37 protein-coding genes, 1 tRNA gene and 2 pseudogenes are annotated in these 50,050 nt (G+C 70.7%); 25 read left to right on the forward strand and 15 right to left on the reverse strand.

All coding sequences use genetic code 11. The features are described from left to right. The 6 genes from ACXAHD_RS09190 to ACXAHD_RS09215 form a co-directional block, all read left to right on the forward strand. Window positions 1-1,665 (forward strand): FtsX-like permease family protein (locus tag ACXAHD_RS09190; protein ID WP_475049769.1); only part of this gene is annotated, 1,665 nt, incomplete at its 5' end. Beyond that, window positions 1,662-4,754 (forward strand): FtsX-like permease family protein, encoded by a 3,093-nt coding sequence (locus tag ACXAHD_RS09195; RefSeq protein WP_475049771.1) that lies wholly within the window; start codon window positions 1,662-1,664, stop codon window positions 4,752-4,754. The genes ACXAHD_RS09190 and ACXAHD_RS09195, both read left to right, overlap by 4 nt. Window positions 4,755-4,760: 6 nt before the next feature. Next, entirely contained in the window at window positions 4,761-5,681 is a 921-nt protein-coding gene (locus ACXAHD_RS09200; RefSeq protein ID WP_278171101.1) for a tetratricopeptide repeat protein, read from the forward strand. Window positions 5,682-5,690: 9 nt separating this feature from the next. Further along, complete coding sequence (locus ACXAHD_RS09205) at window positions 5,691-6,926, forward strand: arginase family protein (RefSeq protein ID WP_475049774.1); 1,236 nt, start codon at window positions 5,691-5,693, stop codon at window positions 6,924-6,926. 246 nt (window positions 6,927-7,172) lie between these two features. After that, a complete protein-coding gene (locus tag ACXAHD_RS09210; protein WP_289213505.1) occupies window positions 7,173-7,763 on the forward strand; it encodes a hypothetical protein in 591 nt (196 codons plus the stop codon). Between the two features lie 33 nt (window positions 7,764-7,796). Further along, entirely contained in the window at window positions 7,797-8,267 is a 471-nt protein-coding gene (locus ACXAHD_RS09215) for a peptidoglycan-binding domain-containing protein (protein ID WP_475049776.1), read from the forward strand. Between the two features lie 101 nt (window positions 8,268-8,368). Here ACXAHD_RS09215 and ACXAHD_RS09220 read toward each other — a convergent pair whose 3' ends face one another. Together ACXAHD_RS09220 and ACXAHD_RS09225 are read right to left on the reverse strand one after the other, a co-directional pair. Next, window positions 8,369-11,458: an AfsR/SARP family transcriptional regulator gene (locus ACXAHD_RS09220; protein WP_475049778.1), complete on the reverse strand. Its 3,090-nt coding sequence runs from the start codon at window positions 11,456-11,458 to the stop codon at window positions 8,369-8,371. Window positions 11,459-11,554: 96 nt separating this feature from the next. Then, entirely contained in the window at window positions 11,555-13,480 is a 1,926-nt protein-coding gene (locus ACXAHD_RS09225) for a penicillin-binding transpeptidase domain-containing protein (protein WP_475049780.1), read from the reverse strand. Between the two features lie 249 nt (window positions 13,481-13,729). Here ACXAHD_RS09225 and ACXAHD_RS09230 point away from each other — a divergent pair, with 249 nt between their 5' ends. From ACXAHD_RS09230 to ACXAHD_RS09250, 5 genes are all read left to right on the forward strand, one after another. After that, complete coding sequence (locus tag ACXAHD_RS09230; RefSeq protein ID WP_281551304.1) at window positions 13,730-18,796, forward strand: NAD-glutamate dehydrogenase; 5,067 nt, start codon at window positions 13,730-13,732, stop codon at window positions 18,794-18,796. Between the two features lie 136 nt (window positions 18,797-18,932). Next, window positions 18,933-19,595: a GNAT family N-acetyltransferase gene (locus ACXAHD_RS09235; RefSeq protein WP_281551303.1), complete on the forward strand. Its 663-nt coding sequence runs from the start codon at window positions 18,933-18,935 to the stop codon at window positions 19,593-19,595. A 108-nt stretch (window positions 19,596-19,703) separates the two neighbouring features. Then, complete coding sequence (locus ACXAHD_RS09240; RefSeq protein WP_281551302.1) at window positions 19,704-20,135, forward strand: SCP2 sterol-binding domain-containing protein; 432 nt, start codon at window positions 19,704-19,706, stop codon at window positions 20,133-20,135. Then, entirely contained in the window at window positions 20,132-22,201 is a 2,070-nt protein-coding gene (locus ACXAHD_RS09245; RefSeq protein ID WP_281551301.1) for an amylo-alpha-1,6-glucosidase, read from the forward strand. Before ACXAHD_RS09240 ends, ACXAHD_RS09245 begins: the two co-directional genes overlap by 4 nt. A gap of 28 nt (window positions 22,202-22,229) precedes the next feature. Then, complete coding sequence (locus ACXAHD_RS09250; protein WP_475049783.1) at window positions 22,230-23,108, forward strand: LLM class flavin-dependent oxidoreductase; 879 nt, start codon at window positions 22,230-22,232, stop codon at window positions 23,106-23,108. A gap of 34 nt (window positions 23,109-23,142) precedes the next feature. Here the strand turns inward: ACXAHD_RS09250 and ACXAHD_RS09255 are convergent, their stop codons facing one another. Continuing rightward, window positions 23,143-23,958, reverse strand: a complete 816-nt coding sequence (locus ACXAHD_RS09255; protein WP_281551299.1) for a potassium channel family protein — start codon at window positions 23,956-23,958, stop codon at window positions 23,143-23,145. On the opposite strand from ACXAHD_RS09255, the gene ACXAHD_RS09260 reads away from it, so the two are divergent. After that, window positions 23,957-25,390, forward strand: coding sequence for a TrkH family potassium uptake protein (locus ACXAHD_RS09260; protein ID WP_475049786.1), 1,434 nt, complete (start codon window positions 23,957-23,959; stop codon window positions 25,388-25,390). The two genes, ACXAHD_RS09255 and ACXAHD_RS09260, sit on opposite strands and share 2 nt — an antisense overlap. Continuing rightward, entirely contained in the window at window positions 25,383-26,057 is a 675-nt protein-coding gene (locus ACXAHD_RS09265; RefSeq protein WP_281551297.1) for a potassium channel family protein, read from the forward strand. The genes ACXAHD_RS09260 and ACXAHD_RS09265 overlap by 8 nt, the downstream gene beginning before the upstream one ends. A gap of 49 nt (window positions 26,058-26,106) precedes the next feature. Here the strand turns inward: ACXAHD_RS09265 and ACXAHD_RS09270 are convergent, their stop codons facing one another. From ACXAHD_RS09270 to ACXAHD_RS09280, 3 genes are all read right to left on the reverse strand, one after another. After that, a complete protein-coding gene (locus ACXAHD_RS09270; protein ID WP_281551296.1) occupies window positions 26,107-26,760 on the reverse strand; it encodes a class I SAM-dependent methyltransferase in 654 nt (217 codons plus the stop codon). Between the two features lie 115 nt (window positions 26,761-26,875). After that, the gene (locus ACXAHD_RS09275) at window positions 26,876-27,388 is read right to left on the reverse strand and encodes a mycothiol transferase (protein WP_281551295.1); all 513 of its coding nucleotides are present in this window, start codon (window positions 27,386-27,388) and stop codon (window positions 26,876-26,878) included. Between the two features lie 318 nt (window positions 27,389-27,706). Further along, complete coding sequence (locus tag ACXAHD_RS09280; RefSeq protein WP_475049788.1) at window positions 27,707-28,312, reverse strand: GNAT family N-acetyltransferase; 606 nt, start codon at window positions 28,310-28,312, stop codon at window positions 27,707-27,709. Between the two features lie 78 nt (window positions 28,313-28,390). Between ACXAHD_RS09280 and ACXAHD_RS09285 the strand changes: the two are divergent. The 3 genes and pseudogenes from ACXAHD_RS09285 to ACXAHD_RS09295 all read left to right on the forward strand — a co-directional run bounded on the left by ACXAHD_RS09285 (window position 28,391) and on the right by ACXAHD_RS09295 (window position 30,650). Beyond that, window positions 28,391-28,898 (forward strand): annotated as a pseudogene (locus tag ACXAHD_RS09285) (nitroreductase family protein). Window positions 28,899-28,997: 99 nt separating this feature from the next. Continuing rightward, a pseudogene (locus ACXAHD_RS09290) lies at window positions 28,998-29,963 on the forward strand (NAD(P)/FAD-dependent oxidoreductase); the annotation flags it as partial. A gap of 108 nt (window positions 29,964-30,071) precedes the next feature. Continuing rightward, window positions 30,072-30,650 carry a class I SAM-dependent methyltransferase gene (locus tag ACXAHD_RS09295; protein WP_475049800.1) on the forward strand — a complete coding sequence of 193 codons (579 nt, stop codon included), beginning with the start codon at window positions 30,072-30,074 and terminating at the stop codon, window positions 30,648-30,650. Between the two features lie 62 nt (window positions 30,651-30,712). On the opposite strand, the gene ACXAHD_RS09300 is transcribed toward ACXAHD_RS09295, so the two are convergent. Together ACXAHD_RS09300 and ACXAHD_RS09305 are read right to left on the reverse strand one after the other, a co-directional pair. Next, window positions 30,713-34,150 (reverse strand): reprolysin-like metallopeptidase, encoded by a 3,438-nt coding sequence (locus ACXAHD_RS09300; RefSeq protein WP_475049790.1) that lies wholly within the window; start codon window positions 34,148-34,150, stop codon window positions 30,713-30,715. Between the two features lie 191 nt (window positions 34,151-34,341). Then, the gene (locus ACXAHD_RS09305; RefSeq protein ID WP_281551291.1) at window positions 34,342-36,153 is read right to left on the reverse strand and encodes a sulfatase-like hydrolase/transferase; all 1,812 of its coding nucleotides are present in this window, start codon (window positions 36,151-36,153) and stop codon (window positions 34,342-34,344) included. 137 nt (window positions 36,154-36,290) lie between these two features. On the opposite strand from ACXAHD_RS09305, the gene ACXAHD_RS09310 reads away from it, so the two are divergent. From ACXAHD_RS09310 to ACXAHD_RS09325, 4 genes are read left to right on the forward strand one after another with little or no spacing between them, the layout of a single operon-like run. Next, on the forward strand, window positions 36,291-36,959 hold the full coding sequence (locus tag ACXAHD_RS09310; protein ID WP_281551290.1) for a permease-like cell division protein FtsX: 669 nt from the start codon (window positions 36,291-36,293) through the stop codon (window positions 36,957-36,959). After that, window positions 36,956-37,579 (forward strand): SigE family RNA polymerase sigma factor, encoded by a 624-nt coding sequence (locus tag ACXAHD_RS09315; RefSeq protein ID WP_475049793.1) that lies wholly within the window; start codon window positions 36,956-36,958, stop codon window positions 37,577-37,579. Before ACXAHD_RS09310 ends, ACXAHD_RS09315 begins: the two co-directional genes overlap by 4 nt. A gap of 27 nt (window positions 37,580-37,606) precedes the next feature. Further along, complete coding sequence (locus ACXAHD_RS09320; protein ID WP_281551288.1) at window positions 37,607-37,765, forward strand: hypothetical protein; 159 nt, start codon at window positions 37,607-37,609, stop codon at window positions 37,763-37,765. A 40-nt stretch (window positions 37,766-37,805) separates the two neighbouring features. Further along, window positions 37,806-39,161: an FtsX-like permease family protein gene (locus ACXAHD_RS09325; RefSeq protein WP_281551287.1), complete on the forward strand. Its 1,356-nt coding sequence runs from the start codon at window positions 37,806-37,808 to the stop codon at window positions 39,159-39,161. Between the two features lie 69 nt (window positions 39,162-39,230). Here ACXAHD_RS09325 and ACXAHD_RS09330 read toward each other — a convergent pair whose 3' ends face one another. The 3 genes from ACXAHD_RS09330 to ACXAHD_RS09340 form a co-directional block, all read right to left on the reverse strand. Beyond that, the gene (locus ACXAHD_RS09330; protein WP_289213495.1) at window positions 39,231-39,554 is read right to left on the reverse strand and encodes a YegP family protein; all 324 of its coding nucleotides are present in this window, start codon (window positions 39,552-39,554) and stop codon (window positions 39,231-39,233) included. Between the two features lie 354 nt (window positions 39,555-39,908). Next, window positions 39,909-39,984: transfer RNA gene (locus ACXAHD_RS09335), tRNA-Arg, on the reverse strand. Window positions 39,985-40,039: 55 nt separating this feature from the next. After that, window positions 40,040-41,065 carry an alpha/beta hydrolase gene (locus ACXAHD_RS09340; RefSeq protein WP_281551286.1) on the reverse strand — a complete coding sequence of 342 codons (1,026 nt, stop codon included), beginning with the start codon at window positions 41,063-41,065 and terminating at the stop codon, window positions 40,040-40,042. A gap of 116 nt (window positions 41,066-41,181) precedes the next feature. Here ACXAHD_RS09340 and ACXAHD_RS09345 point away from each other — a divergent pair, with 116 nt between their 5' ends. Further along, on the forward strand, window positions 41,182-41,592 hold the full coding sequence (locus ACXAHD_RS09345) for a PPOX class F420-dependent oxidoreductase (protein ID WP_281551285.1): 411 nt from the start codon (window positions 41,182-41,184) through the stop codon (window positions 41,590-41,592). Between the two features lie 80 nt (window positions 41,593-41,672). Here the strand turns inward: ACXAHD_RS09345 and ACXAHD_RS09350 are convergent, their stop codons facing one another. Beyond that, entirely contained in the window at window positions 41,673-42,164 is a 492-nt protein-coding gene (locus ACXAHD_RS09350; RefSeq protein WP_281551284.1) for an SRPBCC family protein, read from the reverse strand. 353 nt (window positions 42,165-42,517) lie between these two features. Further along, window positions 42,518-43,537: an alpha/beta fold hydrolase gene (locus tag ACXAHD_RS09355; RefSeq protein WP_281551283.1), complete on the reverse strand. Its 1,020-nt coding sequence runs from the start codon at window positions 43,535-43,537 to the stop codon at window positions 42,518-42,520. A 580-nt stretch (window positions 43,538-44,117) separates the two neighbouring features. Between ACXAHD_RS09355 and ACXAHD_RS09360 the strand changes: the two genes are divergently transcribed. From ACXAHD_RS09360 to ACXAHD_RS09370, 3 genes are all read left to right on the forward strand, one after another. Beyond that, entirely contained in the window at window positions 44,118-45,746 is a 1,629-nt protein-coding gene (locus ACXAHD_RS09360) for an FAD-binding oxidoreductase (RefSeq protein ID WP_281567288.1), read from the forward strand. A 74-nt stretch (window positions 45,747-45,820) separates the two neighbouring features. Then, a complete protein-coding gene (locus tag ACXAHD_RS09365; protein WP_281551282.1) occupies window positions 45,821-46,528 on the forward strand; it encodes an SDR family NAD(P)-dependent oxidoreductase in 708 nt (235 codons plus the stop codon). Between the two features lie 280 nt (window positions 46,529-46,808). Next, window positions 46,809-47,993: an acyl-CoA dehydrogenase family protein gene (locus ACXAHD_RS09370; protein ID WP_281551281.1), complete on the forward strand. Its 1,185-nt coding sequence runs from the start codon at window positions 46,809-46,811 to the stop codon at window positions 47,991-47,993. Between the two features lie 171 nt (window positions 47,994-48,164). Here the strand turns inward: ACXAHD_RS09370 and ACXAHD_RS09375 are convergent, their stop codons facing one another. Both ACXAHD_RS09375 and ACXAHD_RS09380 read right to left on the reverse strand, forming a co-directional pair. After that, a complete protein-coding gene (locus tag ACXAHD_RS09375; protein ID WP_281551280.1) occupies window positions 48,165-48,644 on the reverse strand; it encodes a winged helix-turn-helix transcriptional regulator in 480 nt (159 codons plus the stop codon). A gap of 88 nt (window positions 48,645-48,732) precedes the next feature. Then, window positions 48,733-49,161, reverse strand: coding sequence for a nitroreductase/quinone reductase family protein (locus ACXAHD_RS09380; protein ID WP_281567289.1), 429 nt, complete (start codon window positions 49,159-49,161; stop codon window positions 48,733-48,735). Between the two features lie 319 nt (window positions 49,162-49,480). Here ACXAHD_RS09380 and ACXAHD_RS09385 point away from each other — a divergent pair, with 319 nt between their 5' ends. Continuing rightward, complete coding sequence (locus ACXAHD_RS09385) at window positions 49,481-49,918, forward strand: SRPBCC family protein (protein WP_281551278.1); 438 nt, start codon at window positions 49,481-49,483, stop codon at window positions 49,916-49,918. Window positions 49,919-50,050: the final 132 nt, after the last annotated feature.

Genomic DNA, 50,050 nt, shown 5'->3' on the forward strand with positions numbered 1-50,050 from the left:
GTCCTGCTGCGCGCCGGTCGGCTGCCCGCCGCGCTGGCCGCGCTGCACCTGGCCCGCCGGCCGGGGACCGCGCGGTTGGTCGCCCTGCTCACCGTCGGGGTGGCGTTGCTCGGCACCGCGATCGGCAGCTGGACCGAATCGGTCTCCGCGCGGGCCGTCCGCGCCACCCACGCCACCGGCGCCGACCAGGTGCTCACCGTGCAGGCCCGCAGCCGGGCCCACCTGCTGGCCGCGGTCCGCGCCGCCGACCCGTCCGGCCGGTACGCGATGGCGGTGGTCGGCAACAATCCCGGATCGGCCCAGTACGTGCTCGCCGTCGACGCCTCCCGGTTCGCCCAGGTCGCCACCTGGCACCCCGGCTACGGCCCGGTCGCCGCCGAGGTCGCCGCCGCGCTCACCCCGCCGGCCACCGAGGTTCGGGTCGGCGACGGTCCGCTGGTTCTGACCGCCACCGGACCGGACGAGGTGCCGGTCAGCGTCGTGGCGCACCTGGTCGACCCGGCTGGAGACCCGGTGCAGGTGGTGTTCGACCTGCTCGGCACCGATCGTGCCGAGCATCCCGCCACGGTGACCGGCTGCGGCCCGGACGGCTGCCGGCTGGCGTCACTCGAACTGGTCCAACCAGCCCGGAACGGCGTACCGGTGCCGGCCGGGCCCGATCTCACGATCACCCTGCACGATCTGGCTGGGGCCACCACACCCCGGCTGGACGCGGCGTATCTCGGCGATATCGGGAACTGGCGTGGCGCGGTCGCCGGTGGTGCCATCGGCCCCCGGCTGACCACCGGGCCGGACGGCGCGACCGTCACCACCCCGCCGCCACCCGGCCGGGCGGACCGGCAGCGGTCCACCCGGATCCATCCGATCGACGCGCCGGTGCCGGTGCCGGTGGTCCGCTCCGGACCGGAGCTCGCCCCGGACGTTGCCGGCGAGCCACGGCTCGCCGTGTTCGGTGGTGCGGATCTGCCGGTGCGGTACGTGACGGTGGCCGACGCGCTGCCGCAGGCCCGGCTGCGCGGCTACCTGGTCGACCTGGAGCGGGCCGACCGGTTGGCCGACGGGGCCGGCACCGGCGACGTGCCGCAGGTCTGGCTCGCTCCCGACGCGCCGGCGGAACTGGCCGACCGGCTCACCGCCGAAGGGCTGACCATCATCGACACCGGTTCCCGGACCGAGGTGATCGAGCAGCTCGGCCGCCAGGGTCCGCCGTCGGCGCTGCGGTTCCAGCTGGCCGCCGGACTGATCGGGCTGCTGCTGGCCGCCGGGGCGCTGGCGGTGGTCGCGGCGGTGGAACGCGACGACCGGGCCGCCGAGATGGCCGCCCTGCGGGCCCAGGGGCTCCCGGCCCGCGCCGTCACCCGGATCGCCTACGGCGGATACGCCGTCACCGTGGGAATCGCGGTGGTGGTGGGCCTGATGGCCACCGTGCTCGCCCAGCTGCCGATCCGGCAGACGATGCCGATCTTCGTCGACAACTGGGCCGTACTGCCGCTGCGGATCGGTCCACAGGCTGTCCCGTTGCTGGTGAGCACGCTCGTCGCGGCCGCGGTGCTCGGCGCGGCCGCGGCGTTCGCCGGTGCCCGGCTGGTCCGGGCCGTCGACTCCCGGGTCGCCCCGCCGGCCGGGCCGAACCCACCGGCGGCCGGGCCCGGAGGCGTCGGATGATCTCCCTGCTGCTGTCCATGGTCGCCGCCCGGCGCGGGCAGGCGCTGGTCGTCTTCCTGTTGAGCGCGTTCGCCACCGCCGCCGCGGTGACCGGCCCGGCGTACCTGGCCGCCGCCGACCGGGCCGTCGTAGCGGCGGAGATCGCCGCCGCCGACCGCGCCGACCGCACGGTCACCCTGTCCATCCCCGACGTGGCACCCGGCGAGGAGGACGGCTTCCGGGCCGTCACCGGTGCCGTGCTCGACCTGCCCGGCTTCCGCACCGTCTACACAGTGCAGATGCCGGTGCTCGGGCTGGAACCCGCCGGCACCGACATCTCCTACCTGGTCTTCCGCGAGGACGTCTGCGCCAACCTGCGGATGGTCGCCGGGCGGTGTCTGATGTCGCCGTACGAGGTCGTGGTCGGGGCGGACACGGCACGACGCCTCGACCTGGCCCCCGGCACACCGGTCACCGTCACGTGGGCCGACTACGACCCGGTGCAGCGCATCTACCGTCCGGGCGGGGTACCGGCCGGGATCACCGTCGTCGGGGTCTACCAGCCGGTGGACCCGGATGCGCTCTACTGGGGCCGGACACCGTACTTCGTGCCCGGCGCGCCGGACGCCTACCGCGAACCGGTCTTCACCGGTCGGCACGCCGTAGACGCCATCGACCGGCGTAGCGACTACCGGGGCGTCGACGCGCTGGCCGAGTCCGCCGCGTTGGGACCGGACCGGCTGACGGCGCTCGGTGAGCGGCTGGACAGCCTCGAGGAGCAGGTTCGCGCCGACGGCGGCGGGTACGTCAACCTGTCCGACGACGTCGGCCCGCTGCTGGAGCGGATCTCGGCGGCACAGGCGTTGACCCGGCAGGTGGTGCCGGTCGCGGCCGTCCCGCTGGTGGTCCTCTGCCTGTTCGTCGTCTTCGTCGCGGTCGCCGCCGGCACCGTGGCCCGCCGTACCGAGCTGGGCCTGATCGCGTTGCGCGGAACGCCCCGGCGGACCCGGTGGACGCTGGCCGCCGGTGAGCCGGCGGTCGCGATCACCCTCGGCGCGCCGGTCGGCTACCTGCTCGGCTCGGTTGCCGTCGGGCTGCTCGCCGGCCTGCGACTGGAGGAGGGCCGGTTCGCTCCGGTCTCCTCAGGGGCGGCTGTGCTGGCCGGGTGCGCCGCGTTCGTCGGTGCGCTGCTCGCCGTACTGGCCGCCCAGCGCCGGGAACTGGCCAGCCCGGTCGTCGACCTGCTGCGCCGGGTGCCGGCCCGGTCCCGGCGGTGGGCGTCGCTGCTGGCGGAGACGGTGATGGTGGCCCTGACCGTGGTCGCCGTGGTGCAGCTGCGGCTGTTCGACAGCGAGTTGGTCGGTCTGTCGCTGCTGGTGCCGGCGTTGATCGGGGTCACCGTGGCGCTGCTGGCGGCGCGGTTGGTGGCACCGCTGACTGGCCGGCTCGGTGCCGTCGCACTGCGCCGGGGCCGGCTCGGCCCGGCGCTGGGGCTGCTGCACCTGGCCCGGCAGCCGGCCAGCCAACGGCTGTTCACGTTGCTCACCGTCACCGTGGTGCTGACCGGGTACGCGGCCAGCGCGTTCGACGTGGCCCGACAGTCGCGGGCGGCGCTGGCCGAGGTGCAGGCCGGGGCGGACCGGGTGCTGACCCTGCTGCCGGTCGACGCCGGGACGCTGCTGACCGCCGTGCGCACCGTCGATCCGAGCGGCGAGTACGCGATGGCGGTCGGGTTCGCCAGCACCGACGCCGACGTTCCGGTGCTGCTCGCCGACACGTCGGCGCTGGCCGCCACCGCCCGCTGGCGACCCGAGTTCGGTCCGGCGGGCCCTGCGGATGTCGCCGCGACGCTACGACGGCAGGCCATCGAACCGATCGCCGTCGACGGGACGATGATCTCGGTGGACCTGGTCGTCGCCGTCGCCGATCTGCGGCAGACCGGTGAGCCGGCGGATCCGGAGCAGACCGGCCCACCATCGGATCCGCAGGAGACCGGACCGGCCGACGACGTGTGGTTCACCGTTCATCTGCGTGCGGCGTCGGGGCGTGCGGTGGCCGAAGCGACGCCGGCCCGGCCGGGGCGGCACACCTACCGGATCCCGGTCGACTGTGCCGCCGGATGCCAGCTCGCCGGGCTGTCCGCCCGGGTCGAACCGGGCATCGGCCGCGCGGCCGACCCCGACAGCGCGGCCGGTTCGCAGGCCCGCGAGGTGACCCTCACCGGCCTCTCCGTCGACGGGAAGCGGTTGCTCGGCCCGGCGGAACTCACCGACGGGCGGCGCTGGCGCGATCCGTCCGGTGACCCGGCCGGGGCCGGTTCGGGCGGGCTGCGACTGCTCGCCGGCGGGGCCGCCCCCGACCCGTGGGCGCTGCCGGCCGACACGCCGTACCCGTTGCCAGCGGTGACCGCCCTGGCCGACGACCGGCCGCCCGGGCTGAACCCGACCACGGCGCTGCTGCCCACCGGTGCGCAGCTGACGTCCGAGGTCGACCCGGTCCCGGCGCTGCCGGCGCTGGGCGACCGCGGCTTCCTGGTCGACATGGAGTACGCCGTACGGGCGGTGCCGGAGAAGACCGGACTTGAAACGGCCCAGGTCTGGCTCGGTCCCCGGGCACCGGCCGACATCGCCGAGCAGTTGGACGCGGCCGGGCTTACCGTCACCAGCGAGTTCACCCCGGAGCAGCTCCGGGCCGGGTTGGACCGGCAGGCACCGGCCCTGGCGATCTGGTTCCACCTGCTCGCCGCCGCCCTGGCGGTGATCCTCGCCGGCTCCGGGATGGTGCTACTCGCCATGGTCGAACGGCGGCGCCGCGCCGAGGACCTGACAGCGCTGCGGACCCAGGGACTGCCGTCCCGGTCGGCGGCCGGTTCGCTGCGCTGGAGCGGGCTGCCCGCAGTGCTGCTGGCCACGGTGACCGGGCTCGGCGGTGCGCTGCTCGCCTGGTGGCTGAGCGGAAGCTACCTGCCGGTCACCGTCGAGGAGGCGGTCCCGCTGGCCCCGGTCCGCTGGCCCTGGCCGGTCGCCGTGCTGCTCCCCGTGATCGGCGTCATGCTGCTGTTCGGGGCGGTGGCGCTGGCGTTGGGACGCGCCCTGCGCGTGCGAGACTAGGTAACCATGAGCGACCCACGTACCACCCCGTCGATTTTCACTCGCGGCGCGGTAGACCTCAGCTCGCTGCGCAGCGCAGCGCCGGCCGGCGGGAACCGGCCGGACGGGACCCCGACCCGGGCCGGTGGCGGCCCGGCGGCCGGCGCACCGGCGGCAGCCGGTGCCGTCATCGACGTCACCGAGGCGACCTTCCAGACCGAGGTTCTGGAACGTTCGATGACCACACCGGTGGTCATCGACTTCTGGGCCGAGTGGTGCGAGCCCTGCAAGCAACTGTCGCCGCTGCTGGAGCGGCTCGCGGCCGAGGGCGGTGGCGCCTGGACGCTGGCCAAGATCGACGTTGACAGCAACCAGCGCCTGGCGCAGATGTTCCGGGTGCAGAGCATCCCCATGGTGTACGCCGTCGTCGGCGGCCAGCCGGTCGACGCGTTCGCCGGTGTGGTGCCGGAGGCCCAGCTGCGGCAGTGGATCGGCGCCGTGCTCAAAGCTGGCGGCGTCACCGTCGAGGAGCCGGAGAATCCGCTGCTCAACGCCGCCGACGAGGCGCTGATGATGGGCGACCTGGACGCTGCGGAGCAGGCTTACCGGAAGATCCTCAACGAGGCGCCGGCGGACACCGCCGCCGAGGCCGGGCTGGCCCAGGTCGCCCTGGCCCGCCGGGTGCAGGGGGTGCAGCCGGCGGCCGCGCTCGACGCGGCGGCGTCGGCACCGGACGACGTTCCGGCTCAACTGCTCGCCGCCGACGTGGAGGTGCTCGGCGGTCAGGCGGAGCAGGCGTACCAGCGGTTGATCGACCTGGTCCGGCGCAGCGCCGGCGACGACCGGGAGACCGTCCGCAAACACCTGGTGTCGCTGTTCACCATGGCCGGTCCGGACGACCCGGCGGTGACCAGGGCCCGCCGGGCACTGGCCAGCGCACTGTTCTGAGCCCCGCCGATGCGCCGGATCGCCGTACTGGACGCACCGTCGAACCTCGGTCTGCGACCGCCGACCGGGACGTCGGTGCCTGGCTGCGCGAAAGCGCCCGGCGCACTTCGGGACCATCAGCTGGTGGGTCGCCTCGGCGCCCGCGACGCCGGGTGTCTGACCCCGCCCCGGTACGACCCGGCGGACTGGCGACCCGGCGACGGGGTCTGCCACGCCGGGTCGATCTCGGCGTACACGATCGCCCTCGCCGGGCGGATCGGTGCCGTCATCGACGCCGGGGAGTTCCCGGTGGTGCTGGGCGGCGACTGCTCGATCCTGCTCGGCGGGGCGCTCGCCATGCACCGGCTCGGCGAGGCGGTCGGCGGGCGGATCGGCCTGGTCTACGTTGACGGGCACTCCGACTTCCGGCATCCCGGCAACGCCTCCTACGTCGGTGCGGCGGCCGGCGAAGGGCTGGCCCTGGTCACCGGCCGGGGCCAGCCGGATCTGGCGGGGATCGAGGGCCGCCGGCCGTACTTCCGGGACATCGACGTCGTGGTGCTCGGCATCCGGGCCCAGGACGAGTACCGGCTGGATCTCCAGGCGGCCGGGATCGTCACCCGACCGGTGCCGGAGCTGCGTGCGGAGGGGGCGGCGCGTAGCGCCCAGTGGGCCCGCGACCAGCTGGCCGACTGTGCCGGCTACTGGGTGCATGTCGATGTGGACGTGCTCGACCCGGCGGTGATGCCGGCGGTCGACGCGCCGGATCCGGGCGGCATCGCCTTCGCCGAGCTGGAGCTGCTGCTCGCGGACCTGGTCGACACCCCGCACTGCCTCGGCGTCGAGTTGACCGTCTTCGACCCTGACTACGACCCGGACAGCAGCTACGCGGCCGACATCGTCTCGACCCTGGTGGCCGGCCTGCGGCCGGTGCACGCCGGTCGGGAGTCGGCCGGACCGGCGAGTTCGGTGGCGGATGCGCCCCCGGTGGCGCGGGACGCCCCAGTGGCGGAGGACGTCCCAGCGGCGGGAGGCGCCGCGCCGGTCCCCGCGCCGGCCAAGCCGGGGCGGCTGCGGCGCGCCGTACCGCCCGTCGGTGTCGCCGACGGACCGCGGCCGGGTGCGGTCGGTACCCCCCCAGCCCCTCCCTCCACCAACACACCCCTCCCTGAGGAGGGCGCGGCACCGTCCGGTTCGGAGGACGGACCGGTGCAGGCCGGCAACGTGCCGCTGGTGGGACCGCCACCGTCCGTCGAAGTCGACTAGCGTGCGCGCGTTCGAATCGATGAGCTAACGCGGCCCGTTGCGACGCCGTCCAGCCCGACCACGGCCCTGCGGTTGCCCGAAGCGTCTTCCCGATGAAACTTGCGGGACGGATCGAGGACAGTGGGTGTCAGACTCTCCGCGACCGGCAAGCCCGGTCCAGCGGGCCGTACGGACCTGATCCGATCCGATCCGACCTGATCCGATCCGGTCCGCCGGCCGTGCCACTGACGAGCATCGGGAGGATCCGTGAGAGTAGTACAGAGACTGGCGATGGGTGTGCTGGCTGCGGCCCTGTCCATGACCGGGGTGGCAGCGGCCGCCCCGGCCGCTGCCGCGGCGCCCGGGCCGGTGGCCGATTCCTCGCAACTGCGGGTCGGCCAGACCCGTACCTTCACCGAGACCGTGTACGTCGAGACAGGATCGGCCGCCGCCGGCCGCACCCCGATGCTGATCGTCGTCACCGAGTCAGTCGAGGAGGCGCCGACTTTCGGCGTGGCCGCGACGGAGTGCTGGATCCATCGGCGCAATTTGACGTCCAAGTCGTTGGGCGTCACTCAGCACACGTGGCAGCACCGCGTGCGGTGGTGCTTCAACGGGTCCGCGAAGGTGGACGTCACCGAGAACACCAGCGCCAATGTCGGAGTCGGTATGGGTTGGAACTGGCGGGGCGCCGGTAACAAGTGGATCTCGAATCCGAGTAGTTCCGCGTACCGGGTCTACGCCCAGGGGCACTACGAGTTGTGCTACACCATCTGCATCCAGAACAACTACCCGTCGCATCGGGCCGACTACAAGGCGAACGGGGTCATCGCCAATCAGGTCGACGTTTACCGCTGAACGGTGGAGCCAGTTGTCGGAAAGGAGATGTCAATGAGATCACCGGTATTCGTTGGGGTGCGGGGGAACGGTCTTGTCTCCTTCACTCTCGTATTGGTCCTGATGTCCACGGCGGTGTTCGTCTTCGGAGGCTCCACCGGCGCGGCGGCCGCGTATCCACAGTGCGACACGGAACACACGTTCCAGCACACGTCGACCGGCGGCAATCTGGCAGCCCCGGTATCGTCGGGGAACAACGCGAACTGTGTCCTTGGTCGGGGTAGCAGTGGCCACGGTGTGACTCGTTTGCAGTGGGTACTCAACAAGTGTTACAACGCGGGTCTGGCGACTGATGGAATCTACGGTGCCAAAACCGAGGCGGCCATCAGGTGGCTCCAGTCAGAGGCCGGAATCTCCAAGGACGGGGTCTACGGTCCGGTCACCAGGAACAATATGATGTTCCCCGTCTACGGGATAGAACAGTTCTTCGGGTGTTTCGGCTTCTCCGTCGTTCCTGGATCTTAGCCCCGGGGATCCTGACCGGCCGGTTCCAGCGGCACCCGTCGAACGCATCGACGGGTGCCTGCCCGGTCGTGCCCTGCTTCGTATCCGCTGGTCGAGGCCCGTCATTCTGGCAGAGCGGCGGGGACAAGCCGCGCGTACCAGGCTCCCGCCTCCTCGGCATGCTGTCGTGCCCGGTCGAGGTCGCCGCTGCCCCGGTACGCCCGCCCCAGGCCGGCATGGGCCCGGGCACACTCCCGGGGCACGCCGGTATCGGTGGCGACCGCCAGAGCCGTCGAGTGACGGGAGACGGCGTCGACCCATCTGCCGGCGCCGTGGGCGGCGATGCCGAGTTCGTTGAGCACCTCCGCCTCCCTGGCCCGGTCACCGGCAGCCAGCGCCAACGCTTCAGTGAGTAGTTCTGCGGCGTTGGTCCACTCGCCGAGCTGGTTCTGCAACATGCCGAGGCTGAGGCGGACCAGGACGGCCCCGAACCGGTCGTCGTGCCGGAGGAACTGTCGCCGGGCCTGCTCGTAGCGAGCGGAAGCGACCTGCGGCTGGCCGAGCATCGCCTCGGCCCTGCCCAGGCTGAGCAGGGCATGTGGTTCGCCGACCGGGTCGCCGATGTCGCGGTACAGGCCGAGCGCCCGCCGGCTGTACCCGGCGGCCTGCTCGGGGCGCCCGAGGTCCAGCTCCACCCAGCTGAGATTGTTCAGGCCGTTGGCCTCCCCGTTGCGGTCGCCGAGCTCCCGCAGGAGCGTCACCGAACGCCGCAGGCTGCCGATCGCCGACCCGTACCGGCCCTGTCGGGCTTCGACACAGCCGAGCGTGCCCAACATCCGTGCCTCTCCGGTGCGGTCGGCGGTGTGCCGGAACAGTGCGGCGGCCTGCTTCAACCGGGCGGCGGCCGGCCCGAAGCGGGCGGCGTGGAAATGTGCGCTGCCGAGACCGAGCAGCGCCCGGGCCTGCCCGCCCGGGTCACCGACCTGCCGCGCGGCCAGCAGCGCGTTGGTGTGGACGGTGCGGGCGTGAGCCGGCCACTGGCCGTTGACGAGATACCGGTGCAGGACCCCCGACAGCGCCACCGCGTGTCGTGACCAGCCGTGGCCGGCGGCGTAGGTGGAGATCGTGATCAGGTTGTCCAGTTCGGCGTCGAGCCAGCGGGCGGCGGCGGCAGGATCGGAGAGGTCCGGCGTCGGCGGGGTCGGCGGCGCGACATCGGGTCGGTACGGTCGGTTGGCCGGATGCAGCCGGTCCATGGCGGTGCTCGCGGTGCCCAGGTAATGGTCGAAGAGCCGCTGCCGGGCCGCCCGCCGGTCGGTCCCGGTGTCGGTGTCGCGGCTCAGTCCGGCCGCGAAGGCGCGTACCAGGTCATGGATCCCGAACCGACCGGGCCGGGTCGGGTGGACGAGGTGCGCTCGGACGAGCCTGGCCATCGCCAGCCGGGCGGGGTCGAGTCCGGTCCCGGCCAACGCCGCGACGGCGTACGCGTCGAGGTCCGGGCCGGGGTGCACGCTGAGCAGCCGTAGCACCCGGACAGCTGGCTCGGGCAGGTGTCGGACCGACCACGAGAAGACGGTGCCGACCGCTGCCCGCGGATCGTCACCGATATCCAGAATGTCGAGCCGGCCCTGCCACCTGGATAATTCGGACACCAGCCCTGCGAGGTCCGTGTCCGGACGCGAGACCACCAGCTCGGCCGCGATCCGCAGCGCGAGTGGGAGCCGCCCGCAGCGGATCGCCAGCCCGGCGGCGACCTCGGGCTCGGCGACCGCCGGCGCGCCGATCAGTTGGCGCAGCAGGTCGACGGCATCCGGCTCCGGCAGCAGATCGAGTGTCAGCCGCCGTGCGCCCTGCACGGCGGCCAGCCCTGCGACGGTGTCCCGGCTGGTGATCAGCACCATGCACGATCCGGTGCCTGGAAGCAGCGGCCGTACCTGTTCGGCGGTCGCGGCATTGTCCAGCACGACGAGCAGCCGGCGGCCGGCGACTGCGGTGCGGAACCGGGCTGCACGCGCGGCGAGGTCGTCCGGATGTTCGACACCGGGCACACCCAGCGCCGTCAGGAATCCGCTCAGCGCCTCCGCCGGGGACAGGGGGTCGTGTTCGTCGGCACCACGGAGGTCGACGAAGAGTTGACCGTCCGGGAACCGGTGGAGGACTCGGCGCGCCCAGCGCACCGCGAGCGCGGTTTTTCCGACACCTGCCAGGCCACAGATCATGGCGACCGTGACGGTGGACCCGGCCGTCCCGGCATCGGCAGCTGACCCGGCGTCCAGGAGCCCATCCAGCCAGTCAAGCTCGGTCTGGCGACCGGTGAACTCCGCGACGTCGGCCGGCAACTGCGCCGGTACGACAACCGGTCCGCTCCGGCGATCCCTGAACGGGTACCCGTCACCGGACGGCCAGGGCTCGTCGCGTGCCGCAGACCGCCGGTTCGCGGTGCGGGCGGCGGGCGGCGGATCGAGCGCTGGATCGTGACGCAGGACCCGCTGGAACATCTCGGCGAGCTCCGGGCCGGGATCGACCCCCAACTCGTCGCCGAGGGAGGTCGCCGCCTGCCGGTACGCCGCCAGCGCGTCGGCCTGCCGGCCCGCCCGGTAGAGGGCATGCATGTACGCGGCGGTCAGCCGCTCACGAAGCGGATGGCGTTTCGCGAGTCCGGCCAGGTCGTCAACCAGCCGGTCGGCCGGGCCGCTGGCCAGCGCCTGCCGCGCGTACGTCTCGACGACGGCCAGCCGCCGTTCGTCGAGGTGGGCGGCGAGGGCACGGATCCGGTCGCCGCCCAGGTCCGCCAGTGCCGGGCCACGCCACCGTGCGAGGGCCGCGCGCAGGCTGTCCGCAGCGCGGGCCAGATCACCGTCGGCTTCGAACTCGTGGCCCCTGGCGACAAGCAGCTCGAACTGGAGCAGGTCCAGGTTCTCGGGCGCGACGCAGAGGCTGTAGCCGAACTCGTTCCGTTGCGGCCCTGCGTGTCCGTAACGGGCCAGTGTGGCACGGATCTGTGAGACCGCGTTCTGGATCTGGCGCCGGCCGGCCTCGGGAGCGGCGTCTCCCCAGACGGCGACCGCCAGTTCCGAGACGGGAACCGAATGGTTGACGTTGACCAGAAGTACCGCCAGCACGTTGCGCTGTCTGGGCCCGGCGATGGCCAACGTCTGCGATCCGGTTTGCGCCGCCAGCGGGCCCAGTACACCGAACCAGACCTCAGCCACGGACATCCACATTCATCACCCGTACCGAGTGTGTCGGGGCGTCGTGGCAAAAGGTAGCGATGACCGTTGTGTTGGTCAAGCAGGTGGTTTCACCGTTCATCCGGCGGCGAGTTCGTGCAGGAACTCCTCCGCGATCGGCACCGCCCGCCCGGACCCTGACCCGCCCTGCTCGACGAAGACGGCGAAGGCCAGGTCGCCCTGCCAGCCGATGAACCAGGCGTGTGTGTTCGTCGGGTCGTCGTCGTACTCGGCCGTGCCGGTCTTGCCGTGCACCGGCTCGCCCGGCACGTCCCGCAACGCCTGCCCGGTGCCATCGGTGACCACCTCACGCATCATCGTCCGTAGTGCCTGCACCGCCGCCGGGTCCAGCTGCGGGCCGTCCGGCACCGCCGACGGCGGCGCGGGCTCGACGATGAGCGTCGGCTGGCGCCACTGCCCCCGGACGACCGCGGCGGTGGCGCCGGCCATCGCCACCGGGCTGACCAGCGTGGTGCCCTGGCCGAAGGCGGCGGCGGCCCGTTCCGCCGGTGGGCCACCGGCGGAGACCGCGCCGGTGAAGGCGGACACGCCGAGCCGCCATTCGCCTTCCAGCCCGAGCAGCCGACCCGCCTCGGCCAGCCCGTCCGCCTCCAGCTGCGGGGCCAGTTCGACGAAGGTGGTGTTGCACGACTTGGCGAAGGCGGTCCGGAACGGCACCCGGCCCAGCTCGAAGCCGTCCGAGTTGGTGAACGTGCGCCCGTCGACGGTGGTCGTCTTCGGGCAGTCGACCGGCGCGTCCGGGTCGACCGCGCCGGCTTCGAGCAGCCCGAGCGCGCTGACCATCTTGAACGTGGAGCCGGGCGGGACCTGCGCGGTCAACGCCAAATTCTCCGTACCACCGTCGGGGCCGTTGGCGACGGCGACCAGCGCGCCGTCGCTGACCCGCACCGCCACCAGCGCGGCGCGCCGCCCCTCGTCGGCCAGCGCGGTGTCGGCGGCGGTCTGCACGGCCGTGTCCAGTGTGGTCCTCACCGGCTCACCGGGCTGGGCCTCGGCGCGGAACACCACCTCGTCGCCGGAGACGCTGCCGTCCGGTGCGGTCCCGACGATCTGCACCGAGTACCCGGGTACGCCGCGTAGCCGCTCCTCGTACCCGCCCTGCAGGCCGCCGTGGCCGACCAGGTCGCCGACCTCGTACCGGCCGGGGTGCGCCTCCATGTCCTGCCGCTGCACCGGGTCGACGGTGCCGAGCAGCGCGCGGGCGAACTCCCGGGTGGGGGCCAGGTCCCACTCCTGCCGGCGGAACTTGGTGCCGGGCAGCTCGTAGATCCGGTCCCGAATCTGCTCGTACGCCTCCTCGCGCAGGGTGACCACCTCGACGAAGGCGTCCGGTTTCGCCGCGTCGAGCCGGTCCGCCAGCCCGGAGACGTCCACCGGCGGGCTGATCGCCGGTCGGATCGCCCGGAACGCGGCGTCGAGCTGGGCGGCCAGGGCGGCCGGGTCGTCGACCTCGCCGGGCTGTACGCCGACCACCACCACCGGGCGCGGCGCGACGATCGGTTGCCCGGCCCCGTCCAGGATGGCGCCGCGGGGCGGGGCGAGCCGGCTCAGTGCCAGCTGGTCGCCGCTGCCGAGCCGCTCGTGGACGATCGTCGGCTCCCAGATGATCTGCCAGGCGTCGTCGGCGCCCCGGCGTAGCCGGACCGACGTCGGGTAGCTCCACCGCACATCGCCGGGGAGCGTCCATTCGACGGCGATGGTGGCGGTCGCGATGTCCTCGGTCACCTCGGCGTCGCCGTCCGGGCGCAGCTGCGGCGGCGTGTCCTTCAGATCGCCGACGAGGGCGGTCAGCTCCTCGGTGACGTCGGTGGCGGGCAACCGTTCGCCGGCCGGGGTGATGAAGCCGATGTCGGTAAGGTCACCGGAGTGCCATCCGTCGATGAAGGCCGCGACTGTGGCGTCCGGTCCGTCATCGGAGGAACAGCTGGTCAGTGTGGTGACGGCGAGTAGCAGCGCGATCGCGACGGTCGCCTTGCGGCGCATGCGACGGCCCCCTTCCGGACGCATGGCGGACACCGGAACGGTAGTACGTGTGCGCATGGACCGCTGTCCCTCGGGGTACCGGATGAACCGCTGTCCCGTTTCGTCCAGGGCATATCACACGACGTGGTCAAACGGTGTCGCCAAGCCGACGACAGGGGGCCGGTGTGCCGTCGGAACGACGATCCGGGAGGAATAGGCTTGGCCGAGGTTGACCCCACAGCGTGGTGGGGCCGAGGGGAGTCTGCGCCAATGAACCGCCGTCCGGTCACGAAGTCGAAACGCCAGGCCTCGGGCGGTGACGGGCAGCGTCGCCGGCAGAGCGCCGGGCCGCACCGCCAGTCCGAGCTGGATCCGGACGAGGTGTTCGACCTCCAGACGTTCGCGCCGCCGGAGTCGGCGCTGGCCGCCGTGGTCGACGACACCGACGACAACGGGTACGACGAACCGATGCCCAGCGCCGAGCGGCTGATCGCCCAGGCGGTGTCGCTGGCCGACACCGACCACGACGCCGCCTGCCTGGTGGACCGGTTCTGGCGGTTCGCCGCCGACGAGGAGCTGGTCGGCTGCCGTCCGCAGGAGATGCTCGACGCCGCCCGAGCGCACCGGGAGCTGGCCGGGCACCGGCTGCCCGGCGAGCTGAAACTGCGGCTGACCCCGCCCGGCGACGGCCGGCCGTACACGATCGTCGAGATCGTCACCGACGACATGCCGTTCCTGGTCGACTCGGTGACCGCGCTGCTGGCCGAACGGCACTTCGACGTCCATCTGCTGGTGCACCCGCTGGTGGTGGTCCGCCGCGAACCACTCGGCCAGCTCACCGAGGTGGCGGCCGACGTCGAGCCGGACGACGCGATCGACGGCGACCTGGTGGAGAGCTGGATCCGGATCGAGATCGACCCGATCCGAATCGCCGGCGACCTGGACCGGCTGCGCCGTGACCTGCAGCGGGTCCTCACCGACGTACGGGAAGCGGTGGAGGACTGGCCCCGGATGCGCCAGCAGGCCCTGGCCCTGGCCGACGAACTCGACCGGGCCGAGCCCGGATCACCCGACGCGCCGCCGGTGCCGGAGAAGGACCTCACCGACTCGGTCGAACTGCTGCGCTGGCTGGCCGACGACCACTTCACCTTCCTCGGCTACCGGGAGTACCGGCTGGTCGACAGCGGAGACGGGGAAAAGGCGCTGGTCGCGGTGCTCGGTTCTGGGCTCGGCATCCTGCGCCAGGACCAGACCCGGCCGCGCCCGCTCACCTCGATGACCCCGCAGGCGGCGGCGAAGGCGTTGGAACAGCGGCTGCTGATCATCACCAAGGCCAACTCGCGGGCCACCGTGCACCGGGCCGCCTACCTCGACTACGTCGGCGTCAAGGTCTTCGACTCGGCCGGGGCGGTGGTCGGCGAGCGCCGGTTCCTCGGGCTGTTCTCCACCGCCGCGTACCGGACCAGTGTGCAGGAGCTGCCGGTGGTCCGGCGCAAGGTCGCCGAGGTGCTGGAACGCTCCGGGCTCAGCCCGCGTAGCCACTCCGGCAAGGACCTGCTGCAGATCCTGGAGACCTACCCGCGCGACGAGCTGTTCCAGATCCGCACCGACGACCTCTACCACGCCGTACTCGGGGTGCTGCGGATGGCCGGCCGCCGGCAGTTGCGGCTGTTCCTGCGCTCCGACGGGTACGGGCGGTTCCTGTCCTGCCTGATCTACCTGCCCCGGGACCGGTTCACCACGCACAACCGGCTGCGGATGCAGCAGATCCTGCTGCGCGAGCTCAACGGGGTCGGCGTCGACTACACCACCCGGGTCACCGAGTCGATGCTGGCCCGGGTGCACTTCATCGTGCGTACCGACCCGGCGTCGCCCCCCGTCGAGCTGGACCCGGACCGGCTCGCTGAACTGCTCGCCGAGGCCACCCGGCTGTGGGAGGACGACTTCCGGCTGGTGCTGGAACGCAAGCTGGGCGACGAGTCGGCCAAGTCACTGCACCGGCGGTACGCCGACGCCTACCCGGAGGGGTACAAGGAGGAGCACACCGCGTACGAGGCGGTTCAGGACCTGGCCAAGCTGGAACTGCTGGAGGAGCCCGGCCAGCTGGAGATGCACCTGTTCCGGCCACCCGGCGGTACCGGGGTCGACGAGCGGGACGTGCGGTTCAAGGTCTACCGGTACGGCGAACCGATGGTGCTGTCCGATGTGCTGCCGGTGCTGCACTCTCTCGGTGTGCAGGTGATCGACGAACGGCCGTACGAGATCGACCGGGTCGACCAGCGGATCTACCTGTACGACTTCGGGCTGCGGCTGCCGGTCGGCGCCCGAGCGATGGCCGAGGTTCGGCCGCACGTGGAGAACGCGTTCTCGGCGGCCTGGCGCGGTGAGGCGGAGATCGACGGCCTCAACGAGCTGGTGCTGCGCGCCGGGCTGACCTGGCGGCAGGTGGTAGTGCTGCGGGCGTACGCGAAGTACCTGCGCCAGGCCGGCGCGGTCTTCTCCCAGGAGTACATGGAGTCCACTTTCGTCGCCTACCCGGCGATCGCCGCGCTGCTGATCCAACTCTTCGAGACCCGGTTCGCGCCGGGGCCCGACGTCGACGATGAGCGCCGCCGCCGGCGCGGCCAGGAACTGGTCGCCGTGATCGGCCGCCATTTCGACGAGGTGGACAGCCTCGACCAGGACCGGATCCTGCGCAGCTACCTGACGCTGATCCTGGCCACCCTGCGGACCAACTTCTACCAGCGGGGCGCCGACGGCCGCCCGGTCCCGTACGTGGCGATCAAACTCGACCCGCAGGCCGTCCCGGACCTGCCGGCGCCCCGGCCGGCGTACGAGATCTTCGTCTACTCGCCCCGGTTCGAGGGCGTGCACCTGCGCTTCGGTGAGGTCGCCCGGGGCGGGCTGCGCTGGTCGGACCGGCGGGAGGACTTCCGTACCGAGGTGCTCGGCCTGGTCAAGGCGCAGATGGTGAAGAACGCGGTGATCGTGCCGGTCGGTGCCAAGGGCGGCTTCGTGGTGAAGCAGCCCGGTGGTACGGCACGCGGTCGGGCGGCGGCCGAGCCACCGGACCGGGAGGCGGCCCAGGCCGAGGGGGTGGCCTGCTACCAGCAGTTCATCTCCGGTCTGCTGGACGTCACCGACAACATCGTCGCCGGGCAGATCGTGCCGCCGCAACGGGTGGTGCGCCACGACGGCGACGACCCGTACCTGGTGGTCGCCGCAGACAAGGGCACCGCGACCTTTTCCGATGTGGCCAACGCGATCTCGATCTCCCGGGGCTTCTGGATGGGCGACGCGTTCGCCTCCGGCGGGTCGGCCGGCTACGACCACAAGAAGATAGGCATCACCGCGCGGGGCGCCTGGGAGTCGGTCAAGCGGCACTTCCGGGAACTGGGGGTGGACGTCCAACGGCAGGACTTCACGGTGGTCGGCATCGGTGACATGTCCGGTGACGTGTTCGGCAACGGCATGCTGCTGTCCGAACACGTCCGGCTGGTCGCCGCCTTCGACCACCGGCACATCTTCCTCGACCCGGACCCGGACCCGGCCACCTCGTACGCCGAGCGGCGGCGGCTGTTCGACCTGCCCCGGTCGTCGTGGGCCGACTACGACACCGGGCTGATCTCAGCCGGCGGTGGGGTGTACCCGCGTACCGCCAAGTCGGTGCCGGTCAGCTGGCAGGTCCGCGCGGCGCTCGGCCTCGACGACGGGGTCGACCTGCTCTCCCCGCCGGAGCTGATCCGGGCGATCCTGCGCGCCCCGGTGGACCTGCTGTTCAACGGCGGCATCGGCACCTACGTCAAGGCCTCCGGCGAGTCGCACGTCGACGCCGGCGACAAGGCCAACGACGCGATCCGGGTCGACGGCCGGTCGGTGCGGGCGAAGGTGGTCGGCGAGGGCGGCAACCTGGGGCTCACCCAGCGGGGCCGGATCGAGTACGCGATCGCCGGCGGGCGGATCTACACCGACTTCATCGACAACTCGGCCGGGGTGGACTGCTCCGATCACGAGGTCAACATCAAGATCCTGCTGGGTGGTGCGGTGGCCGACGGGGAGCTGACCGTGCCGCAGCGCGACGCCCTGCTCGCCGAGATGACCGACGAGGTCGCCGCGCTGGTGCTGCGGGACAACTACGACCAGGCGCGGGCCCTGGCCAACGCCTGCGCGCAGGCGCGTCCGCTGCTGCCGGTGCACCGGCGGATGATCACCGACCTGGAACAGTCGGGGCAGCTGGACCGGGAGCTGGAGGCGCTGCCGTCCGACGAGGATCTGGCCGAGCGGATCCGTGCCGGCGCCGACGGGCTGACCCTGCCCGAGTTCGCGGTGCTGCTCGCCTACGCCAAGATTTCCATCGAGGGACAGGTGCTGGCCGACGGGCTGCCCGACGAGGCGTGGACCGACCGGGTGCTGGCCAACTACTTCCCGACCCCGCTGCGCGAGCGGTACGCCGCCCGGATGACCGACCACCAGCTGCGCCGGGAGATCGTGGTGACCAGCCTGGTCAACGAGGCGGTCAACCGGGGTGGCATGTCCTTCGTCTACCGGACGATGGAGGAGACCGGAGCGTCGGCGGCCGACGTGCTGCGGGCCTACGTGGTGGTCCGCGACGTGTTCGGGCTCGACACGCTGTGGGCAGACATCGACGCGCTGGACAACGTGGTCGGCACCGCCGCGCAGGTATCGGTCTATCTGGAGAGCCGGCGACTACTGGACCGGGCTGTCCGCTGGCTGGTCACCAACCGCAAGTCCCCGCTGGACGTGCCAGGGGAGACCGCCCGGCTGCGCGACGGGGTGTCGCGGCTGCTGCCGGAGCTGGGCGACTACTTCCGGGGCGACGAGCGGGAGTCGCTGCGGGCCCACGTCGACACCATGACCGGTCGCGGCCTGCCGCCGGATCTCGCCGATCGGGCCACTCGGATCATGTACAGCTTCGGGCTGCTCGACGTGGTGGAGACCGCCGCCGACACCGGCTGTGACGTCACCGAGGTCGCCTCGGTGTACTTCATGCTGTCCGAACGGTTCCGGGTCGACTGGCTGCTGAGCAAGATCTCGCTGCTGCCCCGGGGGGACCGCTGGCAGACGCTGGCCCGCACCGCGCTGCGCTACGACCTGTACGCCGCGCTGGCGGCGCTCACCGTCGAGGTGCTCACCGCCACCCCGGGCGAGGTGGCGGTGCAGGACCGGGCCGAACAGTGGGAGCAGGACAACGCCAGCGCGGTGGCCCGGGTACGGCGGGCGATGGAGGATTTCGCCCACTCGCCGGCCGACCTCGCAGCATTGTCGGTGCTGCTGCGCCAGATCCGGACACTGGTTCGCACATCTTCGGCCAACTGACCACATCGGCCGGAAAAGCTGCATACTTTCGGCAGGGCAGACAGCGGCACTTCCGGATAGCGGCATGTCCGGGCGGGGAACGGCTTCTCCATCAGGGCGGCGCGCCGGCCGTCCCGTACGGCAGGAGGCAGGCAGGGTGCTGGACAAGCGTCTCTACCATCATCTGGTCAGCTGGCTGGGCCAGTGGCCGGCCGGCCGGGCGTTGCAGGTGGTCGGCTCGGAGCGGCGGATTCGACCGGGCTGGGACGGCCGACCCCATCCGGTGGTCGGCGTCGGGGCGCCCGGCGGCGCGGTGCTGTCCGTGCCACCCGACAAGGTCGAGGCGGTACGCGCGTTGACCGACCTGCCGCTCACCGATCTGCTGGCCAAGTTGCCCACCGCGGTCGGCCGTCCTGGCTGGCGGGCGCAGCGCACCGTGTTCCGGTACTGTCTGGCGCCGGCGCCGCTGCCCGACGCCGGGGACTGGATCGACTCCGCTGACGAGTCGTTGCCGCCCTGGCTGCGGCAGTTCACCAACCCGGTGCTGGTCGCCCGGGACGCCGAGGGGACGTTCCTGGCCGGGGTCGGGCTGAAGCGGCACGGCGCGCACGGCCAGGAGATCGCGGTCGGCACCGTACCGGCGGCCCGTGATCGTGGTCTGGCCCGCCGGCTGGTCGCCCAGGCCGCCCGTCGGGTGCTCGACGGCGGCGCCGTCCCCACCTACCTGCACGCGGTGGGCAACGCCGCGTCGGCGAAGGTGGCCTCGGCCGCCGGGTTCCGCGACCGGGGCTGGACTGCGTACGGCATCTCCGCCGACTGACCGGGTACCGGAGCTCTGCCCTGACACCCGGGCCGGCTTCACCCGGTACGGGTGATGCCGTACCACCCGATCGGCCGCGACCCTGCCACTGGGTGGAGGGAGCGGATCATGCCGCAGACGACGCAGCGGGCGCAGACCACACGGACGGCCTCGGCGCGTGAACCGATGCCGGCGACGCGGGAGTTCTTCGACCGCCTCGGCCAAAAGGAGAACGCGGCGCTGCTGCGGCAGATCTCCGGGACGGTGCGGTTCGACCTGGCACACGACGAACAGGTGGACTACTGGTTCGTCACCTTCGATGACGGCCGGGCCAGCCTGGTGCGCGAGCAGCGGGACGCCGAGAGCGTGCTGCGTACCGATCAGGAGGTCTTCGAAGGGATGGCCCGGGGCGAGATCAACCCGATGGCGGCGATGTTACGCGGCGACATCATGGTGCTCGGCGATCTTCGCCTGCTGATCCTGATCGAGCGGATGATGCCCGGCCCACCCGGTTCCCACGACCCACGCGCGTTCGCCCGGCGGGAGAGGACTGAGCAATGACCGAGGGAATGGTCAGTATCCTGGACGGTAACACCTTCGTGGTCAGTGACAGTCAGGGCGACATCGACGCCTCTCCGGCGGCACCCACCGGGCTGTTCTCGTTCGACACCCGGTTCCTGTCGAAGTGGCAGCTGACCATTGACGGTGAGCGGTTGTCCTCACTGTCGGTCGATGACCTGCAGTACTTCGAGGCACGGTTTTTCCTGGTGCCCGGCGAGCCGACCCACTACGTCGATGCCGAGATGTCGGTGATCCGGCAGCGCTGGGTGGGCGGCAGCTTCGACGAGGAAATTACCATTCTCAACCATGCCCAGGAGCCGGTGGAGCTGAAAGTCCGGCTGGAGGCGGGCAGTGACTTCGCCGACCTGTTCGAGATCAAGGACGTCCGGAACAAGGTCGGCAAGCACTACGCCCACGTCGACCGGGACTGCCTGCGGCTCGGCTACCAGCGGGAGAGCTTCCACCGGGAGACGGTCATCTCCAGCAGCGAGCCGGCGGCGATCGACGAGCACGGACTCAGCTTCACCATCGTCGTCGAGCCGCACGGCCGGTGGGTCACCCACATCAAGGTGAAGACCACCGCGATCGGTCCGGACGGTCGTGACCTGCGCGAAGGGATGCTCGGTCAGCACTTCGACCGGGCCAAGCCGGAGATGCGCCGGGAACTGGACGAGTGGATCGCCCGGGCACCCCGGCTGTCCTGCGAGTGTGAGCCGCTCGCGTCGACGTACCGGCGGAGCCTGGTGGATCTGGCCGCGCTGCGCTACACCCCGTTGTCGCTGGCCGGCCAGTCGGTGCCGGCCGCCGGTGTGCCGTGGTTCGCCACCATGTTCGGCCGGGACAGCATCTTCACCAGCCTGCAGGCATTGCCGTTCGCTCCGGAGCTGGCGGCGTCTACCCTGCGGCTGCTCGGCGGGTTGCAGGGCAGCAAGCTCGACGACTTCCGGGACGAGGAACCGGGAAAGATCCTGCACGAGATCCGGTACGGCGAGTCGTCGGCCTTCGAGGAGCAGCCGCACACTCCGTACTTCGGAGCAGCCGACTCGACCCCGCTGTTCGTCGTGCTGCTCGACGAGTACGAGCGGTGGAGCGGCGACGTCAAGCTGGTCCGGGCCTTGGAGGTCGAGGCCCGGCAGGCGCTGTGCTGGATCGACACCTACGGTGATCTGCTCAATAACGGCTACCTGTGGTACGAGCGGCGCAACGAGGAGACCGGGCTGGAGAACCAGTGCTGGAAGGACTCCTGGGATGCGATCTGCTACCGCGACGGCCGGCTGCCCGGCTACCCCCGGGCGACCTGTGAGCTGCAGGGGTACGCGTACGACGCCAAGATGCGCGGCGCCCGGCTGGCCCGCGAGATCTGGCACGACCCGGGGTACGCCGACCAGTTGGAGCGGGAGGCGGCCGACCTGAAACATCGGTTCAACCGGGACTTCTGGGTCGCCGACGGGGAGTACTTCGCGCTCGCGCTGGACCCGGAGGGCGGCCAGGTCGACGCGTTGTCGTCGAACATAGGCCACCTGCTGTGGAGCGGCATCGTCGATGCCGGCAAGGCCAAGAAGATCGCCAAGCACCTGGTCAGCCCGCGGATGTTCTCCGGCTGGGGGGTGCGGACCCTTGCCGAGGGGGAGGGCCGGTTCAATCCGATCGGCTACCACGTCGGCACGGTCTGGCCGTTCGACAACTCGTTCATCGCCTGGGGCCTGCGCAAGTACGGCTTCGTCGAGGAGTCGGCCCGGATCGCCGACGGGATCATCAACGCCGCGCAGTACTTCAACGGCCGGCTGCCGGAGGCGTTCGGCGGCTACGACCGGGCGCTGACCAAGTATCCGGTGGAGTATCCGACCTCCTGCAGCCCGCAGGCCTGGTCGACCGGGGCCACCCTGCTGCTGCTGCGGACCCTGCTCGGCCTGGAGCCGCAGGGTGAGCACCTGGTGGTCGACCCGGCGTTGCCGATCAGCATGGGCCGGATCGAACTATTGGACATTCCCGGCAGGTGGGGCCATATCGACGCGTTCGGTCGTGGCCGGATGGACATTCACCGCAGGGAACGCCAGCCGGCCTGACGGGACATCCGGGCGTAGGGTATCGACCGTGCGGGTTGGGATTGTGATTCTGCCGGACGAGCCGTGGTCGGTGACGTCGCGCCGCTGGTGCCAGGCCGAGGAGTGGGGCTTCGACCACGCCTGGACCTACGACCATCTGGGATGGCGGGATCTGGTCGACGGGCCGTGGTTCGACGCGGTACCGACGCTGGCCGCCGCCGCGTCCATCACCTCCCGGATCCCGCTGGGCACCCTGGTTGCCTCGCCGAACTTCCGGCACCCGGTGCACTTCGCCCGGGAGATCACTGCCTTGGACGACATCTCCGACGGCCGGGTGCTACTCGGGGTGGGTGCCGGCGGGCTCGGCTTCGACGCCACCGTCCTCGGCATGCCGCCGCTGACCCCGCGCGCCCGCGCCGACCGGTACGCCGAGTTCGTCGAGCTGCTCGACCTGCTGCTGCGGACCGACCGGGTCACCTGGCAGGGCCGGTACTTCCGGGCGGTCGACGCCCGCAGCGCCCCTGGTTGCCGGCAGCGCCCCCGGGTGCCGTTCGTCCTGGCCGCCAACGGGCCCCGGTCGTTGGACCTGGCCGCCCGGTTCGGTACCGGCTGGGTGACCACCGGCACCGTCTTCGACGACCAGGCCGCCTGGTGGGCCTCGGTGGGCCAGTTGGCGCAGCGGTGCGACACGGCGTTGGACCGGGCGGGGCGGGACTCCGGCAGCCTGCGCCGGTACCTGTCGCTGGATTCGGCACCGGTCTTTTCGTTGACCAGCGCCGACTTCTTCGCCGCCGCAGTCGACCGGGCCGCTGGGCTCGGGTTTACCGACGTGATCACCCACTGGCCGCGCCGGAGCAGCTGGTACGCCGGCGACGAGCGGGTGCTGGCTGAGGTGGCGACCGACGTACTGCCGCAGTTGCGGGCCTGACTCTGCCCGCCGAGCGCCGCCCGCCGACGAGGCGTCAACCGGACCGGTCGGCCGGCCGTGGTCCGGGCAGCTCGGCACTGGGCTGGCGGTCGGCCCGCAATCCGGCCACCTCGGCCCGCAACGCGGCGAGTTCCTCGGTGAGCGCGACGACGTCGGCGCGGGTCGCCGGCGACTCGGCGGTGTCGGCCTCGCCCGCTGCGGAGATGCGCTCCACGATCCAGCTGGCCAGCGAGCCGGTGACGAAACCGATCAGGCCGATACCGCCGATCATCAGTGCCAGCGCCACGAACCGGCCGGTGCTGGTGATCGGGTAGTAGTCGCCGTAGCCGACGGTCGTGATGGTGACCACCGACCACCACAGCGCGTCCGGATAGGTGTTGATCGCACCGTCGGGATGGCTGCGTTCGGCGTCCAGCACCGCCAGCGCGGAGACGATCACCAGCAGTACCGTGGTGGAGCCGACGTAGAGCGCCAGCCGGCCACGGGCCCAGACCTCGGTGCGTCGGGTCAGCAGGAGCACCGCGGTGACCAGCCGGAGCATCCGCAACGGCCGGAGGATGGGCAGCAGCAGCACGATCAGGTCGAACAGGTTGGCGCGGACGAACCGCCACCGGTCGCCGGCCAGCCACAGCCGGACGAGGTAGTCGACCCAGAAAAGCGCCCAGATCACGATGTTGGCAGCGACACACACGGCGTGCCAGCGCGCCGGCATCTGCGGGTAGAGAATGGGCGCGGCATAGACGACGAGGAACGCCACGGCGAGCACGGTCAACCCGGCCGCTGTCTGGCGCTCCCACCTGGCGGTTCGGTCCTCGCGGTGGGGGTCGGGCCCCGGATCCTGGAGAGACATGCCCGACAGGCTGCCTGATGGCGGCAACCGGCCCGCCACCGGCCCCACCGCGACCTCGGCTGGCCGGCGTCGTCGGTGGCGGGTCCCGATGTGGCGGCGCGGTGCCGACCGGTTCCAGCACCCGGCCCAGGTGATCGCCGGCGGGTTCGCTGCCGCCATCGCGCTCGGTACGGCGCTGCTGATGCTGCCGGCGGCGAGCCGGTCCGGCACCTCGCCGCCGCTGATCGACGCCCTGTTCACCGCGACCTCCGCGGTCTGCGTGACCGGGCTGGTGGTGGTCGACACGGGGGGTCACTGGTCGGCGTTCGGCCAACTGGTGATCATGGGCCTGATCCAGATCGGCGGACTGGGCATCATGACCCTGGCGACGCTGTTCACCGTACTGCTGTCCCGCCGCCTCGGCCTGCGGGCCCGGTTTCTCGCCCAGGCGGAGACCAAGACGCTGAGCCTGCGCGACGTCCGCCGGGTGGTGCGCAACATCGTGCTGTTCAGCCTGGCCAGTGAACTCGTGGTCGCGCTGGTGCTGACCGTACGGTTCGCGGTCGGCTACGACTACCAGTGGGGTCGGGCCGCGTACCACGGGGTGTTCCACGCGGTCTCGGCGTTCAACAACGCCGGCTTCGCCCTGTACGCCGACAGTCTGATGCGCTTTGCCGTCGATCCCTGGATCACCACCACCGTCGCCCTGGCGGTGATCGTCGGCGGACTCGGCTTCCCGGTGGTCTTCGAACTGCTCCGGTGCTGGCACCGTCCCCGCCTCTGGTCGGTGCTGACCCGGATCACCGTGGTGCTGACGGCCAGCCTGCTGGCCGTCGGCACCATCGTGTTCACCCTGGTCGAGCTGCGCAACCCGGCGACGTTCGGCCCACTCGACGGCGCGCACAAGGTGCTGGCCGGCTTCTTCGCCTCGGTGATGACCCGTACCGCTGGGTTCAACAGCGTCGACATCGCGGCCATGCGGCCGGAGAGTCTGCTGCTCAGCGACATCCTGATGTTCATCGGTGGCGGCAGCGCCGGCACCGCCGGCGGGGTCAAGGTGACCACGGTCGGCCTGCTGGCCTTTGTGCTGTGGGCCGAGATGCGCGGCGAGACCCGGGTGAACGTCGGCTCCCGTCGGGTGCCGGAGGGCAACCAGCGGCAGGCGCTCGCGGTGCTGCTGCTGTCCCTCGGCGCGGTGGCGGTGGCCACCTTCACCCTGCTCGCCATGACCCGGTACCCGCTCGACCAGGTGCTGTTCGAGGTCGTCTCGGCGTTCGGCACCGTCGGGCTGTCCACCGGCATCACCGCCGGCCTGCCACCAGCGGCCGACGTCCTGCTGGTCGTGCTGATGTTCATGGGCCGGATCGGGCCGTTGACCGTGGCGTCGGCACTGGCGCTGCGGGAACGGAGCCGGCGCTACGAACTTCCGGAGGAGAGGATCATCGTTGGCTGACGCACGCAACGAACCGGTGGTGGTGATCGGGCTCGGCCGATTTGGCGGGGCGCTCGCCGTCGAACTCAACAACCGGGGCACCGAGGTGCTCGGTATCGACGGCGATGCCCGGACCACCCAGAGCTACAGCGGGCAGCTGCCGCATCTGGCCACCGCCGACGCCACCGACGTCGAGGCGCTGCGCCAGCTCGGGGTGAACGAATTTCACCGGGCGGTGGTCGGCATCGGCACCGACATCCAGGCCAGCATCCTGGCCACCTCGTTGCTCGCCGAGCTCGGCGTGGCGGACATCTGGGCGAAGGCGATCAGCCGGCAGCATGGCCGGATCCTGGAACGGGTCGGCGCCCATCACGTGATCCTGCCGGAGCACGACATGGGCGAGCGGGTCGCCCATCTGCTGACCGGGCGGCTGCTGGACTACGTGGAGGTCGACCGGGACTTCGCGATGGTCAAGACGACTCCGCCGCAGGACGCGGTCAGCGTGCCGTTGCGCGAGTCGCGGGTCCGGTCCCGGTACGGCGTGACGGTGGTGGCGGTGAAGAGCGAGGCACGGGGCCCGGACGCCCGGTTCACCTACGCCACCCCGGACACCGTCCTGATGTACGGCGACATCGTCCTGGTGCTGGGCAGGATCGACGACGTGGAGCGGTTCGCCGAGTCCGGCTGACGCCCGGCGGGCAATCGGTCAGCGGCGCGGCCGCAGCCGGCAAGAGCGGTCAGCGGCGCGGCCGGCGGGCGTGGTAGACGAAGGCTGGCGGCAGGTTGCCGAGCACCGTACGCCCCATCACCACCTCCTCGAACCGGTCCCGCAGCAGTTGCCGGAACCGACGGGCCGGCGGGGTCTGCGCGGTCAGTACGTACGCGAATGTGGTGAATGCCCCGTCCGGCCCCAGCACGTCGCATACCGCGCCGAGGGCGGACAGCTGCAGATCACGCGGGAAGGAGACCCACGGCAGCCCGCTGACCACCACGTCGGCGGTGGCCAGGCCCCGCCCGGCTACCAGGGTCCGGCAGTCGGCGGCGTCGCCGACGATCACCTCGACCTGCGGGTGCCGTCCGGCCAGCAGGTCGGCAAGTGTCGGGTTGAGCTCGATCGCCAGGTGCCGACCCCGGCCGCCGAGCCGCTGCTGGATCACCCCGGTGAAGGCACCGGTGCCGGGCCCGAGCTCGACGACGACCGGGTCGCCGCGTTCCGGGACCGGCGCGGTGATCGCCTCGGCCAACCGCTGTGAGCTGGGGGCGACCGCACCGATCCGGGTGGGCGACCGGAGGAACTCGCGCAGGAACGCCCCGGCGTCGCCGCCGCGCCGGGCAGCCGGAAGCGGCGCGGACTGCGGCGTGGCTGCGCTCTCCGACACGGGTACGGACATGAGGGGACTCCTCTGCGCGGGTGCTCCGGCGAGCCGGGAGACAGGGCATGCCTCGGTCCGGGAGACACAGCATGCCTATTGCGGCACACCCTGTCAAAAGGGTGGCCGGTCGCGGTCAGCTGGTCGCGCTGAGCAGCCCTCGAAGCCAACCGGCCTGACCGACGTGCTGCAGGCTGTCGTTGGCCACGCTGACCAGCCGCGCGCCGAGGGTCACCGGCGGATCCCACCGTTGGTCGACGATCCGGTCCAGGTCAGCGTCGGTCAGGCCGACCAGGAACCGCCGGGTCCGGTCGGCGACCGCCGTGTAGTAGTCGACCAGCGCGGCAGCGCTCTCCGGCGCCACCGCCGCCACCTGCTCGGCGCTGTGCCCGTACCCGGTGTCCGCCGGATCGGCGGTCCGGCCGAACCGCCGCGCCCAGCTGTCGCCGGCCCAGACCTGCGGCTCGCCGATCACCTCGGCCAGATGGTCGTCCTGGACCCGGGTCAGGTGCCAGACCAGCCAGCCGATCGGGTTCGTGCCCGACGCTGGTGACCAGCGCAGCTGCTCCGGGCTCAGCCCGTCGACAGCCGCGTGGACCAACTCGGGCAGCCGGTCGAAGGTCTCCACCAGCAGCGCGCTCGAATTCACCGGGCCTGTCTCCTCCCTGGGGCGTCGATGTCCCCGGTCCTGGGCTGGGCCGTGGCGACCCTGCCCGGCCGGCCACGGCGGCCGCAGGCTATCAACGTGCCACGGCCCGCCGACTGCTCCTTCCCGGTCGGCACCACGCTTCTTACCCGGTTCCAGGCCGACTATCTGAGCCGGCTGGCCGCCGCGAGGCGGCGGCGTCCGATGGGCCGTGCACCCCCGTCTGGGCGGTGACGTCGGCCAACCACGGCAACACCCGGCGCAACCCGGTGCCGGTCCACCGGCTCGCCCCGGTCGCATCCCTGCCGAACAGCTGAGCGGTCAGAGCCGCTCGAACGGTTCGGCGTAGCGGAACCGGCCCGGTGCCGGCGTGGCCCCGCCCAGCGGACGGGCCTGGAAGTAGGGCCCCCACCGCGGATCGGGCGCGACGATGCCGAACTCGCTGGCCGGCCGCAGCCCGAACCGGCGGTAGTACGCCGGTTCGCCGAGCAGCGCGACGAGTGTCTCGTCGCGGGCTTCGGCGGCGGCGAGCACCGCGTGCATCAGCGCCGAGCCGACGCCGGCGCGTTGCCGGTTCGGGCGTACCGCCAGCGGGCCGAGGCCCAGCACCGGCCGGCTGTCGAGTTGTCCCCGGGTGCAGACCACGTGCCCGACGACCTCGCCGGTGGCGTCCAGGCCCGGCAGGTGCCCGTCCTGCCCGCGTCCAGCGCCGGCGTCGACGGCGACGGCGACCAGCGACAGCGCCGGGATCCACGCGGGGTCGGCACGCAGTTCGTCCAGCAGCCCGACCTCGGCCGGCGTTTCGGTCACGGTCCCCGGCCGGTCCGTCGGCTCCGGCCGGTGCGCAGCCGGCGGCCGGCTGAAGGCTGCTGCCACCACCTCCCGGACCGCCGCGACGTCGCCAGCTCGTTCCCGCCTGACCAGCACGGCCGCCATCCGATCAGGCCGGGCCCCGGCCGGCAACCGGATTCCCGGCGCGGCTTGGGACAATGGGGCGCGATGCTCATCGACCTGTACGACGTCATTCATCGGCGCCGCGACGTGCGGGCCGAGTTCACCGGCGCGCCGGTGCCGGACGAGGTGCTGCACCGGGTGCTAACCGCCGCGCACGCCGCGCCGAGTGTCGGGCTCACCCAGCCGTGGGACTTCGTGCTGGTGCGCGATCCGGCGGTGCGTGACGCCTTCCACGCCCATGTGCAGCAGGAACGGCAGACGTTCGCGCAGACCCTCGACCCGGTCGCGGCGGCCCGGTTCGCGCACATCAAGATCGACGGGGTACGGGAGGCCACCCTGTCGATCGTGGTGACCTGCGGAAGGTCTCGGGGTCGGTTGGGTCTCCTTCTACCGGGAGCCGTTCCTGCGGGACCTGCTCGCCATCCCGGCCGGCATCCGACCGGTGGCCTGGCTCTGCGTCGGGCCGGTCAGCCGGCTCGCCGACGAACCCGACCTGGAGCGGCACGGCTGGCGGCGGCGCCGGCCGGTGACCGACGCCCTGCACCACGACCGGTGGTGAGTTTCGCGGAGCCTGCCGACCACCGGCGTTTGCCAAAACGGCAAGGAAGTTTGCCGCTACCCTGGCGGCGGCGGATCGTGGGTGCCGGAGGTGGTCAGGATGGCTGACGACAAGGTGGGGGGACCCACGTACCGGGTCGCCGTGGCGGTGATCGGCGGCGGTGCCGCCGGGTTGAGCGCGGCGCTGACCCTGGCCCGGGCCCGGCGGGCCGTGATCGTGATCGACGCGGGCGAACCCCGCAACACGCCCTCGGCCGGCGTGCACGGCTACCTCAGCCGCGACGGCATCAGCCCGGCCGGGCTGGTCGCCGCTGGCCGGCAGGAGGTCGAACGGTACGGCGGCGTGGTGCTGCCCGGCCGGGCGGAGGCGGTCGAGCGGGTCGACAGCGGATTCGAGATCAGCCTGGCCGACGGCCGTACGGTGGCCGCCCGGCGGCTGCTGTTCGCCACCGGCGTGGTCGACGAACTGCCCGACATCCCCGGGCTGCGGGACCGCTGGGGCCGCGACGTGCTGCACTGCCCGTACTGCCACGGGTGGGAGGTCCGGGACCAGCCGGTCGGGGTGCTCGCCACCGGCGAGATGGCGCTGCACCAGGTGCAGCTGTTCCGGCAGTGGACCTCCGACCTGGTGCTGTTCACCCACACCGGCGTCGACCTCACCGACGAGCAGGCCGAACAGCTGGCGGCCCGCGGCGTCCGGGTGGTGCCGGGCGAGGTCGTCGGGCTGGAGGTGGCCGACGACCGGCTCACCGGGGTGCGGCTCGCAGACGGGACCATGGTGCCCCGGGCGGCGGTGACGGTCGCCTCCCGGCTGCGGGTCGACGACCGGCTGCTGACCAAGCTGGGGGTGCCGCTGACCAGGCATCCGAGCGGGATGGCCGAGCAGGTCGAGGCGGACCCGACCGGGCGTACCCCGGTGCCGGGAGTCTGGGCGGCCGGCAACCTGACCAACCCGTTCGGCCAGGTGATGGCGGCGGCTGCGGCCGGCGCGATGGCGGCGGCGGCGGTCAACGGCGACCTGGCCGAGGAGGACACCGCCGACGCGGTCCGCCGGCACCGGGCCGCTGTGGCAGGAGCGGACGACAGCGATCTGCCGGTGCACCACGGGCCGGCGGACGTGGCTGAGATCGTCAGCCCGACATTCTGGGACGAACGGTACGGCTCCGTCGACCGGGTGTGGAGCGGCAACCCGAACCCGCAACTGGTCGCCGTCGCGACCGAACTGCCCGCCGGCACCGCCTGCGACGTCGGCGCCGGCGAGGGCGCCGACGCGATCTGGCTGGCCGGCCGGGGCTGGAAGGTGACCGCCGTCGACGTGTCGGCGGTGGCGCTGCGCCGGGCCGCCGAGCAGACGGCGGCGTCCGACGACGACGTGGCGAAACGGCTCACCTGGCAGCCGGCCGACATCCGTACCTGGGACCCCGGGCCCGACCGGTTCGATCTGGTCACCGCCCAGTTCATGCACCTGCCGGACCCGGACCGGGCGATGCTGCACCGCCGGCTCGCGGCGGCGGTACGCCCCGGCGGCACCCTGCTGATCGTCGGCCACCACCCGTCCGACCTGGACGTGCCGGGGCTGCGCCGGCCCCGGATGCGGGACCTGCTGTTCACCGCCGAGCAGGTGGCGGCGGTGCTGGACCCGCGGCAGTGGGCCAGCATCCGGGCCGAGACGGTGCCCCGGCCGGGCACCGACCCGGACGGCAACCCGGTAACCGTTCACGACGCGGTGCTGCACGCCGTCCGCCGGCGCTGACAGACGCCCACGCGGCTCGCCGGGTGGGCGTCTGTCAGCAGTGGTCGGCAGTTCCCAGCCCCTTAGTACAGGACGAGGTCACCACCGGACGCGGTCAGGTTGATCTCCTCGGTGGCGGTGCCGGTCCAGCTCGACGAGAACATCAGCGTGTCACCGTCCCAGACGGTGATCCCGATCTTGTCCAGCTGGCCCGGCCCGCTGACCAGGGTCGCGCTCACCCGCATGGTCAGTCCGGTCGCCACCGCCACCGGCTGCTGCGGGGTGGACAGGTCGAACAGCGTCACCTGGTAGCGCAGCTGCGCCGTGGCGGGGCCACCGCCGAGAGCGTACGAGCCGTACGACTCCAGAACGTTGCCCTGGAACTTGTACCGCTGGTCGCCGGAGCGGTAGCCGACCAGCACCTTGCCGACCAGCCTCTCGCCGTAGGTGATCCGGCCATCGAGGTCGAACTCGATCCGGTGATCCGGGTCCAGCGGGTAGGCGCCAGCGGTCGACTCGCTGCGCAGATAGCCGTCGCCGAGGAACCGCAGCCTGGTCGGCGGGGAGACGGTCACCGTCGCGGTGACGGACCCGGTGTAGCGGCCGTCGACCGTGGTGGTCACCGGGTGGTTGCCGACCGGCAGGGTCGCCGTACAGCTGGCCATCCCGCCGGTGCGGTCGCTGCCCCACAACTTCACCTCGGTGGCACACAGGGTGGTGTCACCGCTGGTGAAGGCGAGCTGGGCACCTCGGACGTCGCCGGCCTCGGCGCTCACCGCCGCCCGCAGCAACACCTGCGCCTGCTCCGCGCCACCCTCCGGGTGCACCAGTGTGTCCCCGGTGTACGCCACCTCGGCCGCGCGGACCTGGTCGATGCGGATGTCGGCGTCGTTGAGGTCGAAGAAGACGTTGCCGACCGCTTCGATCTTGATCCGACCGGTGGTGGTGTCGATGTTCGGCAAGGTCACCGTGGCGCTGCCGTCGTTCGGCACCGCCTCGGCCAGCACGTACGGGAAGGTCTTCGCCCCATCCGTCGAAAGTGAGATCCGCACCTGTGCGGCGTTCACCGGCGCTGCGTCGGTGCCGGCCACGTCCCAGCTGACCTCCTGAACGGAGCCGCCGAGGTAGAACGACGGAACCGGCTGCGAGGTGACCAGGAACGGACCGGCGTCCGGGGCCAGCATGACCGCGGTCTCGGCGTTGCCGACCCCGCCGCCGCCGACCCGGCCGTCGCGTGCGGTCAGCTTGAAGTGCATGGTCCGGTCGTTGGCGTAGCCCACCCAGTCGGCGGTCGGCAGGAACTCCGAGTAGCAGTCGACCAGCGCCTGCGGCAGGTTCGACGCGCTGCCGCTGGCCGGTGGTGCCGGGGCGGCCGGGCAGGCACCGGTCACCGCGTTGGTGTTGCCGGCCAGGATCTGCGCCATGTCCGGGAAGACCCGGGTCGGGTCGTCGTCGACCGCGTTCAGACCGGGGGAGTAGTACTGCTCGGTGTCGTCCGGGCCGACCAGCGCCGCCGTGCCGAACACCCGGAACAGCGGGCCGTTGGTCTTGACGTTGTCAGTCAACGCGGTGCCGGCGGTGCTGACCCCGGCGATGCCACCGCGGTCGTTCTGCTCCCACAGATAGGTGAGGGCGTCACCGTCGGCGTCGGTGGCGCTGCCGGTCAACGCGAACGGGGTTCGCACCGGGACGGTGAACGAGTCCGGCACGGTCACCACCGGCGCGTGGTTGCTGGTCTCGGTGACCCGCCAGCCGCCGTTGTCGACCGGACCGCCCTTGGCGGTCTCGCCGACGAAACCGGCGGCACCGTGGAGGTCGGCCAACCCGAGCGGCAGTACGTTGGTCCGGGCCATCACGCCACCGTCGAACGTCACCTGGAAACCGGCGTCGGTGAGCGCACCGACGCCGCCGAACGCCGCGACGCTGACCGTCGCGCCGGCCGGCCACCCGGTGGTCGCCTCGATCGCCGCCTTGATGCCGGCGGTGGTGTAGTTGACCCCGCGGACGATCGGCGTCGACGACTGCCCGTCGTGCACGATCGTGAACGCGTCACCGTCGGTGTCGAAACCGCGCAGCGACACCGTCTGCACCTCGTTGATCGCCGGCCGGGCGGAGTTCACGAACGTGGTGATTTCGTGGTAGCTGCGCTGCGACCAGTACGGGTCGGTGTGCGGCTGCAGGTTGTCCTGCTGGCAGATGCCCGCGTACGCCATGATCGACGAACCGCTGCCCGGTTCGTACGAGTTGGTGGCGCTGCGGTTGCCGCCGGAGCAGTTCCACTGGGTGCCGTTGAAGGTGTGGTTGCCGGCGAACTGGTGGCCGATCTCGTGCGCCACGTAGTCGACGGCGTAGAAGTCGCCGATCGGGTTCGGCAGGCCGGTGCAGCCGCGCGCCTTGCCGTCGCCGCCGGCCACCCCCAGCCCGGCGACCCCGCCGCCGGGCAGACCGAAGCCGATGTGCCCGACGTCGTAGCTGCTCGCCCCGACCAGTTGGCCCAGCACGATCCGGTTGCGGTTGAGCGTCGCGCCGGAACACCCGGTCAGCTGTGCCGCGGAGAAGCACGGCGCGGAGCCGCACGGCCCGTCCGGGCCGGTGGCCAGCTCGGCGGTGTTCAGGTTGGTCTTGTCGGTGTCGTTGATCAGCACGAGCCGGATCGCGGTCTCGTCTTCGTAGATCTGAGTAACCCGGTTCACCAGCGTCACCTTGGCAGCTGTCACGTTCGCCGCACCGAAATAGTCGGCGTACGACGGGTCGGTGAGGAAAGCCAGCCGGTAGGTGCGCAGCTTGACCAGCGACCCGGCGGGGTGGTCGGCCTGGGCCTGCTCGACCTCCGGGTCGATCTGCGCGGCGGTGGTGTCGACGTCGCCCCGCTCGGTCAGCGGGCCGTGCCGGTTCAGCAGGTCACCGGCGTGGTAGCTGGCGTAGACGCTCTGGTCGCGGTGGTACGGGTCGACGTACCAGGACCCGGTCGACGAGCGGACCGAGGCGTGGAAGCCGAGCGGGGTCAGGTCGGCCCGGATCGTCGCCGTCGGGTCGTCGACGCCGGTGCCGGCGTACGTCCGGATGTCCGGGTGCCGGGCGGCGAGTCCGTCCTGCATCACCGGAGAGTCGACCACCGCGAACCGCTGCACCACTCCGTCCGGGTCGGGCACGGTCAGCACCAGCGGCGCCGTCGCGGCGGCCCGGTCCGACTCGTCCGGCGCCCGGTCCAGCTGGGCGGCGATCGCCTCCCGGTCCAGGGTGTACGCCGCGAACCGGTGCGCCTGGATGTCCGGCGCGCGACCGGACCGGCTGGCCGTCGGTACGTCGTCGAGCACGGCCCACGGGGTGCCGGCAATCGGCGTACCTTCCTGCGGCGCGGCACTGGCGGCCGTGGTCGGGCCGACCGCCGGCAGCAGCGCCGCCGCGACGACGGCGACGAGCAGGGCGATCAGACGGCGGTTGCCGGACCGGCTGGTCGCGGGCAGTGGCTGCGGACGGCCGTTCGGCGGCGAGTGGCGCCTCGACGAGGGCTTCCTCAAAATGTCTCCTCGGGAGTCCGTGACGATCCACAACCCGAACGGCCAGGGGTGTCCAGGCCGCCGGGCGATGGATCTCAAGGGTCGAAAGTCGACGCTAGGCCCCGAGTCGCGGGTACAGCCATCAGCCGTACGGCTGAGACAGTGCATAATGGCCGGCCTTACGAGACCGGCTCATGTGACGAGCGGAGCTCCTACTCGAAGGCGGTCAGGAACCGGTCCCGGAACGAGTCCATCTGCCACACCGGGGCCTGCGGACCGGGGCGCAGCCCTTCCTGCCAGTCCCAGCCGGCGACCCGGTCGAGGACCGCCTGGTCGCTGGTGACGATGGTGACCGGCACGTCGTGGCTGGCCCCCGGACCGGTCACCACCGGCGCCGGCTGGTGGTCGCCGAGGAAGACCACCACCAGATCGTCGTCGCCCTGCGACTCGATGTAGGAGATGATCGTGCTCAACGAGTACGCCACCGCCTTCGGGTAGTCGCTGCGCAATCCGTCCTCTGCGGACTTGTTGGCCTGGCCGGCGGCCATCGCCTCCCGGTCGAAGACCGAACCGTCGCGGACCGTGTTCCAGTTGACCAGCTGCGGCAGCGGGGTCCACGGCGCGTGGCTGGACAGCAACGCCACCTCGGCCATCACCGGCTGGTCGTTGTCGCGCCGCTCGAAGCGGTCGAATGCCGACAGCACATACTGATCGGGGATGGAGGCGAAGTTGAACCTGTCGCCCGCGTACCTCATGTTGCGCGAGTCGTAGACCTGGTCGTAGCCGAAGAACGCCCCCTCCGGCCAGGCCCGGCTGTTGCCGGGGAAGAAGCCGGCGACCCGCCAGCCGGCGTGGCCGAACGCCCGGGTCAACGTCAGCCGGTCACTGGTCACCAGGCTGCGGTAGCGCTGCTGGTTGTCCACCCACAGCCCGGACAGGGTGCTGGCGTGCGCCAGCCAGCTGCTGCCCCCGACCGTCGACGAGGTGAGGAACGCACTGCGCGACTGGAACCCCTGCGCCGCCAACCGCTGCGTACCGTCGTCGAGCAGATCGCCGATCAGCGGGCTGAAGTCGGGGTGGGTGACCGCGTCCCGGCCGTAGCTCTCCACGAACGCCAGCAGAACGTCCTTGCCACGTAGCGCGGTCAGCAGCTCGTCGCCGGGCACGTCCCGGAACGCGTCGACCGCTGCCAGCTCGGCGAACTCCTGCCGGTCCTGCAGGCTCGCGCCGATCTGCATGGTGTGGTCGTACGCCAACCGGGCGGTCGCCCGGTCGGCGATCGGCAGCCCGATCGTGCGCCACTCGTCCTGGTAGACCACCACCTGCGTACCGAGCAGGGCGAACACCAGCCAGCCGGCGGTCAGCGCACCAACCGTACCGCCGCCGATCCGTCGGTGTGCGGCCAACAGCCGGGCCAGCCGCAGCGTCGCGGCGACCAGCAGCGTCAGCACCGCGATCGTGAGCACGACGGTGCCGACCGCCGCGCCCACCGCTGCGGCCCGGCCGTAGGAGGCGTCGACGAACCGGAACCCGTCGGCCAGCAGACCCCAGTCCAGGACCGGGTCGAACGGCCGGTCCAGCACCGAGAAGAAGCCGATGTCGGCGACCTTCAGCGTGATCAGTACGCCGAGCAGCGCGCCGAGCGCGGCAGCCACCGGGGTGCGGACCCGGCCCGGCAGCACCAGCAGCAGCGCGGCGGCGACCAGCGCCTCGACCGGGATGCGGGCGAACGCGACCGGGACAATCAGATCCAGCTGGTACGGCAGGGTCATCGCGGCCAGCACGCCGCCGACCGCCAGCACGTCGGCCGACCATCGGGCGGTACGCCGTACCCGCGGACGCCACCGGTTGGCCGGCGGTGCTGTGCCATTCTGCGCCGTCGCCTGGTCCGGCCCGCCCTCCGCCGCTGGCGGGTCGGTCGGTGCCTGGTCCGCCGCCGTCTGGTCAGCCGGCTCGGCTACGGCGTCCTGGTCCGTCACGTCGTCAGCGGTGGTGGCCGGGGCGGAGTTCGTGGCGGAGGACAAGTTCGGGCCTTCCTGGTAGTCGGCCAGGCGGCGCGCCCTGCCGGACCGGACTCAGCACGATATCCGTACCACCGGACACCCACAAATACGCACGACCAGCCGGACCGGATCGATCTGCGGATCACCGGCTCCCGGCCGTGACCGGTCCGCCGCGTCGACCGGTCTTCTTCTGCATGGAACAGTTGCGGACGTACTTCGACCGGGCGCTCGACAGCGAACCGGCACCACCGGCGCCACTGGACGACCTGGCCCGAGTGGCCATGGCCGGCGGGAGCCGACTACGTCGACGCAGACAGATTGGGTACGCCGCCACGACGACCGCCGCTGCCGTGGCGCTTGTCGCGGTGGGCGTGCTGCTCCCGGTCAGGGACGCGCCCGAGCCCGTGCCGGCGCAGGCCGCCATGCCGTCGGCCTCGCCTGGCTGTGAACTGGTGCGTCCCACCAGCGCTGACGTGGCGACCGAAGCCGCCGTCTACCTGAGCGTCGACGTGACCGCCGAGCAGCGGCGCGCTGTCGACGCGGCGCTGCGGGCCGACCCGCAGGTCGGGTCGGTGGCGTATGAGAGCCGGCAGGACGCATACCAGCGGTTCGTACGGCGGTACCAGGACGATCCTGCTGTTCTGCTCGATCATCCCGACCTGATGGAGAAGGTGACCCCAGATCAGTTGCCGGAGTCTTTTCGGATTACCTTGGCGAACCCATCGGCGTACCAGCAGGTCAGCGGCGGACTACAGGCGATGCCCGGCGTCGAGACAGTCACCGGCTGGTTCTGCCTGTACGGCACGGACAAGCAGGTGGGCGAGTGAGTGGGGTTCGGGTCGTAGCGCCGGTCGCCGTGGACCTACCGGCGGAGCCGGCACCGACGAGGTCTGAGCGCGGCGGCGGTCCGCTGGCCCGCTGGGCCGCCAGCCGTCGGAATCAGCGAGTGGCCGGGGACGAGGCGTTCACCGCGTTCGTCGTTGACGCGGCTCCCCGGCTGCGCCGCGTCGCGTACCTGATGTGCCGGGACTGGCATCTCGCGCAGGACCTCACCCAGATCACCTTCACCCGGATGTACGCCTCGTGGAACCGGATCTGGCCCACGGCGAACCTGGACGCGTACAGCCGTCGGGTGCTGATCAACGCGGTCTCCGACGCGATGAAGCGGCGCAGCCGCACGGAGCTGGTGCTCGCCGAGCCGCCCGAGCCGGTGGCTCGGCCGACCGGCTCTGGCGGCTCGACCGAGCTGCAGATGGCGTTGCTGCAGGCGCTGGCGGAGTTTCCGGTGCGCGACCGGGCGGTGCTGGTGCTGCGGTACTGGGAGGATCAGAGCGTGCAGACCGTCGCCGAGATCCTCGGCATCACCACCTCGGCGGTGAAGATGTGCAGCATGCGGGCGCTGCAGCGGCTGCGTACCGTCCTCGGCGAGGACTTCCCGACCAGCTGATCGGTATCGCGACCTAGGCTGGGCGGCATGCCACCCGCGTCGACCTCACCGTACCGGCCGACGTCGCAGTACCGCTGGACGTTGCTCGACCTGGTCGTCGCGACGGCGGTGGCCACTGTCGCCTGGCAGTACCGTGCCTCGCTGGCGGACCTGGCGATCGGTTGGCCGGGTACTGCTCTCCGATGACCGGCACCCGGTTGGCCTCGCCGACCTCAGCGAGTACGGCGTGCTGGCCCTCAGCTGTGTGGCGATCTGGCTGATTGCGTACACCTTGCGGACCAGCAAGGAGCAGACGGCGGTTGAACTGCACGACGTCGTCGCACACAGCCTGGCGGTGAGGACCGTGCAGGCGGACGGTGCCAGCTACCTGATCGACCTGGACGCCGAGCAGGCCCGCAAGGCAATGGTCACGATCGGCGATACCGGCCGTGACGCGCGCGCCGGGCGTTACCCGGCCGCGGCGGGGGAGATTGCTGTCAACCGGTGCGCCGCCGACCGGCTCGGCGTCGGACCGGGCAGCACTCTGCGGCTGTACGGGGGCGACCCGACCGCTGCACCGGTCATCGCCACCGGCACCGGTGCCACCGTCGGCACTGCCAGCCTGCGCGCCTTCACCGACCAAGAACTGGCCGCCCGCGCCCCGGCCGACCTGGCACTGTTCGCCCACGACCAGCCGATCACCCCGGCTGTGGTCGAGCAGCTCCGGTCGCTCGACGCCGTCCGCCACGTCACCCCGTTCCAGCAGGCCCAGGCGACCATCGGCGACCGGTCGTACGCCACCATCGCCGTCGACCTAGCCGCACTGCCCCGGCTGACGATGCTGGTCAGCACCGACGGCGCGCTGACCGACCTCGGGCCGGGCCGGGTCGTGCTCGGCGAGGCGGTCGCCCGGGACCTGGCCGCCCAGGCCGGCGACCAGTTCGCGTACCGGGTTGAGGCCGGGCAGTTGAACCTGACCGTCGCGGCGGTGCTCGGCGGCGATGCGCCACTACAGTCCGATGTGGTACTGGTGCCAGGCGACCTGGACCGGCTCGGCGGTACGCGGACCGGGCTGCTGGCCGACTTCGCCGACGGCGTCGGTACCCGCGACGCGACAGTGGCCGCCGTACGGCAGCTCGGGGTCGCCGTCGGTGCCGACGTGGCCGTGCTGTCCGACTACCGCGAGGCGACCGACGCCGAGGTGACGTCGCTGTTCCTGATCGCATTGGGGCTGCTGGCGATGACCGTGCTGATCGCGGTGGTCGGGGTCGGCACCACCACCGCGCTGTCGGTGCTGGAACGCACCCAGGAAGTCGGACTGCTGCGGGCGCTCGGTCTGAGCCGGCGCCGGCTGCGGGCGATGATCCTGGTGGAATCAGGCCTGTACGGGGTGGTCGGCGCGGTGCTGGGGCTGGCGCTCGGCGTACCGCTGGCCTGGTTGTCGTTCGAGGCGCTGCGGCTGGGGATGCCGCCGGTGCTGCCGGCCGGGCAGCTGCTGGCGATCGTCGCGGCGTTGGCGGTGATCACCGCGATGGCCGGGTTGGCGCCGGCCCGCCGGGCCGCCCGGGTCAGCCCGGTCGCCGCCATCGGCGACCCGGACTGAACGGTACCGACGGTGAGTGGGCGCTGCGGTACGTCGATGCTGGGCGGCGTCACCCCGTACCGCAATGGCTCAGCCGGCCTTGCGCCGGGTAGCCGGGTCGTCAGCCTCGTCGAGGTCGACGATCGGGGCCTGCTGCACCGCGACCGTGAGAGCCTCCAGTGCACGGCGTGCGTCGTCGGAACTGCGGTAGCTCGAAGCACTGGTGGCCAGGATTTCACCGTTCGTACCGACCAGTCGCCAGCGATAGGTACGGAGTCTCCCGCTGACCAACTCGAAGCGAACCTGCCGGAGCTGATCAAACGGACCCGTCACCCGGACGGGCTCGCTATCGGCCAGCATGGCGTCGAACACATCCTCGGTCACGTCGAACTCGGCCAGCTCATCCTGCTGCATGCTTACCCGCATCCCCCTCATCCGCCACACCAAGTGCCATCCTTGACGTCCACCGGCTGCAGAATCACCCGCAGCAGCCGTCCCCCGCTCATCGTGTGCGACTACCAGGATTGGGATGGTCGTGCCATCCAACGCGAAGTGGGACCGCTGGCCACTGGCACGCGGCTCGGACCTGATCGCCGGTGACACCACGCCGGGAGCGGATCTTTGACTCGATACTCGGCGGTACCTCAATGTAGCCGATCCAGAACGTTGGCACTCGACAACCCTAGGTCACCTTGGTTGGCTGCGCGTCAACGCGTCCTATGGCTGTGGACGGCCGGCGACCGCAGGTCCTCTGACCTGGGGCGATGATGGTGCGCCCGGTAGGGTTCGAACCTACGACCTTGGGATTAGAAGTCCCCTGCTCTATCCGCTGAGCTACGGGCGCTTGCTGATCTTGTCCTGGCGTGCACATAGTAGTGGTCGCGGGTTGCCGTGACGAGTCAGTCGGTCTCCGGTAACCCTCGGTCGACCGGGCGTTGCGCCGCCACCGGTTGACCAGGGTCCGGGCCTAGCGGCTCGGTGGTGAAGTAGCCGCGCAGCCAGCGGTCCAGCTCGCTGAACAGCTCGTCGCGGGCTGGCTGGTGGGACAGGGTCAGGTCGTGCAGGCCGCCGTCGATGCGGACCACGGTGACGTGCCGGCCGAGCCGGGGGGCCCACCGGGCCATGTGCTCGACGTCGAGTACCGCGTCGGCCAGGGTAGCCGAATCGTGCCAGCTGTGGCTGCGGTAGGACCGGGAGGAACAGGCCAGCAGGACCGGCGCGGTGATTTGCAGTCCGGCACGCAGTTGTCGTTGGGCGCGGCGGATCGCGGTCAGCCAACCGGCCCGCACCGGAAACCCGGTGAGCGGCTTCCACTCCAGGTCGTAGTCCCATTCTCCGTTCTGGGAGGCGTGCACGCTTTGCCCGTACACCCGGGAGAGCCCGACCGGGACGATGCGGTAGGGCGAGCGGCCGGTGAGACGGCAGACGGCCGCCGCCACCGGCCGGCGGAGCAGCCACGGTGCGTTGAGGTCGAAGAACGGGCTGTTCAGGAACAACCCGTCCGGCGCGATGCCCTGGCTGGCCCGCGCGTCGGCCCAGACCGCCGCGATCAGCCCACCGGTGGAGTGGCCGTTGATCAGCAACGTCTCGTTGCCGTCCTGCTCGCGGATGATCCGGGCGGCGGCGTCCAGTTCCGGGAAGTAGTCGCTGAGGTCGCGGCAGAAGTTCGGGGTCTGGTGCGGAAGCAGGCTCCGGCCGTACTTGCGCAGGTCGAGGGCGTAGAAGTCCCAGCCGCCACGGACGAAGTGGTCTGCCAGATGGGTCTGGAAGAAGTAGTCGACGAAGCCGTGCAGGTAGAGCACCGCCCGCCCGGCCGGGCGGTCCGCCCGGCGCCGGACCAGGGTCGCGACGACCGGACCCTCGTCGTCTGGGGCCAGCTCGATGACCTGCTGCTCGTACGGGAGTCCGAGGATGTCAGGCTGCACGACCTTGACCGTACCGCCGGACGGTTACCTCCGGGTAGCACCGCGCTGCGCGTCGCACAATCAAAGGCGGCACTGGCAGCGGCCGAGCGGCGGTGCGTGGCGCGAGGAGGTACGGGATGAAGGTTGAACAGGCGACGGCGTTCCTGCGGGCGAATCATCGGGCGGTGATGGTGACCCGGCATCCGGATGGCCGGCCGCAGACCAGTCCGGTGCTGGTCGCGGTCGACGACGCCGGCCGAGTGCTGGTCAGCACCAGGGAAGGTGCGGTCAAGGTCCACAACCTGCTGCGCGATCCGCGGGTCACGTTCTGCGTGACCACGGACCGGTTCTTTGGCGACTGGGTGCAGATCGACGGGCGTGCGGAGGTGGTACGGCTGCCCGAAGCACTCGACGTGCTGGTCGACTACTACCGACGGATCGCCGGAGAGCATTCCGACTGGGACGACTATCGGGCTGCGATGCGCCGCGACAAGCGGGTGGCGATCCGGGTGAGCGTTATGCGTGCCGGCCCGGACGTGCACAGGTGACGGTCCGGATGAGCCCGGGCAACTGCCTGGACGGCCGGCGTGTAGAGCCCCGGTTGGGTTGACCGGGGCTCTACGGCGGATCAGCGGCTGGCCGATCCGAGCTCTGCCTCGGCCGTGGTCTGTGCCTGGCCCGTGGCGTTGGGCGCGCCCTGGCCCTTGCCGATCAGTTCCTTGAGGCTGCCGTTGATGTAGTTGCCCCACCCTTCCTGGCAGGCGTTGTAGCACTCGAACTCCGGCACCAGCCCGTGGTGGGTGAAGAGGACCTTGGTCTTGCCGCCCTCCTCCGAGATGTCGAAGGTCATCGTGGTGTCGACCCACTCGGAGCTGTCCTTGACGAACGAGAAGTAGTTGTCCACCACGTGCCAGGCGACCTTCTCGCCGGGAACCGACTCGGTCACCCGGATCGTGCAGCGGTGCAGGTCCTCGAAGTGGTACCGGAACTCGTCGCCGGCCTTCTCGGCGCTGCCCTCGATCTCGGCCGACCACCATCCCTGCGGATTGGTGATGGCTTCGTACGCCTCCTTCGGGGACTGGTCCACGGTGAACTCGGTGGTGTAACTCGGCCCAGTCATGATTTCCTCGCATTCGTGGTATGCGGAAAAGGGGTTGGCGACGTCCCGCGACCGTGCGTCGCGGAAGTCGGCAATGCTCCGCATCGGGCGGAGCTGTCGGAACGTCGGCATCCTTTCTGGATGGCCGGCTTGTGTCGCGCACCCACTGACCTAGGCTAATGCGTCTACTTGTGTCACGCAAGTCACGTGTGGGGCGTGTCGGCGTGCCGTCAAGCAAGGTTCACATGCTGGCAATACACACTTTCCGCCAGTCGTGACCATCGATGTCTTTGGTTCGCCTCCAGCGCGGTGACCGTTGGTCACGGCGCGGGCACGGTCCACCGGTAGCGGTGAACCGTGCCCGCAAAGGCCGGTCAGGCGACGCAGCTCGAGAGCGGCTCGGTGGGCGCGGGTACGCCCTCAGGTCCGAAGAAGAGGTTGGCGCAGTCGATCAGGAACTCCGGAGTTTCCTCCTGAATCCAGTGACCGGCCCCGGGGGCCACGACGCCTCGGACATCATCGGCGACCTGCTCGAACGAGGCCGCCACACCGAGCCCGAAGACGAACTCGGCACCCATCGCAAGCACCGGCTGGGTCAGCCGCTTGGACTCGGCGTGGGCCTTGGTGTCCTCCGCGTTCTCCGGCCAGGCCCGGTAGTAGTTGTAGCCGGCGCTGCGCCGGGCCGGGTGCAGGTAGGCGCGGATGTGGCTGTCCCGGTCAATCGCGTCGGGGACCGCCGCGAACTCGAAGACGTAGTTCAGGTAGGTGGAGACGTCGCTGTTGTCCACGATCTTCTCCGGCACCGGCGACGGCGCCATGTTGAGCTTGAAGTGGAAGCTGAGCGGATACGCGTCCTCCAAGCCGAAGCCCAGTAGCGGCGAGTCGAGCACCGCCAGGCGGGTCACCTCCTGTGGGTAGTCCCGGGCCCAGGCGTAGCCGACCAGAACGCCCATGTCGTGCCCCATGACCTTCACCTCGCGGTACCCGAGCCGGTTCACCGCCTGATGCAGACGGGCGGCCGTGGTCTTCTGGTCGTAGCCGTCCCGCGGGATCGCGGAGTAGCCGAGGCCGGGCAGGTCGAACGCGATCACCGTGTGCGTCTTGGCCAGCTCGGGCATCACCAGATGCCAACCCCACCAGGTCTCGGGCCAGCCGTGCAGCAGCACGAGCGCCGGCCCGGAACCGCCCTTGACGTAGTGCACCTTGCCGCCGTCGGTGCGGACCAGACCATGCCGGAAGGTCCGGTCGAAGACCGCGCGACCGACGACCGGCTCCCGCTGGGCGTGTCCACCTCGCGCTGCGGTGGCGTCGGAGCCGCCGTTCGAGCCGTGAGCCACCGCTGCCCCGACACTACCGACGATCACCGCCAGGGCGGTGATCCCTCCGACGATCATCCGTTTCAGTGTCAACCGCGATCCCCTGACCCGAGCATCGACCAACCGTGGCGACATGGCTCTACCTCTCCCTCTTGTCGACCGCATATGGCGGGTTGCGTCCAAGCTATGACGATTGGCGAAGAATGTATACTTCTCGATTGCTGTCTCTCCGCGATCGTCTCCAGTCCTCTCCAAGTGCAGCCCGAGGCGTGACGCAGCAGCGCCGGTGCGATGCTGGTCCCCGCCGAGGGGCGGTCACCTGACTACTGGTCACCCACATCGGACGGTGGGTTCGGGTCGCTGCCCGGAACCGGGACGCGCGCTCGACTCTGCCAATTCTTCATGTTCCTCGGCCACTTCCGTATTGCCCTGTTGGCTACTGCCGCCGTCGTCGCCGGCCTAATCGCGATCCTGACGGACGGAAATTCAATCAACCGCAGCGAGTAGTGGCAAAAAGAAGCGGTCACTGGGAGAGGGCAATTTCAAGGAAGCAGGCGGGTGTCGCCGGATCATAGCCTGGCGACCGATGCGCGGACGTGGCCAGGGGAATTGGTGTCGTCCGCTCTCACTGTCTCGATTCAGAGAGGACAGGATTGCCATGACCAACGAAGAGCGGAAGTTCGAACGGCGTACGTTACTTGCCGGTGCCGCAGGGGCCGGAGGCGTCGCCCTGGCCGGTGCCGCACTGCCCGGCACGGCACTCGCGCACGGGAGTGGAGCGTCGGGTGCGCTGGTAGCGCCCGTCACTCCGGCTGACCCCCAATACCCCGACCTTGTGATGGGGCTGAACAACCGGTGGACCGCGACACCCAACTCGGTGTACGTGGTGGATTCCCCGAACCAGGTTGCCCCGATCGTCCGACGCGCGGTGCGTCGCGGAACCAAATTGACCGTCCGGGGCGGCGGTCACGGTTTCGAAGACTTCGTCTACAACAGTGAAGTCGAAACGATCATCGACATGACGAACATGAATAGGATCTACTACGACGCGAGAATGAAGGCTGTTGCGGTGGAGGCCGGCGCCATTCTGCTCGACGTCTATGAGAAGCTCTACCAGACCTGGGGCGTCACGCTGCCTGGCGGTGTCTGCTACTCCGTCGGAATGGGCGGCCACGTCGCCGGCGGCGGCTGGGGCTGGCTTGTCCGCCGCAACGGACTGATCGTCGACCACCTGTACGCCGTCGAGGTGGTCACGGTCAACGCCGCCGGCAGGGTCAACACGATCATCGCCACGCGGGAAAAGCGGGACCCGCACCGCCACCTGTGGTGGGCCCACACCGGTGGCGGCGGTGGGAACTTCGGTGTCGTCACCCGGTACTTCTTCCGCTCGCCTGGAGCGCACGGCCGGTCCCCGGCGCAGCTTCTGCCGAAACCGCCGTCCAAAGTACTGTCCAGCTTCGCCCTATGGAGCTGGAGCACCATGACCGAAGCCGACTACATCCGCCTGCTCCAGAACTACGCCAGCTGGCACGTCGCGAACATCTCCCCGGACAGCCCCACCCGCGAGGTGACGAGCCTGATCCAGTCGTTCCACCGGTCCAACGGCGAAATACACATGTACGCCTTCGTCGACTCCGCCGTGCCGAACGCGCAACAGATGCTGGACAGCTACCTGGCCCATCTGCAGAACGGTGTGACACCGGCCGTGTTCGCTTCGCAGAGCACCATGCCATGGCTGCAGTTCTGCAAGCTCACCGGTACCACCAACACGTTGAACAACGACCCGACGCTACGCGGCGAGTACAAGTCCGCGTTCATGAAGGACACCTTCACCACTGCGCAGGCCTCCGCGATCTACCGGGCGATGACCCGGTCGGACATCAACAATCCGAATCTGAACATCGTCATCAGCCCGTACGGCGGCAGGACTGCGGCCGTGCCCGACGCCGCGACGGCGATTCCCCACCGGGAGGCCGCCTACAAGCTGCTCTGGCAGGCGCAGTGGGCCAATCCGGCGGACGACGCGGCGAACATCGCGTGGGCCCGGGAGACCTACCGTGACACTTTCGCGGACACCGGCGGCGTGCCCGTACCGAACGACCAGACCGACGGTTGCTACGTCAACTATCCGGACGCCGACCTGAGCGATCCGGCCTGGAACGGGTCGGCCTTCGCCTGGTACGACCTCTACTACAAGGAGAACTACCGCCGGCTGCAGGCGGTGAAGAAGGCCTACGACCCGCGGAACTTCTTCAACCACCGGCAGTCGGTCGAGCTCCCGTCCTGATCGGACGGGTGTCAGAAGCATGTCCATACGAAAGGGAGTACGGAATGCACACGATCACCGGTAAGACGGTCCTGGTGACCGGCGCCAACCGCGGCATCGGCCGGGCGCTGCTCGAGGAGGCGCTCAACCGGGGCGCGAAGCGGGTGTACGCCGGGACGCGTCAGCCGTTCGACCACCCGGACGGGCGGGTCACCGCAGTGACGCTGGACGTGACCGACGCGGGGCAGATCGCACAGGCCGCGAAGACCGTCGGCGAACTCGACGTGCTGGTGAACAACGCCGGCGAGGTCACGTTCGACGACCTGAGCGATCGCGCGGTGCTCGAGAAGATGTTCGCGGTGAACTTCTTCGGCGTGTACGACACCATTCAGGCGTTCCTCCCGGCGCTGATCCGGTCCCAGGGTGCGATCATCAACAACATTTCGGTGAACGCGTTCGCGCCGTTCCCATTGGTCTCGTCGTACTCGGCGGCCAAGGCAGCGGCGTTCAACCTGTCGCAGTCGCTTCGTGGTCTGCTGGCGGGTAAGGGCGTCGGCGTGCACGCCGTCATGACCGGGCTCGTCGACACCGACATGACCAAGGGCTTCGACGTGATGGCCAAGGCGGCGCCCGAGCACGTGGCCAAGAACGTCTACGACGGGCTGGAAAAGGGCGAGGAGGAGATCTTCCCCGATGCCATGGCCGAGCCGCTGGCCGACAGCTGGCGTTCGGGCGGGGGGAAGAACTTGGAGCGCCAGTACGCACAGATGGCGGCGCAGATCGCCGCAGCTCAGTCCGCCTGAGCGACAGACCATGACGGGCGGTGCCGCCCGAGGCAGGTAAGTAATGGGCAGTGGACGTCGTCGAAATGGCGTCCACTGCCCATCTGTGTTCAGCCCACGAATGTTCTGTCGGACTGGAACTCGGCCGGCGGCTCAGTATGCAGTTCGTTCCTGAGCAACGTGAGAGATGTGGACCGTAGGGGCCTCATGCCAGAGTTTGTGACGACGGGACGTCCCCCCGACATCCTGCCGCAGTAGCTGCGCCAGGCACCAATTTCTGCCTTCGTCTGGAGGAGTAAAGATGACGGTAATCGAGTCCGCGCCACAGCCCGAACTCGTACAGCGGGCCAGGGACCTGATCCCGCTGATCCAGAAGCACGCCGCGTGGCAGGAGGAGAACCGCGCCCTGCACGCGGAGGTGCTCGACGCGCTGAAGGACGCCGGGCTGCTGCGGTTGCGGTTCCCGGCGCGCTACGGCGGCACCGTGCCGGACGCGCGTACGGTGGTGGACGTGGTCGCAGAGCTGGGCCACGGCGACGGCTCCACCGGTTGGACCATCAGCACCATGACGATCGGTGCCTGGCTGGCCGGCCTGCTGCCCGACGAGGCGCAGGACGAGATCTTCGCGAACCCGGAGGACCGGTTCTGCGGCTCGGTCGGCCCGAACGGGGTCGCCGTGAAGACCGAGGGTGGCTACATCCTGAACGGTCGTTGGCACTTCAACACCGGTGCCCCGCAGGCGCAGTGGGACACCCACTCCATCATGATCGACCTCGGTGACGGCAACATGGTGCCGGGTATGGCGGTCGTTCCGGTCTCGGACCTGACGATCGTCGACGACTGGCACACGGTCGGCCTGCGCGGCACCGGCAGTGTCACGACCATCGCCCAGGACCTGTTCGTGCCCGAGAACCGGGTGCTGAACATGGTGCCGGTCATGATGCACAACCAGCATGCGTCGAAGATCAACGCCGACTATCAGGCGTGGCGGGTGCCGTTCCTGCAGTTTGCGGTCGCCGTGGCAGCCGCACCGGCGCTCGGCATGGCGCGGGCCGCCTGGGACGCTTTCATGGAGCGGCTGCCAAGCCGGCGGATCACCTACACGAACTACGAGAAGCAGATCGAGGCGACGCTGACCCACCTGCAGGTCGCCGAGGCGCGAGTCAAGATCGACGAAGCCGAGTTCCACCTGCACCGGGCAGTCCGCCGGCTCGATGAGAAGGCCCTCAGCGGCGAGCCGTGGACCCTGGAGGACCGCGCTGCGGCACGGATGGACGCCGGTGCCGTCTGTGCCCGGGCGAAGGAGGCCGTGGACATCCTGAACAACGCCAGTGGCGGTTCGTCGGTGTACTCCGAGGTGCCGATCCAGCGGATCGAGCGGGACGTCCAGACGATCAACCTGCACGGCATCATGCACCCGAACACGAACCTGGAAACCTACGGCCGTGTCCTGTGCGGCCTGGAGCCCAACACGATGTTCCTGTAGAAGTTGCCTCGTACGCGTGGCCGGACCCACGGGTCCGGCCCCGCGTCCATTTGGGCGCGCGGCCAGCGGACCACACCGTTTACCCGCACCCTTGGCACGGTGCCGCACCGGCAGATCTGGCCGCACCGGCAGATCTGGCCGCACCAGCAGCACGGTCGAGGTTGCGGCGGGTCAGCGTCGCTGTCTGCGCTGCTCGCGCAGCGCGATGAACCGGGAGTCGACGCGCGCCGTCACGTCGCTGGACGACGGAGAGGTGCCGCAACCCGCGCATCCGACCTGCAGACTGACGTGGCCGCCACAGCCTTCGTGTTCGAAGGCGACCGGCCGCCCCTCCGGATTGGCCCACCGGTCACCCCACTCGGTGAGTGCGAGGATGACCGGTTGCAGTTGGCGACCCTTTTCGGTGAGCACGTATTCGACGTGGGCGCCACCGGCACCCGGCCGTGTCTCGAAGACGCCCGCCTCGACGAACTCGCTCAACCGTTTGGCCAGGATGTTCGTGGCCACACCCAGGTCCCGCTGGAAGTCCGTGAACCGGGTCATCCCGAAGAACATCGCGTTGCGGATGATGAGCAGGCTCCAGCGCTCGCCGACGACCTCGAGTGTCCGCGCGGCAGAGCAGACCTCGTTGGCGTACAGGCGTCCCAGCACAAGCCCAAGTCTGGCATGTTGGCTTGCGTGGTGCAAGCAGATGTGCTGAACTGGCCAGGTGGCCGCCCCGCTGACCGGAGTTGTGCCGTCAGGTCGTGCGGGTCAGCAGGAACATCGGCAACTGCCGCCCGGTCCTGGCCGCGAACTCGTCCGGGCCGGTGGCCTCGCCGAACAGTTCCGACCACAATCGGCTGCGGGTGCCATCGTCGAGTGGCTCGACGGTCACCGAGAAGGTCTCCTCGCCCAGTTCGACGGTCGTGCTCGCCATGGCGGCCAGGTTCGCGCACCAGGCCGGGCGGACCGGAGAGTCGCCGTTGGATCCGACGACGGCGTAGCGGCGCTGGTCATCGAACGGAAAGCAGATCAGCGGCGTGACCCGGCCGATCCCGGTCCGGATGCCGACGTGGTGCACCAGGATGACGAGGGAGTCGGCCAGGATTCCGCCGACTCGGCCTGCGTTCGCGCGGAACTCCTCGATAACTCTTCGATTGAAATCGATGGCCTCGTCCCTGGGCATCAGTGGCATGGGTTCACTCCAACTCGTGGGTCGAGGTGCCGTGCTGCCGGCATCCGCAACTGCTCCGGAACTCCACGGTACCGATCCGGTGCGGCGGCAAGGGCACCGCGAGCATCTCCGGATCGACGACCGGTCCCACAGTTCTCCGATTTTGCCCGATGTAGAGCAGGATCCCCGGGGATCGTCCGGTGCGCCGTACGCTGGCGAGGAGAGGCGTGAATCTCGCCGGGCGGCGAGGACCGATAGACCGCCCGCCGCGGTGTCGTGTTCGTATCCGGGGCACCTGCGTCCACCGCAACATCCCAACCAGGAGGAAGACATGAGCGAGAGCTACACGACGTCCTTCAGCGTGCACCAGAACCCCGAGGACGTCTTCCACGCCATCAACGACGTACGCGGGTGGTGGGACGGGGAGATCGAGGGAACGGCGGACAGTCTCGGCGCCGAGTTCACCTACCGACACGGCGCGCTGCACTACTCGAAGCAGAAGGTCACCGAGTTCGTGCCCGGAAAGAAGGTCGTCTGGCTCGTCACCGAGGCCGACATCACCTTCGTGGCGGACAGGACAGAGTGGAAGGACACGCGGGTCGTCTTCGACATCGCAGAGAAGGACGGCAAAACGGAGGTCACGTTCACCCACGAGGGGCTCGTGCCGCAGTTCGAGTGCTACGGCGGCTGCAGTGATGCCTGGGGATACTACGTCAAGGACAGTCTTCCCAGGTTCATCGCCAAGAGCCGGTCCGAGGTCGGTAGCTGATCCTACCGGTCACCACCGGACACCATCCGACTTCCATCCGGCGGGGGGGGGGGGGGGGGAGGGGGAGGAAAAAAAGACCACGATGGCTTGTGTACGGTCAAAACCAAACCGATGTCGGGGGTTTCTCTTCTT

Source organism: Micromonospora sp. ABR4_055, assembly GCF_056160425.1.

Excerpts from the sequence above, each read along its gene's own strand:
- ACXAHD_RS09195 (WP_475049771.1), top strand. The coding sequence starts at position 1,662 with ATGATCTCCCTGCTGCTGTCCATGGTCGCCGCCCGGCGCGGGCAGGCG.
- ACXAHD_RS09200 (WP_278171101.1), top strand. The coding sequence starts at position 4,761 with ATGAGCGACCCACGTACCACCCCGTCGATTTTCACTCGCGGCGCGGTA.
- ACXAHD_RS09205 (WP_475049774.1), top strand. The coding sequence starts at position 5,691 with ATGCGCCGGATCGCCGTACTGGACGCACCGTCGAACCTCGGTCTGCGA.
- ACXAHD_RS09215 (WP_475049776.1), top strand. The coding sequence starts at position 7,797 with ATGAGATCACCGGTATTCGTTGGGGTGCGGGGGAACGGTCTTGTCTCC.
- ACXAHD_RS09225 (WP_475049780.1), bottom strand. The coding sequence starts at position 13,480 with ATGCGCCGCAAGGCGACCGTCGCGATCGCGCTGCTACTCGCCGTCACC.
- ACXAHD_RS09230 (WP_281551304.1), top strand. The coding sequence starts at position 13,730 with ATGAACCGCCGTCCGGTCACGAAGTCGAAACGCCAGGCCTCGGGCGGT.
- ACXAHD_RS09240 (WP_281551302.1), top strand. The coding sequence starts at position 19,704 with ATGCCGCAGACGACGCAGCGGGCGCAGACCACACGGACGGCCTCGGCG.
- ACXAHD_RS09245 (WP_281551301.1), top strand. The coding sequence starts at position 20,132 with ATGACCGAGGGAATGGTCAGTATCCTGGACGGTAACACCTTCGTGGTC.
- ACXAHD_RS09260 (WP_475049786.1), top strand. The coding sequence starts at position 23,957 with ATGCCCGACAGGCTGCCTGATGGCGGCAACCGGCCCGCCACCGGCCCC.
- ACXAHD_RS09255 (WP_281551299.1), bottom strand. The coding sequence starts at position 23,958 with ATGTCTCTCCAGGATCCGGGGCCCGACCCCCACCGCGAGGACCGAACC.
- ACXAHD_RS09270 (WP_281551296.1), bottom strand. The coding sequence starts at position 26,760 with ATGTCCGTACCCGTGTCGGAGAGCGCAGCCACGCCGCAGTCCGCGCCG.
- ACXAHD_RS09320 (WP_281551288.1), top strand. The coding sequence starts at position 37,607 with ATGCCACCCGCGTCGACCTCACCGTACCGGCCGACGTCGCAGTACCGC.
- ACXAHD_RS09330 (WP_289213495.1), bottom strand. The coding sequence starts at position 39,554 with ATGCAGCAGGATGAGCTGGCCGAGTTCGACGTGACCGAGGATGTGTTC.
- ACXAHD_RS09345 (WP_281551285.1), top strand. The coding sequence starts at position 41,182 with ATGAAGGTTGAACAGGCGACGGCGTTCCTGCGGGCGAATCATCGGGCG.
- ACXAHD_RS09350 (WP_281551284.1), bottom strand. The coding sequence starts at position 42,164 with ATGACTGGGCCGAGTTACACCACCGAGTTCACCGTGGACCAGTCCCCG.
- ACXAHD_RS09355 (WP_281551283.1), bottom strand. The coding sequence starts at position 43,537 with ATGATCGTCGGAGGGATCACCGCCCTGGCGGTGATCGTCGGTAGTGTC.
- ACXAHD_RS09360 (WP_281567288.1), top strand. The coding sequence starts at position 44,118 with ATGACCAACGAAGAGCGGAAGTTCGAACGGCGTACGTTACTTGCCGGT.
- ACXAHD_RS09370 (WP_281551281.1), top strand. The coding sequence starts at position 46,809 with ATGACGGTAATCGAGTCCGCGCCACAGCCCGAACTCGTACAGCGGGCC.
- ACXAHD_RS09380 (WP_281567289.1), bottom strand. The coding sequence starts at position 49,161 with ATGCCCAGGGACGAGGCCATCGATTTCAATCGAAGAGTTATCGAGGAG.
- ACXAHD_RS09385 (WP_281551278.1), top strand. The coding sequence starts at position 49,481 with ATGAGCGAGAGCTACACGACGTCCTTCAGCGTGCACCAGAACCCCGAG.